This window comes from Deinococcus aquatilis DSM 23025, from assembly GCF_000378445.1.
GTDB classification, from domain to species: Bacteria; Deinococcota; Deinococci; order Deinococcales; family Deinococcaceae; genus Deinococcus; species Deinococcus aquatilis.
Window position 1 is genome coordinate 1 of sequence record NZ_KB899726.1, and the last position, 55,609, is coordinate 55,609.

At 63.5% G+C, this 55,609-nt stretch carries 51 protein-coding genes and 1 pseudogene; 23 read left to right on the forward strand and 29 right to left on the reverse strand.

All coding sequences use genetic code 11. The annotated features are described in order from the left end of the window. Nucleotides 1–298: pseudogene (locus tag F561_RS30525) on the forward strand (hypothetical protein); the annotation flags it as partial. Nucleotides 299–339: 41 nt separating this feature from the next. Here F561_RS30525 and F561_RS0116080 read toward each other — a convergent pair. Further along, nucleotides 340–900: a DUF402 domain-containing protein gene (locus F561_RS0116080; RefSeq protein ID WP_019010990.1), complete on the reverse strand. Its 561-nt coding sequence runs from the start codon at nt 898–900 to the stop codon at nt 340–342. A 31-nt stretch (nt 901–931) separates the two neighbouring features. On the opposite strand from F561_RS0116080, the gene F561_RS0116085 reads away from it, so the two are divergent. Then, on the forward strand, nt 932–1,336 hold the full coding sequence (locus F561_RS0116085) for a hypothetical protein (protein ID WP_157451938.1): 405 nt from the start codon (nt 932–934) through the stop codon (nt 1,334–1,336). 101 nt (nt 1,337–1,437) lie between these two features. Here the strand turns inward: F561_RS0116085 and purN are convergent, their stop codons facing one another. Next, nucleotides 1,438–2,040 carry a phosphoribosylglycinamide formyltransferase gene (gene purN / locus F561_RS0116090; protein WP_019010992.1) on the reverse strand — a complete coding sequence of 201 codons (603 nt, stop codon included), beginning with the start codon at nt 2,038–2,040 and terminating at the stop codon, nt 1,438–1,440. A 75-nt stretch (nt 2,041–2,115) separates the two neighbouring features. Beyond that, a complete protein-coding gene (locus F561_RS0116095) occupies nt 2,116–3,540 on the reverse strand; it encodes a dipeptidase (RefSeq protein WP_040381000.1) in 1,425 nt (474 codons plus the stop codon). 99 nt (nt 3,541–3,639) lie between these two features. Between F561_RS0116095 and F561_RS0116100 the strand changes: the two genes are divergently transcribed. The 3 genes from F561_RS0116100 (at nt 3,640) to F561_RS0116110 (ending at nt 6,633) form a co-directional block, all read left to right on the forward strand. Further along, on the forward strand, nt 3,640–4,698 hold the full coding sequence (locus tag F561_RS0116100) for an ion channel (RefSeq protein ID WP_019010994.1): 1,059 nt from the start codon (nt 3,640–3,642) through the stop codon (nt 4,696–4,698). An 87-nt stretch (nt 4,699–4,785) separates the two neighbouring features. Further along, nucleotides 4,786–5,547 (forward strand): heat shock protein transcriptional repressor HspR, fused homodimer type, encoded by a 762-nt coding sequence (gene hspR, locus F561_RS25675; protein WP_019010995.1) that lies wholly within the window; start codon nt 4,786–4,788, stop codon nt 5,545–5,547. 246 nt (nt 5,548–5,793) lie between these two features. Further along, nucleotides 5,794–6,633 (forward strand): metallophosphoesterase, encoded by an 840-nt coding sequence (locus tag F561_RS0116110; RefSeq protein WP_019010996.1) that lies wholly within the window; start codon nt 5,794–5,796, stop codon nt 6,631–6,633. Between the two features lie 110 nt (nt 6,634–6,743). Here the strand turns inward: F561_RS0116110 and F561_RS25680 are convergent, their stop codons facing one another. Beyond that, a complete protein-coding gene (locus F561_RS25680; RefSeq protein ID WP_019010997.1) occupies nt 6,744–7,052 on the reverse strand; it encodes a hypothetical protein in 309 nt (102 codons plus the stop codon). A gap of 127 nt (nt 7,053–7,179) precedes the next feature. Between F561_RS25680 and F561_RS0116120 the strand changes: the two genes are divergently transcribed. From F561_RS0116120 to F561_RS0116145, 6 genes are all read left to right on the forward strand, one after another. Beyond that, entirely contained in the window at nt 7,180–8,232 is a 1,053-nt protein-coding gene (locus F561_RS0116120; RefSeq protein ID WP_019010998.1) for a LysR family transcriptional regulator, read from the forward strand. A gap of 321 nt (nt 8,233–8,553) precedes the next feature. Next, nucleotides 8,554–10,047, forward strand: a complete 1,494-nt coding sequence (gene cysS, locus F561_RS0116125; RefSeq protein WP_019010999.1) for a cysteine--tRNA ligase — start codon at nt 8,554–8,556, stop codon at nt 10,045–10,047. Between the two features lie 97 nt (nt 10,048–10,144). Beyond that, a complete protein-coding gene (locus tag F561_RS0116130; RefSeq protein WP_026298982.1) occupies nt 10,145–10,726 on the forward strand; it encodes a YcjF family protein in 582 nt (193 codons plus the stop codon). Between the two features lie 28 nt (nt 10,727–10,754). After that, a complete protein-coding gene (locus F561_RS0116135) occupies nt 10,755–11,582 on the forward strand; it encodes a metallophosphoesterase (protein ID WP_019011001.1) in 828 nt (275 codons plus the stop codon). 346 nt (nt 11,583–11,928) lie between these two features. Next, nucleotides 11,929–13,452, forward strand: coding sequence for a glycine--tRNA ligase (locus tag F561_RS0116140; protein WP_026298983.1), 1,524 nt, complete (start codon nt 11,929–11,931; stop codon nt 13,450–13,452). 113 nt (nt 13,453–13,565) lie between these two features. Then, complete coding sequence (locus tag F561_RS0116145; protein WP_019011003.1) at nt 13,566–14,474, forward strand: lactate/malate family dehydrogenase; 909 nt, start codon at nt 13,566–13,568, stop codon at nt 14,472–14,474. A gap of 14 nt (nt 14,475–14,488) precedes the next feature. Here F561_RS0116145 and F561_RS0116150 read toward each other — a convergent pair whose 3' ends face one another. Next, a complete protein-coding gene (locus tag F561_RS0116150) occupies nt 14,489–15,958 on the reverse strand; it encodes an alpha/beta fold hydrolase (RefSeq protein ID WP_019011004.1) in 1,470 nt (489 codons plus the stop codon). 154 nt (nt 15,959–16,112) lie between these two features. Continuing rightward, the gene (locus F561_RS25685; RefSeq protein WP_019011005.1) at nt 16,113–16,952 is read right to left on the reverse strand and encodes a hypothetical protein; all 840 of its coding nucleotides are present in this window, start codon (nt 16,950–16,952) and stop codon (nt 16,113–16,115) included. Nucleotides 16,953–17,184: 232 nt separating this feature from the next. On the opposite strand from F561_RS25685, the gene F561_RS29540 reads away from it, so the two are divergent. Beyond that, the gene (locus tag F561_RS29540) at nt 17,185–21,642 is read left to right on the forward strand and encodes an SNF2-related protein (protein WP_019011006.1); all 4,458 of its coding nucleotides are present in this window, start codon (nt 17,185–17,187) and stop codon (nt 21,640–21,642) included. Between the two features lie 400 nt (nt 21,643–22,042). Here the strand turns inward: F561_RS29540 and F561_RS27280 are convergent, their stop codons facing one another. Then, on the reverse strand, nt 22,043–23,263 hold the full coding sequence (locus tag F561_RS27280) for a zf-HC2 domain-containing protein (protein WP_019011007.1): 1,221 nt from the start codon (nt 23,261–23,263) through the stop codon (nt 22,043–22,045). Then, the gene (locus tag F561_RS0116170; RefSeq protein WP_019011008.1) at nt 23,260–23,859 is read right to left on the reverse strand and encodes an RNA polymerase sigma factor; all 600 of its coding nucleotides are present in this window, start codon (nt 23,857–23,859) and stop codon (nt 23,260–23,262) included. Before F561_RS0116170 ends, F561_RS27280 begins: the two co-directional genes overlap by 4 nt. Before the next feature lie 322 nt (nt 23,860–24,181). Here F561_RS0116170 and F561_RS25695 point away from each other — a divergent pair, with 322 nt between their 5' ends. The 5 genes from F561_RS25695 to aat all read left to right on the forward strand — a co-directional run bounded on the left by F561_RS25695 (nt 24,182) and on the right by aat (nt 27,715). Then, the gene (locus F561_RS25695; RefSeq protein WP_019011009.1) at nt 24,182–24,760 is read left to right on the forward strand and encodes a YceI family protein; all 579 of its coding nucleotides are present in this window, start codon (nt 24,182–24,184) and stop codon (nt 24,758–24,760) included. 37 nt (nt 24,761–24,797) lie between these two features. After that, nucleotides 24,798–25,277 carry a DM13 domain-containing protein gene (locus F561_RS27285; protein WP_019011010.1) on the forward strand — a complete coding sequence of 160 codons (480 nt, stop codon included), beginning with the start codon at nt 24,798–24,800 and terminating at the stop codon, nt 25,275–25,277. A 63-nt stretch (nt 25,278–25,340) separates the two neighbouring features. Beyond that, nucleotides 25,341–26,135, forward strand: a complete 795-nt coding sequence (locus F561_RS0116185; RefSeq protein ID WP_019011011.1) for a nitroreductase family protein — start codon at nt 25,341–25,343, stop codon at nt 26,133–26,135. 422 nt (nt 26,136–26,557) lie between these two features. Beyond that, complete coding sequence (locus F561_RS0116190) at nt 26,558–26,989, forward strand: PaaI family thioesterase (protein WP_019011012.1); 432 nt, start codon at nt 26,558–26,560, stop codon at nt 26,987–26,989. An 87-nt stretch (nt 26,990–27,076) separates the two neighbouring features. Further along, the gene (gene aat, locus F561_RS0116195; protein ID WP_019011013.1) at nt 27,077–27,715 is read left to right on the forward strand and encodes a leucyl/phenylalanyl-tRNA--protein transferase; all 639 of its coding nucleotides are present in this window, start codon (nt 27,077–27,079) and stop codon (nt 27,713–27,715) included. Here aat and F561_RS0116200 read toward each other — a convergent pair. Next, nucleotides 27,705–28,955, reverse strand: coding sequence for an Nramp family divalent metal transporter (locus F561_RS0116200; protein WP_019011014.1), 1,251 nt, complete (start codon nt 28,953–28,955; stop codon nt 27,705–27,707). The two genes, aat and F561_RS0116200, sit on opposite strands and share 11 nt — an antisense overlap. A 288-nt stretch (nt 28,956–29,243) precedes the next feature. Between F561_RS0116200 and serA the strand changes: the two genes are divergently transcribed. Next, nucleotides 29,244–30,881, forward strand: a complete 1,638-nt coding sequence (serA, locus tag F561_RS0116205) for a phosphoglycerate dehydrogenase (protein ID WP_019011015.1) — start codon at nt 29,244–29,246, stop codon at nt 30,879–30,881. A gap of 42 nt (nt 30,882–30,923) precedes the next feature. On the opposite strand, the gene F561_RS28965 is transcribed toward serA, so the two are convergent. The 4 genes from F561_RS28965 to F561_RS0116225 form a co-directional block, all read right to left on the reverse strand. After that, nucleotides 30,924–31,304 carry a hypothetical protein gene (locus F561_RS28965; RefSeq protein ID WP_019011016.1) on the reverse strand — a complete coding sequence of 127 codons (381 nt, stop codon included), beginning with the start codon at nt 31,302–31,304 and terminating at the stop codon, nt 30,924–30,926. A 71-nt stretch (nt 31,305–31,375) separates the two neighbouring features. Then, nucleotides 31,376–31,891 carry a Panacea domain-containing protein gene (locus tag F561_RS0116215; protein ID WP_019011017.1) on the reverse strand — a complete coding sequence of 172 codons (516 nt, stop codon included), beginning with the start codon at nt 31,889–31,891 and terminating at the stop codon, nt 31,376–31,378. Between the two features lie 161 nt (nt 31,892–32,052). Then, on the reverse strand, nt 32,053–33,435 hold the full coding sequence (locus F561_RS0116220; protein WP_019011018.1) for an acetyl ornithine aminotransferase family protein: 1,383 nt from the start codon (nt 33,433–33,435) through the stop codon (nt 32,053–32,055). 162 nt (nt 33,436–33,597) lie between these two features. Further along, nucleotides 33,598–35,022: a KamA family radical SAM protein gene (locus F561_RS0116225; RefSeq protein ID WP_019011019.1), complete on the reverse strand. Its 1,425-nt coding sequence runs from the start codon at nt 35,020–35,022 to the stop codon at nt 33,598–33,600. A 178-nt stretch (nt 35,023–35,200) separates the two neighbouring features. Here F561_RS0116225 and F561_RS0116235 point away from each other — a divergent pair, with 178 nt between their 5' ends. Together F561_RS0116235 and F561_RS0116240 are read left to right on the forward strand one after the other, a co-directional pair. Further along, nucleotides 35,201–35,662 (forward strand): Lrp/AsnC family transcriptional regulator, encoded by a 462-nt coding sequence (locus tag F561_RS0116235; protein WP_019011021.1) that lies wholly within the window; start codon nt 35,201–35,203, stop codon nt 35,660–35,662. Next, on the forward strand, nt 35,659–36,165 hold the full coding sequence (locus F561_RS0116240; RefSeq protein ID WP_019011022.1) for an endonuclease V: 507 nt from the start codon (nt 35,659–35,661) through the stop codon (nt 36,163–36,165). The genes F561_RS0116235 and F561_RS0116240 overlap by 4 nt, the downstream gene beginning before the upstream one ends. A gap of 107 nt (nt 36,166–36,272) precedes the next feature. Here F561_RS0116240 and trpD read toward each other — a convergent pair whose 3' ends face one another. The 12 genes from trpD to F561_RS0116300 form a co-directional block, all read right to left on the reverse strand. Beyond that, nucleotides 36,273–37,289: an anthranilate phosphoribosyltransferase gene (gene trpD / locus F561_RS0116245; protein ID WP_019011023.1), complete on the reverse strand. Its 1,017-nt coding sequence runs from the start codon at nt 37,287–37,289 to the stop codon at nt 36,273–36,275. A 46-nt stretch (nt 37,290–37,335) separates the two neighbouring features. Continuing rightward, on the reverse strand, nt 37,336–37,980 hold the full coding sequence (locus F561_RS0116250; RefSeq protein WP_019011024.1) for an anthranilate synthase component II: 645 nt from the start codon (nt 37,978–37,980) through the stop codon (nt 37,336–37,338). Beyond that, on the reverse strand, nt 37,977–38,363 hold the full coding sequence (locus F561_RS0116255; protein WP_040380998.1) for a four helix bundle protein: 387 nt from the start codon (nt 38,361–38,363) through the stop codon (nt 37,977–37,979). The genes F561_RS0116250 and F561_RS0116255 overlap by 4 nt, the downstream gene beginning before the upstream one ends. Beyond that, nucleotides 38,363–39,805, reverse strand: coding sequence for an anthranilate synthase component I (gene trpE / locus F561_RS0116260; RefSeq protein WP_019011026.1), 1,443 nt, complete (start codon nt 39,803–39,805; stop codon nt 38,363–38,365). The genes F561_RS0116255 and trpE overlap by 1 nt, the downstream gene beginning before the upstream one ends. A gap of 241 nt (nt 39,806–40,046) precedes the next feature. Further along, nucleotides 40,047–40,682 carry a PepSY-associated TM helix domain-containing protein gene (locus F561_RS0116265; protein WP_245556553.1) on the reverse strand — a complete coding sequence of 212 codons (636 nt, stop codon included), beginning with the start codon at nt 40,680–40,682 and terminating at the stop codon, nt 40,047–40,049. Between the two features lie 58 nt (nt 40,683–40,740). Then, nucleotides 40,741–41,304: a DUF2271 domain-containing protein gene (locus F561_RS0116270; protein WP_026298989.1), complete on the reverse strand. Its 564-nt coding sequence runs from the start codon at nt 41,302–41,304 to the stop codon at nt 40,741–40,743. A gap of 182 nt (nt 41,305–41,486) precedes the next feature. Further along, complete coding sequence (locus F561_RS0116275; protein ID WP_040381009.1) at nt 41,487–42,464, reverse strand: FAD:protein FMN transferase; 978 nt, start codon at nt 42,462–42,464, stop codon at nt 41,487–41,489. Between the two features lie 75 nt (nt 42,465–42,539). Further along, entirely contained in the window at nt 42,540–42,818 is a 279-nt protein-coding gene (locus tag F561_RS0116280) for a hypothetical protein (RefSeq protein ID WP_019011030.1), read from the reverse strand. Then, nucleotides 42,805–44,787, reverse strand: coding sequence for a 1,4-alpha-glucan branching enzyme (locus tag F561_RS0116285; RefSeq protein WP_019011031.1), 1,983 nt, complete (start codon nt 44,785–44,787; stop codon nt 42,805–42,807). Before F561_RS0116285 ends, F561_RS0116280 begins: the two co-directional genes overlap by 14 nt. A gap of 237 nt (nt 44,788–45,024) precedes the next feature. Beyond that, the gene (hisH, locus tag F561_RS0116290; RefSeq protein WP_019011032.1) at nt 45,025–45,678 is read right to left on the reverse strand and encodes an imidazole glycerol phosphate synthase subunit HisH; all 654 of its coding nucleotides are present in this window, start codon (nt 45,676–45,678) and stop codon (nt 45,025–45,027) included. Beyond that, nucleotides 45,675–46,301, reverse strand: a complete 627-nt coding sequence (gene hisB / locus F561_RS0116295) for an imidazoleglycerol-phosphate dehydratase HisB (protein WP_019011033.1) — start codon at nt 46,299–46,301, stop codon at nt 45,675–45,677. The genes hisH and hisB overlap by 4 nt, the downstream gene beginning before the upstream one ends. A gap of 182 nt (nt 46,302–46,483) precedes the next feature. Next, nucleotides 46,484–46,942, reverse strand: a complete 459-nt coding sequence (locus F561_RS0116300) for a TetR/AcrR family transcriptional regulator (RefSeq protein ID WP_083922494.1) — start codon at nt 46,940–46,942, stop codon at nt 46,484–46,486. Nucleotides 46,943–47,857: 915 nt separating this feature from the next. On the opposite strand from F561_RS0116300, the gene F561_RS0116305 reads away from it, so the two are divergent. Together F561_RS0116305 and ddrA are read left to right on the forward strand one after the other, a co-directional pair. Then, entirely contained in the window at nt 47,858–49,432 is a 1,575-nt protein-coding gene (locus F561_RS0116305; protein WP_019011035.1) for a S8 family peptidase, read from the forward strand. Nucleotides 49,433–49,587: 155 nt separating this feature from the next. Beyond that, on the forward strand, nt 49,588–50,187 hold the full coding sequence (ddrA, locus tag F561_RS0116310) for a single-stranded DNA-binding protein DdrA (RefSeq protein WP_019011036.1): 600 nt from the start codon (nt 49,588–49,590) through the stop codon (nt 50,185–50,187). Nucleotides 50,188–50,351: 164 nt separating this feature from the next. On the opposite strand, the gene F561_RS0116320 is transcribed toward ddrA, so the two are convergent. Further along, entirely contained in the window at nt 50,352–50,906 is a 555-nt protein-coding gene (locus F561_RS0116320; RefSeq protein ID WP_019011038.1) for a PadR family transcriptional regulator, read from the reverse strand. Nucleotides 50,907–51,056: 150 nt separating this feature from the next. Between F561_RS0116320 and F561_RS0116325 the strand changes: the two genes are divergently transcribed. Beyond that, on the forward strand, nt 51,057–51,524 hold the full coding sequence (locus tag F561_RS0116325) for a DUF4188 domain-containing protein (protein ID WP_019011039.1): 468 nt from the start codon (nt 51,057–51,059) through the stop codon (nt 51,522–51,524). A 15-nt stretch (nt 51,525–51,539) separates the two neighbouring features. Here F561_RS0116325 and F561_RS27290 read toward each other — a convergent pair whose 3' ends face one another. The 3 genes from F561_RS27290 to F561_RS25710 all read right to left on the reverse strand — a co-directional run bounded on the left by F561_RS27290 (nt 51,540) and on the right by F561_RS25710 (nt 55,535). Then, on the reverse strand, nt 51,540–52,181 hold the full coding sequence (locus tag F561_RS27290; RefSeq protein WP_019011040.1) for a class I SAM-dependent methyltransferase: 642 nt from the start codon (nt 52,179–52,181) through the stop codon (nt 51,540–51,542). After that, nucleotides 52,182–54,728 (reverse strand): ATP-dependent helicase HrpB, encoded by a 2,547-nt coding sequence (gene hrpB, locus F561_RS0116335; RefSeq protein ID WP_019011041.1) that lies wholly within the window; start codon nt 54,726–54,728, stop codon nt 52,182–52,184. Between the two features lie 348 nt (nt 54,729–55,076). Beyond that, nucleotides 55,077–55,535: an HAD family hydrolase gene (locus tag F561_RS25710; RefSeq protein WP_083922496.1), complete on the reverse strand. Its 459-nt coding sequence runs from the start codon at nt 55,533–55,535 to the stop codon at nt 55,077–55,079. Between the last annotated feature and the right edge of the window lie 74 nt (nt 55,536–55,609).

A 55,609-nucleotide genomic window follows, 5' to 3' on the forward strand; every position in this document is an offset into this window, starting at 1 on the left:
ACACCAGCAGCAACTCATCGTTCTCTTGCTCGATCAGGCGGGCTGGCATACCAGCCAGAAACTCCAGGTGCCGCCGAATCTCTTCCTCTTGCCCTTTCCGGCGTATACGCCGGAACTATCCCCCGCTGAACCCATGGTGACCAAGCTGAAGCTGCCCATCGCCAACCGGACGCTCAACACCCTTCAAGAGGTGGAGGATTTGATCGCCGCAGAGTGTGTCCGGCTCCAGCACAACCCTCAGGAAGTTAAATCGCTGACCCTCTTCCCTGGGATCAAACATGTTTTGGACTCATTTTAAGCTCGTATGAGCTGTTTCCACGATCCACCCTCCACGATCTTTCAGGTGTACGGGTCTTCCAGATACCGCCGCAGCACTCCCAGCGGCGCGTAGGTTCCCGCGTGCAGTTCGGCTTCTACGGCCCGTGCCTGTGCCCACGTCGCTTCTGCCAGTTCGGGCGTCACCAGTCCCATGCTCACGGCCTCTTCCAAGTCGTCGGCATCGATGATGTTGGTGTGTGTTACGCCCCAGCCGCCCGCTTCCGGCTCCGCGATCACGTCCAGATACAGGTCGTCGTGCCACGGCAGGCCGTCTTCTCCGATGCCCTCGCCCGTGTGGATGTCCACATAAAACTGCACGGGCCGCTCCTGTTCGTTCAGTTGCACGGTCAGGGCGCTGCCCATCACGTTTTCTCCCCCTCCGGTGGGGTGGGCACGCACCCAGCGAAAGCCGCTGTCCAGAATGCGCACTGTGCCTTCTCCGGTAGGTCGCGGCACATCCAGCGGCCTGATCACCGTGTGGGCCGTGAAATCCAGAATCACGTAGCCCGGAACGGCGGTTCGGGTCTGGGTGTGGGCCGTTACGCGTGCCCACGGGCGAAGGTCAAAGATTTTGCGCTTCATGCTCAGAGCCTACTTCCCTTACCATGCGGGCGTGAATGGAAGAACACGGAGCCTGCGCCTGGGGCTGAGTTTGCTGGGCATGGTGATCTTGCTGGGCGGTCTGGGTGCGTGGTGGAGTCAGCAGGAGCAGGCCCGCCAGCTCAGGCAGATTCAGACGCAGGAAGCCCAGCGCCAGGCCGATGCCGAACGCCTGATGCGGTCCGATCCGGTCCGGTTTCAGCATTACGTGCGCCAAGTTGCCATTGCCGCCGACGTGCTGGGCCAGGACGAGCGCGACGCTTCCGGCCCTTGCCTGAGCGTCAGCGGTTTTGAAAGTGGCGTGGGTGATCCGCCGCCCGAAACGGCAGCCTGCGTGATTCGGGATACGGGCAACGAGCCGCCCACCGTTCTCCTGACCCTGAAAGACGGACGGAAGTTTACCTGGCCTGCGGAGTAAGGAGGTCATCCGGGCAGGTTCCCAGAGTCCTCAAGTACGGAATTCAGAACTAGAGCCGACTGCCCTGCATGGTCAGTCGGCTCCGAAATGTTTGAATGGATTTAAGGCCCAGCAACCTGCGGGGTGCCTGACTCTTGCAGCTTCCTGAGGGCATGCAACATCAGGTCGCCCTCGGTGGCCTGTACGCGGGCTTTGAGGGTTTCTAGCGTATCTCCGGGTAGCACGGGCACCTGCGATTGCGCCAGCACTGGCCCTTCGTCTATGCCCTGCGTGACCAGATGGACGGTTGCGCCGCTTTGCGTATCTCCAGCGGCCAACACTGCCTCATGCACGCGGTCTCCGTACATGCCGCGCCCGCCGTGCCGGGGGAGCAGGCTGGGATGCACGTTCACCACCCGCCCCGCGAAATGCCCCAGCACACGCGGCCCCAACTCGCGCATATAGCCGCTGAGCACCAGGGTATCGGCCCCCGATTCCACCAGGAAGTCCAGAATGGCGGCGTCCAGTGCCTCATCGCTGGGGAAACGCGCCGAGCTGAGATGTGCCCACTTCAGGCCGGATTCCTGCGCCCACAGCAGCGCCGGAGAACGGCTGTTGTTGGAGGCCAGCGCCACCGGAAGGCCCTCCAACTGGCCCGCTGCACAGGCCGCCGCGATATGCCGGGCAGCGCTTCCGCCATGGGAGGCGAGAAAGGCGATCTTCATCGGCGCTGTACGCCGTGAGTGGAGTGTGGAGTGTGGATCGTGGTTAGGGCGGTTTCCACGGTCCACGTTCCACGTTCAGTCAGTCTCATGAACCTGTCCCAACTCCTGAAGCAGATAAGCCCCCGTCAGAATTCCGTTGTGGTAATCCTCCAGCGCAAAGCTTTCGTTAGGGGAGTGGGGCGCGTCTTCGTTCAGGCCGAAATCGACCAGCAGCACGGGCGCACCCAGAATGGAGCGGAAATCGGCCACGATGGGAATGCTGCCGCCCGTGCGGGCAAAAGCGGCGTCGCGGCCATAGACCCGCTTGAGGGCGCGGCCCGCCGCCTGCACAAACGGGGAATCGGCGTCTACCTTGATGGGCTGACCACCGTGCAGCGACTTGACTTCCACCTTCACGCCTTCGGGGGCGATGGTGGGCACGTAATCGGTGATGAGCTGCGTGATTCGTTCGGGGTCCTGCCCCGGCACCAGCCGCATGCTGACCTTGGCTCCGGCTTTGGCGGCAATTACAGTTTTGCTGCCCTCGCCCTGATAGCCACCCCAGATGCCGTTTACGTCCAGCGTGGGCCGCGCCCAGAGGCGTTCCAGAACGCTGTATCCGGCCTCTCCGGGCAGCGAGGGCACGCCGATGGAGGCGGCAAAAGCGGCGTCATCCTGCGGCAGTTTGGCCCACATTTCGCGCTCGGCGGGCGTGATTTCCTCCACGCCGTCATAGAAACCGGGGATGGTCACACGGCCCTGATCGTCCTTCAATTTGGCAATGATTTCGGCCAGCGCATTGATGGGATTGGGGGCGGCCCCGCCGTAGCTCCCGCTGTGCAGGTCACGGTTTGCGCCCTGAACGTGAATCTCTACGTAGCTCAGACCGCGCAGGCCGTAGGTCACGGTGGGCACGTCGGGGGCAAAGCGGCTGCCATCGGAAATCACGATCACGTCGGCTTTCAGCGCCTCGGCGTTCTTGCGCAGGTAGGCGGCGAGGCTGGGGCTGCCCACCTCTTCCTCACCTTCCAGCAGGAATTTGACGTTGACGGGCAATTCACCCTGAGAAAGCAGCAGTTCCACGCCGCGCACATGGGCATAGGCCTGCCCCTTGTCGTCGGTGCTGCCGCGTGCGTAGACCCGGCCATCTCGCACGGTGGGTTCGAAGGGTGGCGACACCCATTCTTCCAGCGGGGCTTCGGGCTGCACGTCGTAATGGCCGTAGATCAGCACGGTGGGCTTGCTCGGGTCGGTCTGCTTCTGAGCAAAGACCACCGGGTGTCCGGCCACCGTCTGCCCGCTTTTGCCGGTATGAGAGGTGGCGTCCACCTGCACCGCAAAGCCCAGCGTTTCCAGCTTGGCCCGCAAAAACTCGGCGGTGCGGGCCATGTCGGGAATGTGGGCAGGGTCGGCGCTGACACTGGGAATCCGCAGCAGGTCAAACAGTTCGGCTTCCGAGCCAGCGCGGTCGAGGTGGGCCGAGAGGTCGGAAGAACCTGGCAGATGTTCAGAGCTGGTCATGCCCGGAATCATAGCGGGCGAGCGCTGCGGCGGGTTTGAGGGGTACGGAGAAGCCGCCTATGTCCCTGTTTGCCGGACAGAACGTGCCAAACTCTGGGCATGACGGACTGGTCTGATAACTCTTCTTCTCAGTCGGCTCCAGCCCAGACTTTTACAGAAGCATCGGGCCGCCGCGCCGATCTGGGCTTGTCAGGCGTCTTCGAATCCGAATCCCGCTTTCTGAACCGCGACGGCAGCTTCAATGCCCGCCGCGCCGGGTTGGGGCGCAGGGCCTTCAGCGCCTACACCGACCTGCTGACCATGCGCTGGCCCGTCTTTTCGGCGGTGTCTCTGGCCCTGTATCTGCTGCTCAATGCCCTGTTCGGGCTGCTGTATTTTCTGCTTGGCCCCAGCGCCCTCAGCGAGATGCCCAGCGGCACGGGGGCGCGGCTGCTGGCCTGTTTTTTCTTTTCGGTGCAGACCTTCGGCACCATCGGTTTTGGTCATGTGTACCCCAGTACGCTGGCGGCCAATGCGCTGGTCACGCTGGAAGCGTTCGTGGGCCTGATGGGCGTCGCTCTGGTCACGGGCGTGCTGTTTGCACGGTTTTCGCGGCCCACACACCGCATTCTGTTCAGTCATCACGCCATCATTGCCCCGCATGTGCGGCCCGACAACACTCTGGGCCGCGCCCTGATGCTGCGGATTATGAACGGGCGGCGCACCGATCTGCTGGACGTGAGCGCCGAAGTGATCCTGACCCTGCGCGACGCTGCGGCGACGGCGGCTCTGGCCGACAGCACCCATCCAACTGGGAACAAAGGTTTAGCGGGCCGCACCTTTCATACGCTGAAGCTGGAGCGTCACCGCGTGACTTTTTTTCCGCTGGCGTGGACGATTGTGCATCCCATAGACGAACACAGCCCCTTTTACGGCCTGGAACTGCCCGATCTTTTGCGGCAGGAAGCGGAATTAATTGTTGTGTTGCGGGCCACCGAGGAAGCCAGCCAGCAGAGCATTCAGGCCCGCAGCAGCTACCACGCCACCGAAATGCGTTCGGGGCACCGATTCGCCTCTATGTATGTGCGCGAAGCTGGGCAGTTGGCCGTCGATGCCCGCCGCCTGCACGACCTCCAGCCCGCCGACCTGCCGCCGTTTGAGGCCCGACCTGAAAGTTGAGTCGGAAGTGCTCAGGAACATGCTGCCGGGTCAGCCCTGATCTCCGTTACGGTCAGCAATCTTGCTTCAGGTATACTCAGGGAAGGTATGGCAAATCAGTCCAAGCATCGTCCGGTCTACGTGATTTCTGTCGCGGCAGAGCTGGTGGATATGCATCCGCAGACGCTCCGTCTGTACGAGCGCAAAGGCCTGATCCGTCCGGGCCGCAGCACCGGCAAGACCCGCCTCTACAGTGAGCGTGACATCGAGCATCTGCGCGAAATCCGTCGCCTGACTCAGGAACTCGGCGTGAATCTGGCGGGCGTTGAGGAAGTCATGCGCCTTCAGCACGAACTGGATGATATGCAGGGCGAGTTCGAGGCCGAAATCGAGCGCATCGAGGGCGAACTGCGCGAGCAGGTGCAGCAAAAAGCCCTGCCTGCCCCCGGAGAAAAGCTGGACCCGCGTGACCGTCCCGTGTACGTGATCTCCATTGCCGCCGAACTGGTGGACATGCACCCGCAAACGCTGCGCCTGTACGAGCGCAAGCAACTGATCCGGCCCGGACGCAGTAGCGGCAAGACCCGGCTGTACAGCGAGCGCGACATCGAGCATCTGCGCGAGATCCGCCGCCTCACTCAGGAACTCGGCGTGAATCTGGCAGGCGTCGAGGAAATTATGCGGCTCCGGCACGCGCTGGACGGCGCACGCACGCATCTGGAAGGCAACGTGCGGAAGTTGCAGGACGACATCACCGAGCGCATGACCCTGTGGCGCGAATTGCCTTCCCCCGAAGAGGGCGGCACAGACAACGGGTCGGCAGAGCATGACGGGCCTCAGCCTGTGCCCGCCCTTCAGGGCGAAGGTTGATGCCGCCTAGAAGAGTGCACGCAGCCCGGACACGGACTTGTGGTCATTTGCGACAATCAGCCGATGGGACAACTGCCAAGCGGAGCGAGAGGCAAAGGCCACGAACTGGCGGTCAGGGACGGCTGTGCAGTGTCTCCGTGGATGGTCGGGAACCGGAGCAAGTCCGTATTACACTCTGGGGCGTGCCGAGCGTTTTCGCTGACGTCGTTTCTTCTCGTGAACCGCTTCCGATGAGGGAACCGACTCATGCCTGACCTCTGGGTGGTCGGTGATATTCACGGCGCTTACGACAAGGTACGGGCCATCTTGCTGCGGGCGGGCCTGATCGATTTTGACGGTGCCTGGACAGCAGGTGACGCCCACCTGGTCTTTCTGGGCGATTACATGGACCGGGGGCCGGACGGCCTGGGCGTGGTGCGCTTCGTGCGGAATCTGGAAATTCAGGCGCGGCTGGCGGGCGGTCAGGTCACGGCGCTGCTGGGCAACCATGAGGTGATGTTTCTGGCGGCGCAGCGCTTTCGGCGGACCGACCCGGATGACCAGTACGGTTTCACGGATTACTGGATCAGCAACGGCGGTCAGACCCGAGACGCGGCCCGGATGGAGGCGGGCGACCACGCCTGGCTCAGCGAACGTCCGGCACTGGCCCGCGCAGGCAACTGGCTGCTGATGCACGCCGACACGCGCATGTACACCCGCTTCGGCAGCACCATCGAAGAAATCAACGCCGCCATTCAGGCTGTGCTGCATACCAACGACCCCGAAGCCTGGGGCAGCTTTGCCAATGCCTTCGCCGACCGGTTCGCCTTCGCACTCAACGGCGGAGAAAAGTCCGCGTGGCAGGTCTTACGCACCCTCGGCGGAGACCGGCTGGTGCATGGGCACACGCCCGTCTACATCCTGCTGGACGAGAATATGCACGGCCCCACCCTCGGCCCCGGCGCACCGATTCCCTACGCGGGGCGGCTGTGCGTGGCGATGGACAGTGGCATGGCCTACCGTGACGACGCCGGATTCATAGCGCGGCTGGATGCCACTGGGATTGCCGAAGTGGTCACTTTTCCAAGCGGTGCGCCGCTGCACTGAGGGGCAGCCGATCAGAGGGCGTGCGGGTCAGATTGCAGGAACCAAAAAAAACCCCGCGTGGAGTGTCTCCAGCGGGGGTCAGGTGCGGTGGTAGGGATTCTCAGCATGCTTTACGGGTGCGAACTGGGCCGAGCGTACCGTAACCGTGTGCGTGCAGGGCGTGAATAAGGTCGGCAGCGTCCTGGTGTGCATCTACTGGCCTGGCTTCCAGAGGTGGCGTCTCCGAGTCGGGCCACGGGCCACACGCGCAGTTGCCAGCCAGCCAGGGCGGGGGCAGTGGGCAGGCTGTCCGGCGTGGTGATTTCCAGCACGAAGGTGCCGAACAGGGCCGGGTCAGACTGGGCCACGCGGGGCAGGGCAGGAGCGGCATCAAAGAGGGGCATCGGGGCAACGGCGGGACGGGGAGCACGGTAAGTCATGGGTGAAACCTCCTGCCAGTAGCTTGCGCTCATTTGCTCTCACAGGACATCGGCAGCGTGCTGGACGGACGGACTGCGGCATCGGGTTCACCGATGGGTGCGGGACAAATGGGATTTAGAATGTCTTATGAGCCAACGCCGTCAGCCAGCGCCCTCCGTGAATTCGGTGACCGAGCCTGTGCTGGGGCCGGGGCAATCCACACAGCCTCAAACCTCACAGACCCACCCCACACACTCTCAGCCCACGCTGGCCCAGTTGCGGGCGCTGCTGCTGGTAGCGGGGGCAGGCGGATTTGGTGAAGCGGCAGCTGAGGCCGGGGTGTCTCAGTCGAGCCTCAGCGAAGCGGTGAGCAAGCTGGAAACGGCGGTGGGCCGACCGCTGCTGCGCCGGACGCCAGGCGGAACCGTGCCCACGGCGGCGGGACTGCGGGTGCTGGTACATGCTCGCGCAGCTGTGCAGGCCGCTGCCGATGTGCTGCTGGCCGCTCAGGATGAAGGCGCACTGTCGGGCCGCCTGCGCCTGTCGTCGTTCCGCTCCACGGCCACACATCTGCTGCCGCCCGCGCTGTCGGCTTTCCGCTCGCTTTATCCGGGCGTGACCGTGATGTTGCTGGACAGCGAGGCGCAGGGTGGCAGTGAATCGGCGGTGCGGGCGGGCCGGGTCGATCTGTCGGTGGTGGTGGGGCGGCAGGTGCCGGGGCTGCTGCTGACGCCGCTGGCCGAAGACGAATACCTGTACGTGGCTCCCGAAAGTCGCGGTCTGCACCCGGTGTCGTGGGCCGATCTGGCCGCCGCACCCATGATCTTGCCCCCCCACCGCGACCCCTGTTTCGAGCGGGTGCGCGGCTACCTCGAAGCCCACGCCATCGCCCTGACCGACCTGATGGAAGTCGAGCAGGACAGCGTAACCCTGAGCATGGTGCGCTACGGGCTGGGCATTACCGTGATGCCCCGGCTGGCGCTGTCGCCGCTGCCTTCCGGCCTGATCGCCCTGCCACTGCCAGAGCCGTTGGCGCGTCCTCTGTCGCTGGCCGTACTGCCCCAGCGGGCGGGCCTGCCGTTGGTGCGGGCCTTTACACGGGTGCTGCTGGACAGCGTGCAGGCGCAGGCCGCCCTGACTCTCTCCGTGCCGGAAGTGGTGGCACCGGGGGGCAAAGTGGCCGAGCGGGTCAGGCATTGAAGGACTGGAATTCACTGTTCAAGACACATCGGCATTGCACGTAAACCCCCCTTAAAGGGGAGCACAACAGCCCTAGTCCCCACCTCTAAGGGGGGCGTTGCAAAGCAACGGGGGGTTCACACGATCCTGATTCCCCACGCCCCGCCGTCCTTGTCTGCCGGACTTTGCTAGAGTAGCCACATGAAGCGCGTGCCTGCCCCGATGCTGTGTTGTCTGCCCCTGCGGTAAAGCCGGGCACGCCTGCCTGTCGCCGCGCCAATTTGTCTGGCGCGGCGTTTTCTTGTTTCTTCCTGTCTGTATTCCTACCCTACCGGAGCCACCATGACGCAACCCCAAGCCAGTACCCCTGCCCACACGCCTGATCCCGATATCTTCCTGTACGACACCATGCAGCGCCAGAAGGTGCGCTTTGTGCCCACCACAGCGGGCCGCGTGGGCATGTACCTCTGCGGGCCGACGGTCTACAGCGACGCGCATCTGGGGCACGCCAAAAAAGAAGTCGCCTTTGACGTGATTCGCCGCGCCCTGATGCACTTCGGCTACGTGGTGCGCTACGTGACCAACGTGACCGATGTGGGCCACCTGCAAAATGACTCCGACGACGGCGAGGATAAATTGCTGGCCCGCGCCCGTCTGGAGCAACTGGAGCCGATGGAAGTGGCCGACAAGTATTTCTGGTCGTTCGTGAGCGATATGGACGCCCTGAACATCCTGAAGCCCAGCATCAACCCGCGTGCCACCGGGCATATCACCGAGCAGATCGCCCTGATCGAAGAATTGATCGCGCGTGGTCACGCCTACGCCTCCAATGGCAGCGTTTATTTCGATGTTCGCAGTTGGCCCGACTACGGCAAATTGTCGGGCCGCAAACTGGACGATCAGGCGGAAGGCACGCGGGAAGACATCCGCACCGAAAAGCGTGATCCGCGTGATTTTGCCCTCTGGAAGCGGGCTGAGGCGGGCCACATCATGCGCTGGGAATCGCCGTGGGGCGTGGGGTTTCCCGGCTGGCACATCGAATGCAGCGCCATGAGCCTGAAATATCTGGGCGAGGGCTTCGATATTCACGGCGGCGGCCTCGACCTCCAGTTTCCTCACCATGAGGCCGAAATCGCGCAGTCGGAAGCGGCGGGGCACGCCTTTGCCCGTTACTGGATGCACAACAACATGCTGACCATCAACGGCGAAAAAATGAGCAAGAGCAAGGGCAACTTCACGACCCTCAAAGACCTGCTCATGCAGCACGACCCGATGGTGATCCGCTACCTGCTGGTGTCCAGCCACTACCGCTCCATCACCGAATTCAGCGACGCGGCCTTTGAAGGCGCACGCAGTGGCTACCGCCGACTCAGCGAGGCCCTGCACGAAATAGAGCGCCACCTGCCGACTGCTCCATCGGGCAACAACGCTGCGCTGGATGCGAACATTGCCGCCCACCGCAAAGCCTTCGAGGACGCCCTGCGCGATGATTTCAATACGCCCAAAGCCATCGCCGCGCTGTTTGGCCTGACCACCGACATGAACGCGGCCATGAACCGTGGCCCTGTCGGTGCGGGTACGCTGAACGCCGCCCGCGAGGTCTACCGCACGTTGGGCGGCGGCGTGCTGGGGCTGTTCAGTGCCTCGTCGGGCACGCACTCGGCGCAGGCCGATGAAGCCCCTGTGGTGGACGCCCTGATGGAACTGGTGTTGCAGGCCCGCCAGAATTACCGCCTGAACAAGCAATACGCGCAGGCCGACGAACTTCGCCAGACGCTGACCCGTGTAGGCGTGACGGTAGAAGACACCAAAGACGGCCCCCGCTGGCGCAAATAAGCAGATGCCGGGAGCAGGCTGCCGACCCCCGGCAACGTGAACCCGGTATCATCTTTCACTTCACCGCACAGCTGATCAGTGGGCGTACACTTTCCCTATGCTTCCTCCGCTCGTCAGGCAGGTACTCGATAACTTTAACTTCGACGTGGATTCCACCCGGACCCCGGAAGAAAACACCGAAGAAGTGATCAAGAGTGCCTCCTTGTTGGCTGGCGCGATTGCCGTAGAGCCTATTCCCTTTGCCGACATGCTGCTGATTACGCCTGTGCAGGCCAAAATGGTGCTGCACATCGGCAAAATTTACGGCTTCGACATCACTGCTGACCGCGCCCGCGAAATCGTGCAGGAACTCGGCGTCACGCTGGCCTACGGCATGGCGGCCCGTCAGGTCATGCGTGGGCTGGCAAAACTGGCCCTGCCCGTCATTGGCGGCCTGATCACCGCGCCCGCCGTGTATGGGTGGACCTTTGCACTGGGGCGTGTGGCCCAGAACTACTTCGAGCGCAAGCGTCAGGGTCTGCCTTTTGCCAAACCCGATCAGGTGAAGGTGGTGCAGGAAGCCAAGCAGCAGACCCGCCGCGCCCTGCCCAGTGCCCAGGATTTCACCGATCTGGCAAGTGAGCTGCGCCGCCGAGCCGAGGAAAAAAGCAAAGGCAACGGCCCCAGCAGCATGAACTGAAGGTCAGTTGGTCTGATAGCTTTGCGGCATGGATTTGCCTGCTCGCTGGTCTGAAGCCGACTGGGACGGCTCCTGGCTGGTCATTCCCGACCTGCACGGCCACGCCGCCCGCCTGAACACGGCCCTGAACTCAGTTCAGGACTTTCCCGCTTCTCGCCTTGTTTTTCTGGGCGACCTGATCGACGATTCTCCACGCCGCCGACTGGCCCGCCGTGCGCCGCCTGCCCCCGGTATGGCCGACGATTCGCGCCGGATACTGGAAACGGTGCGGGCGTTGGTGGAATCTGGCCGCGCCGAAGTCTTGTTGGGCAACCATGAAGTGATGGCCGCTGCCACCGTGCTGGACGATCACCGCCCCCTGATGGACCTGTGGTGGAAGGTGGGGGGCCGGGAAGCTGCCGCGTCTTATGGCTGGGATGGCCGGAACAGCTCGCCTGCGCTGATGGCCGACCTGCGTTGGCTGCGCGACCATGCCCGGTTGTGGCTGGAGATTGGCCTGCCCGGCGAACAGGTGCTGCTTTCGCACGCCACGCGGCCCACGCCTAAACGCTACGCCAGCGGCCTGAAACGGGCAGGCGACCTGCTGCCCAGCGACGGAGAAGACGATGTGGTGTGGTTCCCACTGGGCCTTGACAGCGACAACGGCGCACGCCTGAACTCTTTGCCCCTGCTGCCGCCCGGATTTGTGGCTAGCCTGCACGGGCACATGGAAACGCCGGGTCTGTGGACACTGCTGGACAGAGAAGACAATCCGGCCTATCAACTGGATGTGGCTCCGCAGCGGCACACGCTGGCGCTGATGGAGGTCAGCGCAGAGGGCCAACTGACGCCGCATCTGGCCGCCATTCAGGAGTGACCGCCACTTCTGGCCCCTGACCCCGGCAACAGAACTTGGGCTTGACCCGGTGCGGGCCGTGGCGCAGACTGTGTGCAGCGTCGATCCGCAGAAGTAGCGGCACAAGACCCCAAGAGCGAGCCTGTGGCGGTGAGAGTCAGGCGGGAAGTCGGGCCGTGAAGGGCAGCGGGGAGCGCGGGCGAGATGGTGGCCCGACAACATGTTTCAGAGTGCCCCGGCAGCGTTTCGGGGAACTGGGGTGGAACCGCGCACAGGCCCAAGCAGGCCGTTTATGCGCCCCCAGGCGAGCCATTCGCCGGGGCGTGTTCTTTTTTGTTGCCCCGGCGGGCGGCCAACAGGAGAGAACATGCCCGCACAAACGATGGAAGAACTGGTCAGCCTGTGCAAACGCCGGGGCTTTATTTTTCAGGGATCGGAGATTTACGGCGGCCTGCAAGGTTTTTATGATTACGGCCCCCTCGGCGTAGAGCTGAAAAACAACATCAAGGCCGCGTGGTGGCGCACCAACGTCTACGAGCGCGACGACATGGAAGGTCTGGATTCCAGCATCATCATGCACCGTCAGGTCTTGCGCCACAGCGGGCACGAAGCCACCTTTTCCGACCCGATGATCGACAACAAGAAGAATAACAAGCGCTACCGCCTTGACCATCTGGTGAAGGACCAGAAGGCCGACGTGATTGCCAAAGTGGCCGAATTGATGGGCGAAGACGTGGCGAACTTCCCGGCGGTGGTGGCTGCCCTGAACAAAAAACCCGCCGAAGCCAGCGCCGCCCTGAAAACCGCAGGTGTGCGTGACCCCTTCAGCGGCGAGGTGGGCGACTGGACGGAACCCAAGCCCTTCAACATGATGTTCAAGACGACCATTGGCCCGGTGGCCGACGAGGAAAGCTACGGCTACCTGCGGCCCGAAACGGCGCAGGGCATCTTCGTGAACTTCAAGAACGTTGTGGACAGCACAAGCCGCCGCCTGCCCTTCGGTATTGCCCAGATCGGCAAGGCGTTTCGCAACGAGATCACGCCCCGCAACTTTATCTTCCGGGTGCGCGAGCTGGAACAGATGGAAATCGAGTTCTTCTGCACCCCCGGCACCGACGAAGACTGGCATCAGCATTGGCTGGACGCCCGCCTCGCGTGGTGGGAAGCGCAGGGCATCCCGCGCAGCAAAATCGACATTCTGGACGTGCCCAAAGAGGATCTGGCCCACTACTCTAAGCGCACCTACGACCTGATGTACGACTACCCCACACTGGGCTACGAGGAAATCGAGGGCATCGCCAACCGCTCGGATTACGATCTGGGCAGCCACACCAAGGCGCAGGGCGAACTGAACCTCACGGCCCGCGTGGAAGAAAATAATGACAGCATCGCCAAGCTGACCATTCCGCACCCGGAAACCAACAAACCCGTCGTGCCGTTTGTGATCGAACCCTCTGCGGGGGTAGACCGGGCGCTGTTGGCCGTTCTGAGCGAAGCGTTTACCAAAGAAACGCTGGAAAACGGCAACGAGCGCATCGTGCTGAAGCTCAAGCCGCACCTTGCGCCCATCAAGGTGGCCGTGATTCCGTTGGCCCGCAACAAGGCCGAACTGGTCGAACTGGCCCGTTCTATCAAATCCGACCTGCAAAAGCTGGGGCTGGGCCGGATTCTCCTGGAAGACAGCGGCAACATCGGCAAGGCGTACCGCCGTCATGATGAAATCGGCACGCCGTACTGCGTGACGGTGGACTTTGACACCATCGGCCAGAGTGCGGAAGGCGCGGATCAGAGCCTGCGCGACACCGTAACGATTCGTGACCGTGACACGTTGGCGCAGGAAAGAATCAAGATCAGCGAATTGTCTGGGTGGATCGCGGCGCATCTGAAGTAAACGTTTCTCAGTAAATTATTCCCCTGCCTAGCGCGGGGGATTTTTATTGCCTACTCCCCCGCCGTTCCTTCATCCTGACATTCCGCCCCCATTCCGTCCCTTACGCTGGCCGCATGACAAAAGTGGGCATGGTCGGAGCGGGCATGGTAGGCAGCGCGGCAGGATTTGCGCTGGTGCTGCGGGGCAGTTGCACCGAACTGGTGCTGGTCGATAAGGATGCGGCGCGGGCGCAGGCCGAAGCGCAGGACATCTCGCACGCCACACCGGTCAGCCATCCGGTGCGGGTCAGCAGCGGCGATTTTGGGGCTCTGGCCGGGGCCAGCGTGGTCATTCTGACAGCGGGCGCGAACCAGAAACCCGGCGAAGACCGCCTGAGCCTGCTGAAACGCAACGCCGATATTTTCCGCGAACTCGTGCCGCAGATTGCACAGGCCGCGCCGGACGCGGTGCTGTTGGTGGCGACCAATCCAGTCGACCTGATGACGGCTCTGACAGCCAAACTCGCGCCCGGTCAGCCGGTGGTGGGGTCGGGTACGGTGCTGGACAGCGCCCGTTTCCGTGCCCTGATCGCCGCTAAAGTGGGTGTGGCCCCGCAACACGTTCACGCCTCGGTGCTGGGCGAACATGGAGACTCCGAGGTGTTGGGCTGGAGCAGCGCCAGCGTGGGCGGCGTGCCTCTGGCGCAGGTGATCGACCTGACCGACGAGATCAGGCAGGAGATAGAGGAGGGCACACGCGGCGCGGCGGCCCAGATCATCGCCGGAAAACACGCCACCAATTACGGCGTCGGCGCGGCGCTGGCCCTGATTACCGAAGCTGTATTGAAAGATCGCCGCGCCGTACTGACCGTCAGTGGGCCGTCGCCGTATGGCCCTTACCTCAGCCTGCCTCGTGTGGTGGGCGCGGGCGGGATCGGGGCCACCCTGACGCCCGATCTGTCGGCGCAGGAAGAGGCTGCACTGGAACGGAGCGCCAATGTATTGATCAAAGCGGCGCAGGAGCTACCGGAACTCTCGGCCTGATTCAGAGCGGGCGGTCAGAGAGTCGGAGGCGGTGTGGGTTGCGCGGCTGTGGCTGGCCCCGTGATTCCGCGCATCCAGTCCAGCGTCCAGCGGGCCACCTGATCGCTTTTAGCCACCGTGATGTCCAGATGGCTGGCCCCCGGCAGCGTATGTGTGGTCACGGTGGCGCGGGTAAAAGCGGCGTAGCGGCGATAGTCGTTTTCGGTGGTGATGCCGTTCTGGGCGGCGATACCCAGAATCGGTGTGGACACGGCGCGGGTGTGCCAGACGCGCAGGGTGGCCGCAAAGGGCGTGCCCACCGTGTCCAGCTGTGCCGCGCCCACATCCACGCTCAGGCGCATGGGAAAGTACCACTCGGCGTAATCGCTGACCGGATTCGAAAAACGCCTCACGAAATCCAGCGGATCGGTCATGGCATCGGCGTCGGTCTGCCATCCCACCGGGCGGCTGCGGTCGGCTGGCCCAAGCACGAATTGGCTGTTTTCGGCGGCTCCCAGCAGGCGCGGCAGCGGGTTGGAAATGACGGCTGCGTTGGTGGCCTGCCCCGTTCTGAGCGTCAGGAAGGGCAGCAGTGCATATTGCCGCTCCAGTTGCGAGAGGCCCGCCGCAAGATTCGTGGCGGCGTAGGAAACCAGGCCCCCTGCCGGAGCCAGAGCACCGGGATCGGTGGCTGCCAGGCGGGCCTGAGCCACGGCGCGGCTGGCATAGGTCGGATTGAAAATCACGCTGTTGACGTAAGGAATCTCGTCCAGTCGGTTGATTCCCGGTACGTAGCCCAGTCGCCCCACGCCGCCGTTCTGATACTGGTTCCAGGAAATCGGGTCGGAGGTGGTGTTGCCCGGTGCGCCGTCCAGCATGATCAGGCCGCGCACGTCCTTGAATCCGATCTGATCGTCGGGTGTCGGAGCCGCGCCGAAGGGGGTATTGCCGAAATCGTACCCGGCATACAGCCCCGTGAGGGTGCCGCCCAGCGAATGCCCGCCGATGAAAACGTTCGGCGTCAGCGTGCGGGCCTCGCGCACTGCCTCGCGCCAGTCGCGCAGGGTGGTATCCAGCCCCCAGTCTTTCATAAAGGTGACGCTGGAGGCTGGACGTGCGGGAATGCCCTGCTGCACGATGCGCACCAGTTCGGCAGGGTCGGCCGCCGCGATGGCCGCGCCGGATTCCAGCAGATTGGAGCGGCGGTCTACGGCCCAGACGGCCATCCCCGGATCAAGAGCCACGATTTGCCGTGCCAGACGGTCAAAACTTCCCGCACCACCCAGGAATCCCGGCATCAGCAGCAGCACGGCATTCGGTTTCGCCAACCCGTAGCGCACGGTGATGCTGGCATTCAGGTCGGCGGGTGTGCCCGGCACCACCTCACCGGGACGCACGATCCGTACGGCACGAACGGCGTCCAGCGCGGCCTCGGTAGGGGAGACGGAGGCCTGAGCCTGTGCCGCAGCCGACCCGGCGCAGATCAGGCAGGCGGCGAGACCCAATTTGGGGAGCAGACTGGATTTTGAACCCAGCTTAGGTTTTGAATTGGTACGCCCTGAGAAAAACATCACACTTCATCGTGAGGCTACGGGGTCAGGTTGACCGTACCTCCACTGACATCTTGCCTAGATCAAGCCTGAAGCTGGCTCTCACCCCTCAGTTTTCGCGCTTCGGCAGAGTTTCTTCGCTGAGGCTGTATTTGTCTTTCAGGTAGCGCCCGTGGGCTTCCAGTTTGCGCTGGCCCTGTCCTGCCCGCTCGGTACTCACGGCCCGCATTCGTCGCTCGATGTGCCCGAGTTGCATCAGCAGTTCCAGATCGGCGGCAGCGGTGGGCGGCGCGGCGCGGTAAACGCTCAGGAGGTCGGGCAGGTCGCGGCGTGCAGCCTGCTGGGCGTCGTAGGTATCGCGGCCCAACGCCTGATCGTGGGCGGTGACGCGCAGGGCGTCGCGGGTGGCGATGGCGGTGGCGTGCAGTGCGGCGCGGGCGGGGGCGGGCAGCGTGCGCTCATGCAGGCGCAGGGTTGCCAGCAGCGCGGCCTCGTCGTGGGCGGCGGCTCCGGCCAGATCGAGCGTCACGGGCAGGGCGGCCTCCTCTGGAACACGTAAAATCTGACGGGCGCGGCGGGCCGTCCAGTACACCCCGAAGGCCGCCGCCGCCAGCGTGAAGGCCAGCAAAATCCCGGCCACATCGCTACCCGACGCCGTACCGACGCCCAGCAGGAACAGCAGTGGCCCCACCAGCAACGCCCCCAGCAGGCCCAACACGATCAGCGCCAGCAGCCCCAGCATGCGCCGTACCAGGCTTCCGGCGCGGCGGGCGCGGCTGACCGTCTCGGCAGCAGAACCAGCGGGCGCAGGCAACCAGGGATCGCGCCCACCCGTCATCATCAGACCTGATGCGGTGGGTAAACGCTGTGCAGGACGAATCAGATACCGCACCACACGGGAGCCGGTGCGGGCAACAGTGAAAATGGTGGCAGCGTTCAAGTCCGGCATATGTTCTAAAGTACGCGCCCAGTGTCTGAAAAGTTGCCGCCTGGCTTACGAAGCTGGGCCGGGGACCTTGAGAGATGGGCCATGAATCCCAAAGACCTTGGTCAGTCGGGGCCTCCTTTCCCCAAAAGGAAGCAAGATAAGCAGTTGCTATCCCGGCATGCGCTAGACTTCAGGATGTGTTTGTTCTTGCTGCTTGCCGTGTAGACCGACGCCCGCTGGTCAGGGAATCTTCGTGAAGCTCAGTCGTCTGCCGCCGGGGTTTGGGTTGGATACGGCGGCGCAGGCTCTCGCGCTGCGGCAAGAAGCCGTGTCGGACGTGGTGCGGGAGTGGACAGATGCGGGCTGGAAGGCCACCGCGACCGTCCGTGACGGCGGCACCGACTTTCAGGCGATGGCCGAACTGACGCCGCCGCCCGACCCGGTGCTGCGCTCCACGTCGTGTACCTGTGGGCGCTACCGCTGCCGTCATGTGGCGGCGCTGGTGCTGTCTGCCGATCCGCCTGATCTGCCGCGCCCGGCTCTGAGGTCTGGAACGGGAGCGGCTGCGGGCACAGGCGAGGGGGGGCCAGCCAGCCTTCCACCTGTAGAAAGTCTGGATGCCCGCGCCCAGCAGTGGCTTGCCAGTTTCGATGAGAAGAAATCGGGTGGGCGGGGGCGGCAATACGAGTTGCGCTACGTGCTGCGGATCATGCCCGTGACCTCTCAGGGTGGTCCCGGCAGTATTCGGCGCGTGGCGGTGGGCGTCATGCGCGTGCCGGTGCGCGGCGACGTGGCCGAGGTGCGGTCTGCCGAGCATTACAGCCTGCCGCGTAATCTGTCGGCGGCTCCAGCCTTTGCCCGCCGCGACGCCGACCTGCTGCGCCTGCTGGAAGTGGCTGCCACCGCCGCCCACCTGCCGGGCCGCTGGGACGAAACCCTGCACGCACTGGGCGACCATCCGGCCACCGACCTGCTGGTCGAACTGATGCTGGATTCGGGCCGTCTGTGCTGGGAAACCGCCGACGCCGTGCTGCACCGGGGCGAAGCGGTACAGGGCATGCCCGGCTGGGCCACCGACGAACGCGGCATGCAGTTTCCGACCCTGACGGTGGAAGGCGTGGCGGGCGGCGTGGTGCTGCCTCTGCCCCGTCCCTGGCTGGTGCGCCCCACAGAGTCGGAACTGGTGCGCGTGACCACCCACACCCCGCCCGAACAGGTGGCCCGCTTTCTGGCTGGCCCCACCGTGTCGCCTGCACAGGCAGCGGCGCTGGCCCACGCCATCACGGCGGCGGGTGCGCCCCTGCCTGTGCCGCAAACCGTGCAGGTGCGCGAAGAACGCCTGCCTTTTACGCCTCAACTGCACCTGATGGGCCGCACCGTGACCATTCCCACCTACGAACGCTGGACGATGGTGATGCGTACCGAAACCTTCCCGCTGGCCGAGCTGCGCCCCGCTTACGGCGGCCTGCCGATCCCGCAGGAGGTGGCCGCGCCGCCCGTGGTGCGTGGCCGGGAAACTGCCCGCGACGTGTCTACTCTTCCTGTACCCACCGTGTACCGCGACGGCATCCTGACCCGCGTGCCCCGCGATCCCACCGCCGAGAAGCAGGCCACCCGCGCCCTGTCCCGCGCGGGTTTTGCCACCATGCAGGACGTATACGGCGAAGAATATGCCGTACCCAGAGAGCTGCGCGACCTGCTGACGCTGGGCGACGATGAATCTTGGCTGGAATTTATGCGGGAAGGCCGCACCGATCTGGAAGCGCGGGGCTTTACCATCCATGTTCACCCTGATTTTCCGCTGGCAGTGGCCGAAATCAGCGATTGGTACGGTGAAACGGAAGAGGGCGGCGGCAACGGCTGGTTTACGCTGGACCTGGGCATTGTCGTGGACGGCGAGCGCGTGAGCCTGATTCCCGTACTGGCCGACTTGATTGCCCGCCAACCCGACCTCTTTACAGTCGAGGCCCTCAACGCCCTGAAGGACGACGAAACCATCTACGCCGCGCTGGGCGATGGTCGCCGCGTGGCGCTGCCTGCCGGACGGGTGCGGGCCATCCTCAGTGTGCTGGTGGAACTGAACCTGCGCGACATTCCCGATGGCCCGCTGCGGTTGCCGCTGCTGGACGCCGCCCGTCTTGCCCAACTGGAGGGGGCGCTACAGGCCCGCTGGGTGGGGGCAGAACGCCTGCTGGAGCTGGGGCGCAAGCTGCGGGACTTTGGCGGGATTCAGCCTGTAGAGCCGCCCGCTGGCCTGAATGCCGAGTTGCGGCCCTACCAGTTGCAGGGGCTGGCGTGGCTGCAATTCCTGCGCGAATACGAGCTGGGCGGCATTCTGGCCGACGACATGGGGCTGGGCAAAGCGCAACCGCTGGACGCCGACGTGCTGACGCCGCTGGGTTGGCGCAAAATGGGCCAATTGCAGGTCGGAGATTACGTGGTGGGCCGGGATGGATTGCCCACCCAGATTGTGGGCGTGTATCCGCAGGGCGTGCGCCCGATCTACCGCGTGACCCTGACCGATGGAGCCAGCGTGGAAGTAGACACCGATCACCTCTGGGCGGTGAATACCCCGGTCAGAAAACGGCGCGGTACAGCAGAGCGCGTCCTGACCACCGATCAGATCAGGGCCGACCTGACCGACGCTGCCGGAAACTTAAAACATTACCTGCCGATGGTGGCCCCGGTGCAATTTGCGCCGCGTGCCCTGCCCATCGACCCTTATACACTGGGAGCCTTGCTGGGCGACGGGAATATGACCCACGGCATCGGGATCACCAGTGAAGATGAGTTGGTGGGAGCTTTGGCCCTCCCGGAGCCTGTGTATGCCCAACATGCCTCCCGCCTGACCCAGAAAGTCAGCACCTACCGCTTGGTCACGGCGGGACGGTGGACGCCCAACCCGCTCAAGGACTCACTCAAATCTCTGGGCCTTCACGGGTCTACCGGGCACCATAAATTCATTCCGCCCGATTACCTGCTGGGCAGTGCCGAACAGCGTCTGGCCTTACTGCAAGGGCTGCTGGATACCGATGGACATGCTGGAGTCGTGGTGGAATATGTCAGCGTCTCGGAGGCGTTGGCGGGGGGCGTGGTGGAATTGGTGCAGTCGCTGGGCGGTACGGCCCGCATTCGGCAAAAGTCCACTGCTCACACCTATTTGGGAGAACGCCGCACAGGTACGGCTTGGCGGGTGACGCTGAAATTGCCGCCCCAGCTTGACCCCTTCCGGCTGCCGGAAAAGTTGAAGAATTATCGCCGCCCAACCAAGTATCCGCCGAGTCGTGGCATCAAGAGTATCGAACTTGTGGGTCACAAGGAAGCGCAGTGCATCGCGGTGGCAGCCCCGGATCACCTGTATGTCACCGAGCAATACATCGTGACCCATAACACCGTTCAAACCCTCGCTCACCTCCTGACCGAGAAGGCTTCGGGCCGCGCAGACCGCCCCAGCATGGTGGTGGCCCCCACCAGCGTCATCGGGAACTGGCAGGCCGAGGCCGCCCGCTTTGCGCCCAGTCTGCGCGTGCTGACCCTGCACGGCAAAGACCGCCGCAGCGAATTTGGCCGTATTCCCGACGCCGACCTGATCCTGACCACCTACCCGCTGCTGCCCCGCGACGTGGAGCTTCTGAATTCGCACGCCTTTCACCTGTTGATTCTGGACGAGGCCCAGAACATCAAAAACAGCAAGACGGCGGCGGCCAAAGCTGCCGGAAGTCTGGACGCCCGCCACCGCCTGTGCCTGACCGGAACCCCGCTGGAAAACCATCTGGGCGAGCTGTGGTCGCAGTTTAACTTTCTGTCGCCGGGGCTGCTGCACGATGAGCGCACCTTCCGCGAGCTGTACCGCACTCCCATCGAAAAGAAGGGTGACCCACACCGCCGCGCTGCGCTGGCGGCCCGCGTTCGCCCCTTTATCCTGCGCCGCGAAAAGCGGGATGTGGCCCGCGAGTTGCCGCCCAAAACCGAAATCCCCGTGCGCGTCACGCTGGACGGCGATCAGCGCGACCTGTACGAAACCGTGCGGGTCACGATGGAAAGCCGGGTACGTGAAGAATTGCAGGCGCGGGGGCTGGCCCGTTCCACCATCGCCATTCTGGACGCGCTGCTGAAGCTGCGGCAGGCCGTCACTGACCCGCGCCTCGTGAAGCTGGACGCCGCCCGCAAGGTGAAGGGCAATGCCAAGCTGGACTGGCTGGAATCCAACCTGCCCCAGATGATCGAAGAGGGCCGCCGCGTGCTGATCTTCAGCGGGTTTGCCACCCTGCTGGGTCACCTCGAAGACACCCTCAAGGCCCGCAATATTCCGTATTCCAAGATCACCGGGCAGACCCAGAAGCGTCAGGAGCAGATCGACGCCTTCCAGTCCGGCCAAACGCACGTCTTCCTGATCACGCTCAAGGCGGGAGGCGTGGGCCTGAACCTCACTGCCGCCGATACGGTCATCCATTACGACCCGTGGTGGAACCCTGCCGCCGAGGATCAGGCCACCGACCGGGCCTACCGAATTGGGCAAGACAAGCCCGTGTTCGTGTACAAGCTGATCGCGGCGGGCAGCGTCGAGGAAAGGATTCTGGATTTGCAGGCACGCAAAGCGGCGCTGGCACGCGGCATTCTGGATGGTGGCCTCAGCGACGCCACGCAGCTCACCACGCAGGATTTAGACCGCCTGTTTGCCCCGCTGGAGGATGGGGAAGAGGAGGAGTAGGGGGGGGTATTGATCCCTCCTCTTAAGGGAGAGCGTTGCGTCAGCAACGGGGGGGGTTCTATGGCGCAGCCTTCAAAGTGCTGCTCACCTCCACAAGAATCAATAGAGAGGTCTTTGGGTTTATCCCACGGTTGACCCCCACCCCCCAGCCCCCGCCCCCACAGGGGTCAGGGGAGTGTTCGCTGCGCTCGGCAGGAGTGATCTTGTCGTTTTTTGGTTCGGCTAGATCGTTCTTTTAAAGCTGAATTGCCAGTTCATTCTGGGCTGGAATTGGCCCGCGCGTTTCACGCACGACGGCCTCACACGGACTTGGGCGGCGATTTTTTGGTCTGGCATCTGGGAAACTGGGCTGTTGGCGTTGCCCAGCAACTCAAGGTATTCAGGAGTTTGCTAGCCTCGCCTACACGTCGCTCAGGTCGGGCATCAGCATCAGGAGGCCGCGTGTGGCGTCGGCCAGGGCCAGGTGTCCATCCGGCAGGGCGGCAATATCCATCGGGGTTCCGAAGGTGCGCTGCTGGGTCACGCGGAAGCTGCTGAGGTCTACCACGCTGACCGTGCCGCCCCGATCTGTCAGGTAGGCCCTGCCGTTCATCACGCTGAATTTGTCGGGGTGGCCGCCAACGCTCAGGGTTCGCCCGATCTGTCCGTCTTCGGTCAGTTCCAGCAGGCGGCCCTGAACATCCAGCACCAGCACGCCGCCCGACCATTCCTCCAGACCCACAGGTGCGCCGCCCACCGCGTAGGTGTCCAGCAGTTGCCCGCCATCGGCAGAGAGAGCAAAGACCTGCCCGGTGGTGTGGCTGGTGGCAAGCAGGCGGTTTCCGGCGTGCAGCACGGCGTCCATATAATCGGCTTCGGGCATGGGGGCGGCTCTGGCGAGGCTGCGCCGTGTGGTGGCCGCGTCACCTCTGCCAAACACCAATAATTCCCCGCTGGACGCTGTTTTCACGAATACGCGGCCCTCTTCCACGGCCAGCCCAGCCGCGCCTCCCGGTGTGGGAAGGCGGCGCTCTATCTGGCCCTGTGCCACGTTCAACACGACCAGTTGATTGTTGGCGGCGTCCAGCAGATAGGCGCGGCCCTGCGCGTACACGGCTTCGGTAAACCACGCGGGCTGGGCGGTGGTCAGGCTGACCCGGCGCAACTGGCCCCCGGCGGAGCGGATCACCAGCGGGGCGCTGGGGCTGTGGCTGCTGGCAAAGACCACGCTGTCTCCGGCACTGACCACCACATCGGCCCGCACAGGCGCAGGCTGGGGCCACAGCAGCAGGGCAGCCACAGCAGCGGCCAAGCCCAGACTGGCGGGCAGCCAGAGGGCCACAGGGCGGCGCTTGCGGGAGGGAATCTGGCTGGAAAGAAGATCACTGGAGCTTCTTTGCTGACGGGCGCTGTTCAGCACACGGGCACGCAGTTCGGCGGGCGGCGCGATCTCGGGCGGTGCGTGTTCCAGCCCGTTCAGCACCCGGCGCAGTTCGGCGGCCTCACGCTGGCAGTCGGCGCACGTTTGCAGATGCGCCCGCACCTGTTCGGTTTCGGCGGCAGAGGCGAGGCCCAGCAGCACGGCGCTCAGGTCTTCGCGGCAGGCTTCACAGCTTGGCTGGTTGATATCTGGCCCGGTCATAGGCTGTTTTCCTCCTCGCCCAGCAGCCCACGCAGGCGGTCCAGCGCGTATTTCAGGCGGCTTTTGACCGTTCCCACCGGCACTGACATGGCCTCCGCGATGTCTTCCCGCGTTTCTCCCAGAAAAAAGGCTCGCTCCACAGTTTCGCGCTGCACGGGTTTCAGGGTATGCAGCGCCGCCCTGATCTGCTCGGCGCGGGCGCGTTCCTCGGCCCCGGCCTGCAGGTCCACGCGTTCATCGGGAAAGGGAAGCGGCAGCCCTTCGGGGTCGTCCAGCGGCAAAGAAAAGCGCACGCCGCGCAGCTTGGAAATGGCCGCGTGGCGCACCACCGTCAGAAAAAAGGTAGAAAACGAGGCCCGCGCCGGATCGAACAGCTCGGGCCTTTCCCAGACCTTGAGGAAGGCGTCATGCACGGTGTCCTGGGCCTGTGCCGTGTCTTTGAGAATGTAGACCGCTACCCCATAAGCGGCGCGGCTGTGGCGGTCATACAGGGCCGCCAACGCCGCCTCGTCGCGCAGGCCGAAGCGGGCCAACAGCGCCGCGTCCGGTTCGTCCGGCAGGGGCTGAGGGCTGGCAACCTGCTCGCTGGGGCGCATCGCTGACACATTAACGGAATGGGACGCTGCCGGATGTCTGCCCCTCCCGCCGTACAAACTCAACATTGCCGCCCACGTCCTGTCCTCATGCTGACCTGTACGCCTGCCGCACCGCAAAAGTTCACTTGGGTCAAGGCGGGTCGCGCAGAACTGGCGCTACGGCATCCATTTGAACAGGACTTGAACCTTTCCCCCAACCCCGGCGTATAGGTCAGCAGCCAGAACAGTTCGCCCGATATGTCGCGACACGGCCCTTGAACCTTTTGCCTCACCCCGGCGTACAAGCTTTCAGAAGGACATCCACCCCCAAAGGAGAACAACCATGAAGCCCCCACTGGGCACAGCTTACGGCGCTGTGCTGACCCTCACCCTTGCTTTCGGCTCCATTGCCGCAGCGCAGACGGCCCAGCCCTACGCCGCCGTGACCGCCGCCATGCCTCAGGTGCAATTCAATTTCCGGGTCACTCTGATTCCGGTGCCGGGGCGGGTGCAGCAGGTCACCGCCAGCCTGAAGCTTGACCCACTGCGGCCCCAGGACGTGACCGGAACGGTGCAGGTGCCCCTGAAGACGCTGATGACCGGCATTGGCCTGCGCGATGAACACGCCCGCAATTACCTCAAGGCGGGGCAGTTTCCCGTTGCCACCTTCCGGGTGGGCAAGCTCAGCGGCGTGACCGCGCTTCCGGTGGGTCAGGAGGTCAGCGGGCAGGTCAGCGGCAGCTTTTCGCTGGCCGGGGTCACGCGCCCACTGACTGCCCCCGTCACGCTGCGGCGGGAAGCCTCGGGACGCATCAACATTGCCACCCAGTTCGATATTCCCCTCAAAGACTACGGCATTTCTATTCGTGGAGCCGACAAAAACACCGATGTTCGGCTGATGTTCGCTGTCACCGCCCGTTAGTTCCTTCTCGCCCTCTCGTTTCCACAGGAGAACCACCATGACCCAGATTCGTTTTGCCCGTACCCTCACCGCCGCCCTGACCCTTACCCTGAGCTTCGCTGTGGCCCAGACCACCATGACCGATACCATGCCCATGACTGACAGCATTCCCATGAAAGATGCAGCGCCCATGACCGGCAGCATGAAGGCCGTCCGGCAGGGCAATTTCCGCGCCCTGGAAGCGCCCACGCAGGGCAAAGCCGCACTGACCAAAACCGCCACCGGCTACACGCTGACCCTCACGGGCCTGAAGACCGAACCCGGCCCGGACCTGAAAGTGCTCCTCTTTGCGGGCAATCTGACCAGCGCGGGTGCCAATCCCAAAGTGGCGGGCAAGTACCTGCAAGTGGGTGAACTGAAGAAATTCAGCGGAAACTTCAGCTATCAGATTGCCAGCCAAGATCTTGCCCGGTACACCAGCGTGGTCATCTGGTGCGATCAGGCGGCAACGGGGTTTGCGATTGCCAATCTGAAGTAAGGGTATGGGTGGTGGGGTGTAGAGCATGACATCATCTCCCCCCCAGTTCTCTAGACTCCGGCCATGCTTCCCCGCACTCCCGAAGAAGTCCGCGCTTTTTTTGATGCCCACCGTACCGTCCGGCAGTACCGCACGCAGCCCGACGGCTCGCCGTTGCCGCTGCCCGCCGACCATCTGGACGTGATCTTGCACGCGGCGCAGCGTGCCCCCACCGACGCCACCGCGCAACTGTATTCGCTGATCCGGCTGGTCGATCCGGCGGCGCGGCAGGCTGTGGCCGAGCTGACCACCAACGCGCACATCGCCACCGCGTCTGAGGCGTTCGTGGTGTGCGCCGACGTTCACCGGGTGTCGCGTCTGCTGGAAGTGGGCGGGCATGCCGGGGGAGAATTTCCTGCCATCGCTGTGCATTTCGGCATTGGCGACGCGGTGCTGGCGGGGCAAAATCTGCTGCTGGCCGCCGAACTCTTGGGCTATCAGGGCTGCTGGATCGGCGGCGTGATGAACGGACTGGACGGCCTGCTGGACGTGCTGGAGCTGCCCGCCGGAGTGCTGCCCTTTGCTGCCCTGACCATCGGTACTCCCGCCGAAGAAGCCCCGCACCGCCCGCGCCTTGCCCGCGAACTGGTCATTCATACCGACGCCTACCGCCCTGCTTCCCCCGAAGAACTGCATGCAGGCATAGAAACCATGAATCCCATCGCTGCCCGTGGAGGCAAGCCCGGAGACTGGCTGCGGCTGCTGCGCTCCTACTTTGGCGCGGGCGGCGGCATGGAAGGACGTGAACCGGGCCTGCGGGCGGCCCTAAAACGGCAGGGCATGTGGGCGGGCGAGGAGTCGTCTGGGCCTAGGCATTAGGGTGGATTGGAGCTTCTGGGGCTTGTACCACGTTGGATTCCCCCACCCCCCAGCCCCCGCCCCCAAAGGGGTCAGGGGAGCGAAGCGCTGCGCTCGGCAGGATTGACCTTGTCGTGTTCAGACTCGGCTTTCTTGCTCACTTGAAGCGGAACTGCCCGTCGTCTTAACGTTGGAATTGGCCCGCCCGCTGCGCGGACGACGGCCTCACACGGATGAGGGCGGGAACGGTGTGGGGTGGCAGTGTCGTGAGCTTTGGCTTCTCACCCTTGAGGGGGGAGGTTGGGACCCGTAGAGCTGCGCTACCAGAGCGGGTAAGCGAGCAAAGCGATTGCCTTTACGCCCTTCCATAGACCCTAGACCCTTCGACCCTAGACCCTCGGACACGGCAGCTTTTCCCGCCCAGTCACGCTAACCTTGACTCCATGTCTACCCCATCTCCCCGACCCCTGCCCACTCTGGAAGACCTGAACGCGCAGGGGGAAGGCCTGTTGCCCGGACTCATCGGCATCCGCTTTACGCACGCAGAAGGGGGCCTGATGCGCTCTGAACTGACGCTGAGGCGTGAGCTGCTGGCCCCCAACGGCTTTCTGCATGCCGCCACCGTGATCGCGCTGGCCGATACGACCTGCGGCTACGGCACGCGCCTGCTGCTGCCCGACACGGCCACGGGCTTCACCACCATCGAACTCAAGAGCAACCACCTCGGCACCGCCCGCGAGGGAACGCTGACCTGCGAGGCCCGCAGCGTTCATGCCGGACGCACCACCCAGGTCTGGGATGCCGAGGTGCGTGCGCCCACGGGCAAGGTGATGGCGCTGTTCCGGTGTACGCAGGCCGTGCTTTACAAACCGTAAGTGGTCAGTGGTGAGTGGTCAGTGGGAACATCAGGTAGATTCAGGGCAACTTGACTTCCTTTCTCTCTTTGACCCCCACCCCCTACCATGCCCACTGCTGATCCCTTTCTGCGCCACCCCGACCCCCTTACCCGTGAAGTGGCGCGGGAGTATGCGGGCGGCGCGTTCCTGATGGACAACGGCGACGGACTCCAGTGGTACACGGTGTCCACGCGGGCGCTGGTGCCCCTGACCGAAGCGGAGGGCCTGCACATTGCGCGGCGGCTGCGGCGAGAGCTGGAGCGCTTTGAGATGCGAATAGACACCGCCTTTGACGATGTGGTGCAGGGATGCCGGGGGCGGCTGCCCGGTGCGCCCCCCCGCGACGGCGAATGGATCAGCGACGAACTGGCCGAGATGTACAGCCACCTGCACGCCACCGGGCTGGCCCATTCCTTTGAAGTCTGGCAGGACGGCGAGCTGGCGGGCGGCATTCTGGGCCTTGCTCTGGGCGGCGCGTTTATTGCCGAAAGCAAATTCCACCGCGTGACCAATGCCAGCAAGGTGGCGCTGATTCAGTTGGCAGCGCACCTGCACCGGCAGGGCTTTTCCCTCTTCGATGCCCAGATTCAGAACCCGCATCTGGCCCGACTGGGCGTCCACGAAATCAGCGCCAAAACTTACCGCAGTAAGCTGGCGCTGGCTCTGGCTCAGGACGTGAGCCTGATGAACGTCGTTACCCCGTAAACGCGCCCCACAGCAGATAGCCGTTCAGGCCGATGATGATGGCCGCGAAGCTCCAGCCCAGCACCGTGATGATCGGGCGGCTCACCAGTACGCCCATCACGCCCCGGTTGGCGGCGAAGAGCAGCAGCGGAATCAGCGCGAACGGCACGCCGAAGCTCAGGATCACCTGCGACAGCACCAGGACGCTGGTGGTGTCCAGCCCCGCCAGAATGACGGCAAAGGCCGGAATCATGGTGATGGTGCGCCGCAGCCACAGCGGAATGCTGAAGGTGACAAATCCCTGCATGATGACCTGACCTGCCATCGTGCCCACCGCGCTGCTGCTGATGCCGCTGGCAAGCAGGGCCACCGCAAAAGCAATCGCGGCGGCTGGCCCCAACAGCGGCGTCAGCGTGCGGTAGGCCGTTTCCAGATTCCCAGCGTCCTCGATGTTTTTGCCGAAAAAGGTGGCGGCGGCCACGGCCAGCATGCTCATGTTGATCAGGCCCGCAAAGCCCAGCCCCACCAAGACGTCTATTCGGTTCAGCTTGGAGAGGTGCAACTTCTCGGCGTCGTTGGCGGTGGGGACGCGGCCCTGAGTCAGGGCGGAATGCAGATAAATGACGTGCGGCATGACGGTTGCGCCGATGATCCCCACCGCCAGATACACGCTGGCCTGTCCCTGAAAACTGGGAACGAAGCCGCCCAGCGCAGACAGTTCGGGGCGAGCGATCAGCAGTTGCACCAGATACGCCACCCCGATCACCAGCACGAAGCCGCCGATGGCGATTTCCAGCGGGCGGAAGCCCTTGTTTTGCAGGGTCAGCAGCCAGAAGGTGATGACCCCTGTGATAGCCGCGCCCCAGATCATCGGCAGGCCGGTCAGCAGGTGAATGGCGAGGGCCGCGCCCAGAAATTCGGCCAGATCGGTCGCCATCGCCACGATTTCGGCCTGCACCCAGTACAGCCACACCAGCGGGCGGGGCCAGCGTTCGCGGATCAGCTCGGGCAGGTTTTTTCCGGTGGCAATGCCCAGTTTGGCGCTGAGGTTCTGAATCAGCATCGCCATCAGGTTGGCGACCAGAATGACCCACAGCAGACCGTAACCAAACTGCGCCCCGCCCTGAATGTTGGTGGCAAAGTTGCCGGGGTCCATATAGGCGATAGAGGCGATGATGGCCGGTCCCATAAAGGGCAGGATGCGGGCCACGCCACGCCGATTGCCGCGCTTGTTCAGAATCTCGGTGGCGCGTGCGGTCATGCGGCTATCCAGAGTGGAGGGAGGCGGCGGAGCAGCGACTGAGGAGGAAGAGGCAGGCGGGGGCACAGACATGAAAACAAGTTTAGGCTTGCCTAAAAATAATGTCTATCCCCCCTCATATTCATGAAAAGCTCATGGACCGGGTCTGAAATCGAGCGATTTCTGCGGGCTGCCGAGTGCCCAAAAAAGCCCTGCCCGTGCTGCTCCGGCCACCCGGTATGTCGGGAAATGTGCGCTTGCCCTAGCCATCTGCCTGCACACAGTCGCCCAGACGCTTACCCTGACCCTATGACTGCGCTCCTGCCCACCACGCCTGCCGTGCCCACCACGCCCCTGCGCGTGTTGATCTGCGACGAGATGAACCCCGGAAATCTCGTGCACGACGGCTTCGAGATTCACTATGAAGGCAATATGGCCCGCGAGGAAACCCTGCGCCGCCTGCCCGAATACGACGCGCTGATCACCCGCAGCCGCACCAAGGTAGACCGCGAGCTGATCGACGCCGCTGGTTCCCGCCTGAAAGTCATCGGACGCGGCGGGGTGGGCGTGGACAACATCGATCTGGATTACGCCAGCCTGCGCGGGCTGCTGGTCCTGAATGCCCCCGAAAGCAACAACGTCAGCGCCGCAGAACTGGCAATCATGCACCTGATGGCCGCCGCCCGTGGCCTGACCCGCAGCGACAGCAAAACCCGGCAGGGCGTGTGGGACCGCAAATTTCTGGGTCTGGAACTCAAAGACCGCACGCTGGGCATCGTGGGTCTGGGGCGCATCGGTTCTATCGTGGCAGACCGGGCACAGGGCCTGCGCCTGAACGTGGTGGCCTTCGATCCCTACGTGCCCGACAGCAAATTCGAGCGGCTGGGCGTGAAGCGGGCCGCCTCGCTGGACGAACTGTTGCCGCAGGTGGACTTTCTGACCGTGCATACCCCCCTGACCGACGAAACCACCGGCATGATCGGGGCACGCGAACTGGCCCTGCTGCGCCCTGATTCCATCGTGGTCAATGCGGCACGCGGCGGCATCATCGAGGAGCAGGCTCTGGTGGACGCGCTGCACTCCGGCCACCTGTTCGGCGCGGGCGTGGACGTATTCGTAGACGAGCCACCCACCGCCGATCACATCTTCCTGTCGGCCCCGAATCTGGGCATCACCGCCCACCTTGGGGCCAATACCCGCGAGGCGCAGGAGCGGGTGGGCGCGGAAATCGTGGCCCGCGTGCTGGCCGCGTTGCAGGGCGACGTGAGCAAGGGAGCCGTGAACGCGCCCGCGCTGGACGCCAAAACGCTGGAACTGTTGGGCGGCCACCTCGATCTGGGCGGCAAACTGGGCCGGATTCTGGCGCAACTGCTGCCCGGCGCACACGACATCGAAGTGACCTTTCAGGGCGAGTTTCCCGCAGATCCGGCCCCGGTGGTCACGGCAGTGTTGGTGGGCTACCTAAGTGGCAGCACCGACGAATTGCCCAACATGATCAACGCCCGCGCCCTTGCCAAAGAACGCGGCCTGAACGTGGCGATCCGCGAAGTGGCCGACAGCCCCGATTACCAGACCGAAGTGATCGTGAAGGTCCTGAGTGGCGGGCCTGTCTCCGGTGGGGCCGAAAAAGAGCGCACCCGCACCGTGGGCGGCACCGTCTTTGGCCGTAGTCCCCGCCTCACACGTCTGCGTGACTACCGCGTCGAACTCGAACCACAGGGCTTTATTCTGATTGCCAGCAACCAGGACAAACCCGGCGCAGTCGCCAAGCTCAGCAACCTGTTGGGCACCTGGGGCGTCAACATCGCCGGAATGGCGCTGGGCCGTGCACAGAAGGGCGGCGAGGCGCTGTTTACCCTCACGCTGGATGACGGCCTGACCCATGAGCAATTGCAGGCGATCCGCGATCTGGACGTGATCGATTCGGCGTACATCGTGCGGGTGTAGGCAGGGCCAGGGGTGGCGGGCCGGACGGGTGCTGCGCTGGCTTCAGTCCGTCTGGTTTGTCCCTTTTGGTTCCTCTGGCCTCTCTGCGCTGCGCTCCGGCCCCTGCGGATAAAGCCAGCGCAGGAAGACCAGAAACAGCCCGATCACGGTGGCTGTACTGGTTGTCAGAAAGGCGATGACCACGCTGCTTTCCAGCCGGAAGGGTGAGCCGTTCAGGGTGCCCCAGCCCACCGCCAGCGTCAGCACCACATCGGCCACCAGCCACGTTCCGGCAATCAGAAACACCGCGCTGCCGATCCACAGCCGCCAACGATACAGGGCGCGAAACTGGTTGAATTCTTCGGTCCGGCGGGCCAAGTCCAGTTGCCGCTGCTGCTGGGTGCGCTGTTCTTCGCGGTGCAGGCCGCCTTGCAGAGTCTGCACAAGGGTAGGTGGGAGAGAAGTAGAAGCTGGCGTCTGGGTGCCCGGTATTGAGGTACTGGGCGGCTCCGAGGTCATGCCCCGCGCAGGAGATCCACGTAATACTCACGGGTGATCTCGTTGGGGATCAGGTCGTTGGAGAGGCCGTAGGTCTGTGCCCACGGGCTGCCCTGCAGGTGCGTGAGGTTGGACAGTTCCTCGCCGCTTTTCTGTCCGTAGGTGGCCCAGATGCCCCGAATCAGATTCAGCGCGTCCTCGTCTTCTTTGAGGCGGGGTTCGGCGTCAGAGACGGGCAGGGGATCGCGGATCGGTTGCCGCCCCAGCGTGCGCCAGTACTCCCACAACCGCCGCGCCACCGGGCCGCGCTGCCACGCGTGAAAGGTGTTGTAGGTCAGCGGGCGGCCCAGCAGCGCCAAAGCCCACCCGTGCGCGATAAACACCAGTTTGTTGATCTGCATCTGCGTCAGCGTGCGGCCCTCAGCCTGTGCCAGTTCCAGAAAGGTATTGGCGACCACCTCGGCGGCGTATCCGGTGCGGGCCGGGTCGCCGTATGCGGGCGCGGGGGGAAGCTGGGTCTGGGTGGCAGTCATGGGCAGTCCTCCTTTTTGGGGCAAGAACGAGGGGCCGAAGCAGGGGCCGTTCTGACCACAGCGTAACACGGACAGGGCAGGGAAGAAGGTGAATTTCCCTCCCGCCCTGCCCCATCTTCTGGTTGTTCCTACAACCCACATCCCACGTCCTACAACCAGTTTTACAGCCCTCTGAAGGCTTCCCGCATAATGTCCAGCCCCGTTGCGGCCTCTTCCCGCGTCAGGGTCAGCGGCGGGCTGATGCGAATGACTGATTCGCCGCAGTCCAGATTCAGCAGGCCGCGTTCAAACATTGCCATGCTCGCCGCGTCGCGCAATTTGCCGTCGGGCGACCCGTCGGGCTTCACGAATTCCATCCCGATGAACAGTCCCTTGCCGCGCACATCGCCCAGAAAGGGGAATTCGGTCTGCATCTGACGGAGTTCGGAGAGGATGTACTCGCCCACCTGCGCGGCATTGGTCATCAGGCTGTCGCCGCAGCCGGGGTGCTTGACCACGCCTTCCAGCAGGTCCAGCGTGGCATGTGCAGCCGCCGCCGCCACCGGATTCCCGCCGAAGGTGCTGCCGTGCGATCCCACCGGCCACGTCATCACGCTTTCTTTGGCAAGCATGGCGCTGATGGGCAGTCCCGACGCGATGCCCTTGGCAATGGTGATGATGTCGGGCTGCACGCCGCCGTACTCTTCAAACTGCTGGAAGCTGAACATCTTCCCGGTGCGTCCCATGCCCGACTGCACCTCGTCGAAAATCAGAAGAATGCCGTGCTGGTCACACAGGCCACGCAGCTTTTTCAGGAATCCCATCGGCGGAATGATGTAGCCGCCCTCGCCCTGCATCGGCTCGATGATGATGGCGGCCACCTCGTCGGCAGGAATCACGGTGGTAAACAGCAGCTTGATGTGATCCAGCACGGCGTCACCGCAAAATTGAGCGTCGCTGCCCAGCGGTGGGCGGAAGGGGTTGGGGTAGGGCACATGCGACACCCCCGGCAGCAGTGGCCCGAAGCCGCGCTTGTACTTGGTTTTGCTGCCCGTCAGCGTAATTGCGCCGTAGGTACGCCCGTGAAAGCTGCCCAGCGTGGAAATAATGTGGGTGCGCCCGGTGTGGTTGCGGGCCAGCTTGACGGCAGCCTCCACTGCTTCCGCGCCGCTGTTGCCGAAAAAGGCCCGCCATTTCTCACCGGGTTTCTCTACGTGCGCCAGCAGGCGTTCGGCCAGGCTGGTCGTGATTTCCTGCGGGTAGTCGGTCAGGCACACGTGGGCAAATCTGGTGATCTGCTCCTGCACGGCCTTCACCACATGCGGGTGGGCGTGCCCGGTGGTGCTCACGGCAATGCCCGCAAAGAAATCCAGCATGGTGTTGCCGTCCACATCGGTCAGCCACACGCCCTCGCCGTGATCGGGCACGAAGGGGTAGGGGCGCATGTAGGACGTAGATAGATGCTGGCTGTCGCGCTCCATGATGGCGGCGGTCTTGGGGCCGGGGAGCGAGGTTTTGAGGATGGGCTGGCGGGCCTGCGTTTTGGGCTGGGAAATGGTGGTCATTCGGGACTCCTTGCGTTGGTCTGAGGATCTAGGGGCGGGTGAGTTTCTGCTGCTGTGGGGCAGTCTGTCTGAGCATCCAAAGGTCCAGGGTCTAAGGGAAATTTGACTTTCTTAGACCCTGAACCCTCCGACTATTCGAGGCTCAACAATAGCCCCACCCGTTCAGTCCCCGCTCACTGGCACCTGAACCATCCCGTCCGGCGCAGTGTCGGTGACACTCACTTCTGTGCCGATGCCGTGCGCGGCCCACTTGTCTTCGCGGCTGTTCAGGCGGTGCTGCGTGGAGCCGGGGCGGTGGCGGCTTTCGGCAAATTCCTTGGGTTCAATCGAAATGCGCTCGCCTTCCATCAGGCCGTAAATGCCGCTCTGACCGGGTTCCTTGCGCTGCCATTCTGGTGGTACGGCCATATCCGGCCCGGTGTAGTCGTTCGGCTCGCTGTAGGCGGCGATGTAGCCTTCAAAGTTCCGCAAGATCAGCTTGTCGGGGCTGTGGCTCAGCACGTAGTTGGGGGCCACCGGAATTTTGCCGCCGCCGCCGGGTGCATCAACCACATAAGTGGGAATGGAATAACCGCTGGTGTGCCCGCGCAGGCTTTCCATGATTTCCAGCCCCTTGCTGACGGTGGTGCGGAGGTGGCCCGCGCCGTGCACGAGGTCGCACTGATAGATGTAGTAGGGCCGCACGCGGATTTTGACGAGTTCGCGCAGCAGCTTTTGCATGATCACCGCGTGGTCGTTCACGCCACGCAGCAGCACGCTCTGGTTGCCCAGTGGCACGCCCGCCCGCGTGAGGCGGTCACAGGCATCGGCCACTTCCGGCGTGATTTCGCGGGGATGGTTGACATGAATATTCATCCAGACCGGGTGGTTTTCGCTCAGCACGTCGCAGAGTTCCTGAGTCACGCGCATAGGCATGAACACGGGAACGCGGGTGCCGATGCGAATAATTTCGATGTGCTCGATCTTGCGGAGTTCCGAGAGCAGGCGGCCCAGCACCTTGGGGGCCAGCGTCAGCGGATCGCCGCCCGACAGCAGCACGTCGCGCACCTGGGGCGTATTCCGCAGATAATTCAGTTGCGCCTCGTACTCGGCAGGATTGAAGGTTTCGCTGGGGTCGCCCACGATCCGGCTGCGGGTGCAGTAGCGGCAATAGCTGGCGCACTGGGTCGTGACCAGCATCAGCACGCGGTCGGGGTAGCGGTGTACCAGTCCCGGCACTGGCGAATGCTTGTCCTCGGCCAGACTGTCTTCCATCATCGACGTGAACGGCTCCAGCTCGTGATGGGTCGGGATGACCTGACGCCGCACCGGGCAGGTGGGGTCTTCGGGGTCCATCAGGCTGGCAAAGTAAGGCGTGATGTCCAGCCGGAAAATGCCCTCGGCACTGGCCCCGATGCGCTCGGAATCGGTCAGGCGGATCACTTCTTCCAGTTCAGCGACCGTATTGATGCGGTTCTTGAGCTGCCATTTCCAGTCGTACCACTGCTCGTCGGGCACGTCGGCCCACTTGGGGGCACGGTGATTGCGGGGCAGCATCATCTGGCTGCGGGTGGTGGCTTGAGGGTGCAGGGTATGGGAACTGGGCATGGACGCCTCCGGGGATCAGGGGAAAGACAACGTAATCGGATTGGTCTTTATTGTTGCCGTCCAGCACCTCACTTGGAAGGCGCGAACACCCCCCGGAACACAGGGTCAGCTGCATATAAAACTCTCAAACGCCATGCTGGACTTTTCATATGCCAACAAGGGGTGCTAGGCTGGGTTTATGAAGCATTCCGGCGGGTCGCTCGACCCTCTTGACCACCGCATCCTGGGTGAACTGCAAACCGATTCCCGCCTATCTATGCGCGAACTGGGCAGGCGCGTGGGCCTCAGTGCCCCTGCCGTGACCGAACGTGTGCGCCGCCTGGAAGACGCCGAAATCATCCTCGGCTACGGCGTCCGTGTGGCTCCAAAGCCGCTGGGACGCACCATCACCGCCTTTATCGGCGTGCAGGACAGCGGGCGCAACGACCCGACACTGGTACGCTGGGCCACCCGCAACGACAGCGTGCTGGAATGCCACTCGGTCACGGGCGACAATTCCTGCATCCTGAAGGTGGCCGTACCCGATGTGGGCGCACTGGAAACCATGCTGGGCGAACTGATTCAGATGGGCTTTACCTGCGATACCTCCATCGTGCTGAGTACCCCGCTGGAAGGCAAGCTGATGCTGCCGCCGAAGTGATCCTGACCTGCGTAGACGTGGACTACCGCGAGGATGGCAGCGCCCGCACCGCTGCGTTGCTCTTCAAAGCTTGGAGCGACGCAGAAGAAATAGAAGTCCGGCTGCACACCGTCCAGCAAACCGAACCCTATGAGCCGGGTGCGTTTTACAAGCGGGAATTGCCCTGCCTGTTGCCGGTGCTGGAGCCTTTGGCCCCACAACTGGGCGCCATTGTCATAGACGGCTACGTGACATTGGACACGGAAGGACGCCCCGGCTTGGGCTGGCATCTGTTTCAGGCGTTGGGCGGGGCTGTCCCGGTGATCGGAGTCGCTAAAACAGCTTTTCGGGGATCGGCCCACGCGCAGGCCGTGCAGCGTGGGTCGGCCAGCCATCCCCTGTATGTCACCGCCGCTGGAATAGATGTGCTGGACGCAGCAGAGCACATTCGCCAGATGGCCGGGCCTTACCGCATGCCCACGCTGCTGGGGCGGGTAGACCGGGCGTGCCGGGAAGCGGTTTAGGCTGACCCGGAACAGTTTTATCAGGAGCGAGTGAATTTGTGCGGCCAGAACAGAGAATGGAGCCACCGAGAAAAGAAACTTTCGGTGGCTCCATTCTTAGAACGGCTCTAGGCTAAGGCTTCTTTTCGCGTAAACGCCGCGTACCGTTGCAACAGTTCCCACGCCTGCCCGCCTGCCATCACCGCCCGCGCCTGCGCCACGCCTTCGCGGATGCTGCCCACCTGTCCAGCCACGCACAGGGCCGCCCCCGCATTCAGGGCCACAATATCGCGCTGGGCCGGGGTTCCGCCGCCGGTCAGCAGGGCGCGGGTGATCTCGGCATTCTCGGCGGGAGTGCCGCCCACGATGGCCTCTTTGGGGTGCATATTCACGCCCACCTCTTCGGGATGCAGCACCGAATCGGTGAGTTCGCCGCCGTGCAACGTGGTCAGGGTATTGGGTCCGCTGACCGTGAATTCATCCAGCCCGCTGCCGTTGACGACCACTGCGCCCTTTGTTCCAAGAAGGCGCAACACTTCGGCCATTGGTCGGGTAAGGGTGGGGCTATAGACGCCCACCACCAGATGGGTCGCCCCGGCGGGGTTGGACAGCGGCCCCAGAATGTTGAACACCGTGCGGGCCGCCAGATCCGCCCGGACAGGCGCGGCGTGGCGCAGGGCCGGGTGATAGTTGCGGGCGAACATGAAGCCCACGCCCAACGTATTCACGGCCTCGGCAATCAGGTCAGGCCCAGCGTCCAGATTCACGCCCAGAGATTCCAGCACATCGGCACTTCCGGCGCGGCTGCTGGCGGCCCGGTTGCCGTGTTTGGCGACTGGCACGCCTGCCCCGGCCACCACGAAGGCGGTGGTGGTGCTGATATTGAAGGTATGTGCTCCGTCGCCGCCCGTGCCCACCACATCCAGCAGAACTTCACGCGGGGTCACGTTCACGCGCACGGCACTTTCACGCATGGCCTGCGCGAACCCGGCGATCTCGGCAGGCGTTTCGCCCCGCACGCGCAGGGCCGCCAGCGCCGCCGCCAGTCGCACGCCGCTCACGTCGCCCGTCATCACCTCGCGCATGAAGCCCGCTGCCTCGGCCTGCGTCAGTTGCTCGCCGTTCATCAGGCGGGTATGAATCATAAAAACTCCGATGGAGTGGGGGCACAGGCTCCCATGAACTCCGGGGTCATGCGCCCACCCGCGCCGCTTTGTGTTCGCGCACCACATCCAGAAAGTTTTTCAGCATCGCCATTCCGCCCTCGGTGGCAATGCTTTCGGGATGAAACTGCACGCCGTACACAGGATAATCCCGGTGCCGCAGCGCCATTACGATCTGCTCTCCGGGGTCTTGCGTCCACGCCGTCGCCACAAGTTCGGGCGGCAGGTCACGCACCACCAGCGAGTGATAACGGGTCACAGTCACGCCGTCGGACAGGCCCAAGAACAGGCCGGAAGCGTCGTGCTGCACGGGGCTGGTTTTACCGTGGACGGGCAGGATGGCCCGCCCCACCTGCGCCCCGAACGCCTCCCCGATGCTCTGATGCCCCAGACAGACGCCCAGCATCGGCACGCTTGGCCCCAGTTCCCGGATCACTTCCACGCTCCGGCCCGCTTCCAGCGGTGTACACGGCCCCGGCGAAACCACGATGGCATCCGGGTTCAGCGCCCGCACCTGCTCCAGCGTAAATTCATCGTTGCGCCATACGGTCAGTTGGCACCCCAGTTCCCCGAAATACTGCACGAGGTTGTAGGTAAAAGAATCGTAGTTGTCGATCAGGAGGACACTGATAGGATCGTGGATCGTGGATTGTAGATCGTGGTGGGCAGTCACAGTCGGGTCTCCTGATAAGTGATGAAACGGTTCAAACGTTTGAAGAGGCGGTCTAAGTCTGTCAGTAGGGTGGTCGTGGCTGATGGGTCGCCGTATTCGAGGTGAAGCGCCAGATGAAGTAGGGTATGAAGCTCGTAGGCCGATCCCAGCGCACTGCGGCAAAAGCGCACCAGTTCGGGAATAGAGCCGCGCCCTGCACCCTCGGCAATATTGGCTGGAACCGATACGACGGCGCGGCGGGCCTGCGAGGTCAGGCCGTAAATCTCCGCTTTGGGCCAATCGGCACTCAGGCGGTACACCTGCTCTACCATGTCCATTCCCTCCTGCCAGATGCGGAGATCACGGACACTGCTTGGCCCACCCGCGCTGTTCCCACTCACCACTAACCACTCACCACTGACAGGCCGTTTGCCGCCATCTCCACCGCCCGCATCAGCGCCGCTGCCTTGCTGCGCGTTTCCTGTTCCTCGCTGGCAGGGTCGCTGTCGGCCACAATTCCGGCTCCGGCCTGAATATGCACCTTGCCGCCCGCGATCACCATTGTTCGCAGAGTCAGGGCCATATCGAGGCTGCCGTCAAAGGCGATATAGCCGAAGCTGCCGCCATATGGCCCGCGCCGGGTGGGTTCGAGTTCGTCGATAATCTGCATGGCCCGGATTTTGGGTGCGCCCGACACCGTGCCCATCGGCAGCACGCTGGCAAGGGCGTTCAGCGGCGTTTGATCCCCGCGCAACTGCCCGGTCACGGTAGACACGATGTGCATGACATGGCTGTATTTTTCGATGGAAAAGGCGTTCTGGACGCGCACCGTGCCGTAATCGCTGACCCGGCCTATGTCGTTGCGGCCCAGGTCCACCAGCATCAGGTGTTCGGCGCGTTCCTTTTCGTCGGCCAGAAGTTCGGTGGCCAGCGCGTCGTCCTGCTCGGGCGTCTGGCCGCGTACCCGCGTGCCCGCGATGGGCCGGGTGGTGATGGTGTGGCCGTCGCTGCTCAGGAGGCTCTCGGGGCTGCTGGCAACCAGGGTCACGTCTCCAAGCGCCAGATAGCCCAGATAAGGGCTGGGATTCACGCGGCGCAGCGCCCGGTAAAGCGCGAACGGATGCACGGTCAGGTCGGCACTGAAGCGCTGTGAGGGCACCACCTGAAAGATGTCTCCGGCGCGGATATATTCCAGCGCCTGTTCCACGGCATTCATGTAACCCTGCGGCGTAAAGTTGCTGGAAAACTGCGGGGCCTGCGTCGGCTCGGTGCCGGGAATTTCTGTGGGCAGCGGGCCGCGCAGTTTCAGCGAGAGGGCGTCGGCCTGCGCTTCGGCGTCTTCCTGAGCCTCGGCCGTAGCCACCGCCAGCAGTCGGTGACGCAGGTGGTCATAGATCACCATGCCGCGAGGCGCGATAAACAGGGCGTCGGGCACCTGCAATTCATCGGGGTTGGTGTCGGGCAGGCGTTCGTAGGCGCGGATAATGTCGTATGAGGCGTAGCCCACCGCGCCGCCGATCAGGGCAGGCAGTCCGGCGGGCAGCGGCACAGGCCGCACGGTGGAGTGGTACAGGCGGGCCAGCGGGTCTGCTTCCTCACCCTCAAATGCGCCAAAAACGCCCGTACTCCTGACCTGTCCGGCGTGGTACTCGAATCTGCCGCTCTCGCCCACGCCGATAAAGGAATAGCGGCCCAATTTCTCGCCCGCTTCTACACTCTCCAGTAAAAAGCTGATGCGCTCGCCCTGCGCCACCTTCAGATAAGCAGTCACGGGTGTATCAAGGTCGGCGTTCAGTTCGCGCACAGCCACACTCAGGGCGGAGCGGGGTGAAAGTGCGGAGGTCATAGATGCAGTCATGTGGCTCCTCGGGGGTGATTGCACAAAAGAAAACGCGCCCAGTGGATCAGTCTCCACTTGGGCGCGTTGCGGTTGACAAACAAAAAACAGCGCAGCTTAAGCCCAAGCAGAGCTGGGCCACCACCACGCACCGGTTACGGTCATGCCCGCATAGTAGCGCGGCGGGCAGGTCAGAGAGAAGAGGCCAGATCAGCAGGCGCAGGGGAGAGGTCTAGAGGGCTGTGTCCCCTCAGCTCAGGGCCAACCGTGCCAGCACGACCACCAACACACCTGCTCCGAGCATCGCCGCCAACGCCTTCACGCGGCTCTTCTTGAGATACAGCAAGATGCCCAGTCCGGTCAGAGACACCACCGTCAAAAAGACGCCGCTGAGGTCGATCAGCCAGGCCCATGCAGGACCTGCATCCCGGCCCCGGTGAAGGTCGTTCAGCACGGCTACGCCGCCCTGCGCCTGCACATTCAGGGTGTACTTTCCGGTCGCTGTGTCGATAAAGGCGTCGGCGCTGTATCCCGGAGCCTTGAACGAGAGGCTGGCTTCCGTTCCGTCCAGGCGGGTGTCTCCGGCACGGCCATGCACACCCTGTTGAGCACGAAGTTCCTCGGCCACCGTCAGCCAGTTCACTTCTGTTCCCTCGATCCAGCCGGTGGGCAGGGTGCCAGTGGTTTCGCGGCGAGTTTCGGCGTTGCCAAAAGCCCAATCCGGGTGATTCAGCGTAATCCCAGTCAGACTGAAAAACAGTACCACCAGCAGGCTGATCATGCTGGTATAGGTGTGCAGCCAGCGCATCCAGACATGTGTACGGGCCTTCAGCGAGCGTGGTCGGCGGGCGGGGACACTCTTGGGGGCCGCTGTATCTGAAGGCAAACTGCCCGGTCTGCTCGAACTCGACATCAGGCCCGCTGCCCTACGAGGAGCCACATCCTTAGGCTTTGCCGAAGCTCACGCTGGCGGCCTCGATATCCTGATCTGCGCCGAGGGTCTTCTTGAAGGCGCTGGCGGCCACCGTCACTTTTTCGCGGACCAGGCTGTAGGGGCCGTGTTCGCGTGCCGTTTCGATGCACACGTAGTATTCCCCCTGCGCGGCAATTGCACCCTTGTCGGTCTTGCCGTCCCACGCCACCGCATATGATCCCGGATTGCGGGTGGCGCTGCTGACGGTTGCCACCAGAGCGCTGTTTTCTCTGTACCAGCGGCGCAACTCGCCCAACCAGCGCGGATTCATACGGCTCTGCTGCGTCCACATGGTCAGGGTCCGAACCGGGTTGCCCTGCATGTCTTCGATCCAGACGGCCACATAGGGCCGCTTGACCCGTCCGGTGGCCTGGGTGGCGACCGTGAAGGCGACGCTCAGGGCCATGCCTGTCGCCCATTTTTTGGTGGTGGGGGAGGCTGCGGCGGCCTGCGCGGGCAAAAAGCGGGTCAGGGTCAGTGCGGCGCTGGCAGCAGCCAATTTGCCTATAAAGCTGCGTCGGGTGGGTGAATTCACAGTCGTTCTCCGGGGGTTGGCAAGAGGATGGATGGATGTGGTGCGCCTGTGTCGGGCCTACGCCTGAACATGTCACGGCCCGGTTTGATGAATGTTAAAGAAAGAGGGCCGCCGTACGGCGTGTGGGCAGTGTGCCGTACTTGGCTGACCGGAACTTGAAGACCGCCATTTGGCGCGGAAGTTTATGCCCCAGAGGTTTTCTGCCCCCAACGCTGGCTGCGGTGCTGCGTTCCATCTGCTGTCACGATCAGGGCCGCCGCGCCTGCTGTGGCATCTACACAGGCCAGTCCCTCAGAAATGGGCAGCACGCTCAGAACAGTGGCGAGGGCGTCAGCAGTCAGGCAGGTCGGGGCGGTGACGGTGACGCCCTGCACGGCCTCTATAGGTTGCCCGCTGCGGGGGTCGAGGACATGTGAAAACCACCTTCCGCCCACCTGATAGCCCCGGTGGGCGTTTCCGCTGGTTGCCAGCGCACCGTTGCTGATCTGCACATGGGCCACGGCGGGGGCGTCGTCGCGGGTGGTGGTGGGGTCGGCCACATCAACAGTCAGCCCAGAAGAACGCAGACCCGGAAGCTCCAGCGTTCTGAGATCGCCGCCCGCATTGACCAACACGCGCTGCACACCCGGCAGAGCAAAGGCGACTTCGGCGGCTCGGTCTACGATATATCCCTTTGCCAGTGCATTCAGCCCCAGCGGGTAGGCTGCGTGCAGGGTGGCGCAGTGGCCGTCCAGTGTCCACGGCGCGGCCTGCAACTGGGCGGCCAGTTCGGTCAGGGCAGCGGGGTCGGGGGGGTGGCCCTGAGTTTCGGCCTGCTTCCAGAGCGCTCCAAACGCATCTGCGCCCGGATGAAATGCGCCCCCGGTTTTCCTGCGCCACTGGTCAGCTTCCTGCAACACCCGCACCAACTCCGGGCTGAGCTGGGTAGGCACGTAAGGCTGTGCCAGCCAGCGCCGAAGCTCGCTGGTGGGGTCGAATCGGTTAAAGATTCCAGTCAGGCGCTCCAATTCAGCCAGGGCCGCCTGCTCTGCGTGCCGGGCCTGTGCAGAGGTTCCGGCCACGATCTGAAGCTCGACTTCTGTTCCCAGTAGGCGCTCGTACACGCTGTGCAGGCGGTGTGGACGCCGTAAACGGGACAACAGAAGGCGGGCAAATGACATGCCGCTCATCTTGCCTGATCGGTGTGCAGATCAGCGCAACTCAGCCAACAGTCGGGAACTCCTGGGGCTGGGCCTTCACCCCCCCGGCTGATTGGACGCCACATAAAACAGCAGTCCGATCAGGATTACATCGAAGGCCCAACTTGCCGGGCGGCGCAGGTTCGGATCATGGCGCGAACGGAGAAACTGCACGCCAAGCCGCCCCACCAGCAGGACGATCACCAGATAAGGACTGGGCGTGGGGCCACCCAGTAGCGGCAGCAGGAGCGCCACGGCCACCAGCCCCAGCAGCACGAAGCTGGCAATGGTCAGGGCGTCCGGGCCATCTTTGCGCGGTGGGTCAGACGGGTTCAATAGAAGTGACCTGCTTGGACTTGGGCAGCATGGCTTCGATTTCTACGGCTTTTTTCACCGTACCCTTGCTCCTGAGTGTGGTGGTCAGGACTTCTGCCGTCTCTACAGGTTCCAGCACCAGCACGCTGGTCGGCGGCAGGCTCAGGCGCAGGTGGTGGCTCTGGCCGTTCCAGCCTTCCGCCTTGGCCGTCAGGTCGGGCTGCTGGGTGCCGAAGCCGCCGTATTCGCCGTCATCGGTACTCAGCAGCACGCGGTATTCTCCGGCTTCCGGCACGCCGACCGGGTACAGGTCGCGGTACACGGGCGTCATGTTGGCCACCACCAGTGACCAGGCTCCGCTGCCCGGATCACGGCGAATATACGCATACACACTGTTCTCTACGTCGTCGGCGCTGATCCACTGAAGGCCTGCATCCATCGTATCGCCCGCGTGCCAGTCGGGTCGGCCCACATACAGGGCGTTCAGGCGGCGCACCAGATTCATGATGCCCCGGTGGTCGGGCACGTCAGTCAGGTGCCAGGGCAGGCCCGCATCGTGGTTCCATTCGGTGGGCTGGGCAAATTCCTGCCCCATGAACAGCAGCTTTTTGCCGGGAGTCGTCCACATCATCGCCAGGAAGGCGCGGTAGTTGGCCCGCTGCATGTACCAGTCGCCGGGCATTTTCGCCACCAGCGATTTTTTCAGGTGCACCACCTCGTCATGGCTGATCGCCAGCACGTAGTTTTCACTGGTGCGGTAGGCATTGAAAAAGGTCAGGGCGTGGTGGTGGTATTTGCGCCACAGGGGGTCTTCTTCAAAGTAACGCAGCGTGTCGTTCATCCAGCCCATGGCCCACTTGTAATCGAAGCCCAGACCATGCGGAGAGGGCGTGGTGACGCCCGGAAAGCTGGTGCTCTCTTCGGCGATGATCATGCAACCGGGAGCGAGGTGGTGCGTGACCTCATTCAGGCGCTTGAGGAAGGCGATGGCCTCAAGGTTCTCGCGGCCCCCGTGAATGTTGGGAATCCATTCGGTGCGCGAAAAATCCAGATACAGCATGGAGGCCACCGCATCGACACGCAGGCCGTCTACATGGAAATCCTGCAACCATTTCAGGGCGCTGCCGATCAGGAACATCACGACTTCATTGCGCCCGTAATCAAAGATCAGGGTGTTCCAGTCGTTGTGGTAGCCCTTGCGGGGATCGGCATACTCGAACAGGGGGCCGCCGTCAAAGCTGGCGAGGCCCGCTGCATCGGTGGGAAAATGACCCGGAACCCAGTCCAGCAAAACGCCGATATTCAGTGAGTGCAGGTGATCCACGAGGTACTTGAAATCTTCCGGGCTGCCCATGCGGCTCGTGGGCGCGTAGTAGCCCGTGACCTGATAGCCCCAGGAACCGTCGAACGGGTGCTCCATGACGCCGAGCAGTTCGACGTGGGTATAGCCCATGTAGCTGGCGTATTCGCCGAGGCGGTGCGCGAGGTCGCGGTAATTCAGGAACCAGCCGTCGTCACGCTTGGCCCAAGAAGGTGCATGGACCTCGTACACGCTCACTGGGCGGTCGAAATTCTGGGTGCGGGCCTGCATCCAGGCGTCGTCCTGCCACTCGTAGGGCTGATCCCACACGATGGAACTGGTGCTGGGGCGCACCTCAAAAAACGTGCCGTAAGGGTCCATCTTGTCTTCGGTCAGGCCGCTGGCCCCCGTGACCCGGTATTTGTAACGTTGACCATGCAGCGCGGCAGGCACAAAGACACCCCAGAAGCCGAACTCCAGGCGTTGCATGGCGTTGTCGAAACCGTTCCAACCGTTAAAATCCCCTACCACACTGACATGCTGGGCGTTGGGTGCCCATACGCCGAAGCGCACGCCCGCGACGCCGTTTTCGGTGACCTGGTGTGCGCCCAACATCTGATCGGGGCGAACCAGATCGGATGTCACCAGCTTTTGAAGATGCCCATGATCCAATGGCAAGGTTTGACTCATGCTGCGAGTGTAGCGGTCAGCCGGACTTGGGCAAGGCGCGGCGTGCATACGTCCAGCGGAGATGAAGACTTTATGGAGAAACGGGTCGCTGATCAGCAGCCGTGATGATCAGCGGGGATCATTCGACTGAGACAGCTACGGCGTGGGATGGCTCTGGACAGCAACAGCAGCGCCGCAGCCCCGCGCAAAGACAGGAGGTGCGGCACTGGCTGAATCTCCGGTGTCGTCGCCCCAGGATCAGCTTTTCTCTGCCGCTCCTTCCAACACATTGCGCCGGAAACGTTCCAGAATTGCCAGCCCCACCGCGCCACTTTTTTCGGGATGAAACTGTGTGGCGTGCAGATTGCCCACGCTGAAGGCCGCCCAGAACGGCACGCCGTAATCGGTGAGTGCGCCGTGATCCACCTGCACGGTGGCGGGCACGTAATAACTGTGCACGAAGTAGGCATGTGCCGGGGCAGGCAGGCCGCGCAGCAGGGCGCTGTCGCCCACACTTTGCAGGGTATTCCAGCCCATCTGCGGCACCTTGCGTTCCGGCACGGCCTCGAACTTGCGAACCGTACCGGGGATCAGGTTTAGGCCCGCCACCCCCGGCGCTTCTTCCGAATCGGTCAGCAGCATCTGCATGCCCACACAGATGCCCAGCAGGGGCGTTCCAGCCCGCGCGGCCGCCATCACCGGCCCGTGAAATCCACTGTTCTCGAAGGCTTCCATGACCTGCCGGAAATGGCCCTGCCCCGGCACCACCAGAGCACGGGCTGCGGGTACATCGGCGGGGTCGGCACTGATCTTGACGGTCATCCCGGCCCGTTCCAGGGCTTTGGCGGCGCTGCGAACGTTGCCCGCGCCGTAATCGAGCAGCAGGACTTCCGGACGGTTGAGGGCGGTCATAGGCTCCCTTTGGTACTTGCCACCTGATCCGACGTGACCTGCACGGCGTCGCGCAGAGCACGGGCAAAGGCCTTCATGATCGCCTCTATGACGTGGTGTGCCTCGCGGCCTGCCAACAGGCGCACATGCAGATTGGCCCCCGCGTGGTTGCAAAATCCACGCAAAAACTCGCGCAGGTGGTAGTGGGTCATGCCGCCCGCCGTGCCCCAGATGTCCAGCGTCTCCGTCTCGAAGGCGAGGTGGGCGCGGCCCGACAGGTCCAGCACCACATGCGCCAGAGTTTCGTCCATCGGTACAAAGGCGCTGCCGTAACGTTCGATGCCCTTGCGGTCGCCCAGAGCCTGCGCCAGTGCCTGCCCCAGCGTAATTCCGGTGTCCTCAATCAGGTGATGAGGCTCGATGTGCAGGTCTCCGGTGGCCTGAATGCTCAGTCCTATTCGGGCGTGGCGGGCCAGGGCGTCCAACATATGGTCGAAAAACCCGTGCCCAGTGGCGGGCGGCTCGAAAGAAACACTGTCCAGATTCAGGTTCACCGTGATATCGGTTTCACTGGTGCGGCGATTGACGCTGCTACTGCGGCCAGAAGCGGAAGTCGGGAAATGGGGAGTGGCCGGGTGACTCATACCTCATGCTACGGCGGAAAGAGTGGGTTGCATGGGCAATAGCATGGACAGCCTGGATCATGCGAAACAGGGCCAGCCAAAACATAGTGCGGCCAAACTGTCTGTCAGGACAATCTGGCTGCACTATGTTTGGCGCATTTTATTGAGCGCTCTCGCTCTGCTTAGTTAATCTAAAAATTGGCTTAGAACAGTTCGCGCAGGCCGCTTTCTTTGAAAATCGTGCTGCCGATCAGGGCTGCGCAGGCAGGCCAGTTGCCGTCATCGGGGGCGGGTTGCCCGGTCAGACGCGATTCCAATATTTTGACGAGGCGGGCCGCTTCCATTCGTTCATCTTCGCTGGCATCGGCCAACACATGGGCATGACGCAACACGAGCGCGGCTTCCTGAGTGTTGTCGCGGTTTTCAATCACTTCCTTAAGTAACGCGATATAGAGCGCGGCAGCATTATCGAAATAGAGATAAACAGTGCCCTTACTCAGCCCTGCTTCGCGTGCGGCGGCATTGACACTCCAGCCTTCCGCATGATGCAAGGAAGCCAGAGTCGCATCGAGAAGCCGGGTGCGCATAGCAGCTTTGGCCTGCGGAGAGCGGGCGCGGGTACGTTTGGAGCGTTCTTCTGTCATGGGATCGGATATTTTCATATTGAACCACCTTTCTGCTGAACACTGCTTCAGTCATGCAGCTGAACAGTAGGATACCTGCCCTGTTGAGTCATTGTGTGGCTTTGAAGCGGAAATAACTATCCAATAAGATGAAGTTGGCTTTAGAATGGAATCTGATCGAGACGGAAAGTTAACTTTTAGACTTATTAACGATCGGAAATTTTGTGTAAAGTAATGCATTGATCTGAGATGGTCACTGGGTCATTCAGTGCAATCTGTAATGAATCGAATCTGAACACCTAGATGAATACAGGGTCATTAGAACTCATCCAATAGAAGGGCGTGAAATTGAGAGCAGAAAGGGTGAAGCGTCCGTATAGCTTCTGTCCAGGCCTGAGCTATTGTGAAGGATTCATCCTATTTTGACGGCTATTCACGAAAATGTGAGTGAAATATCCCACATGGATAGTCATTTAATTCCGTGCCTGAGATTTGAGGTGACTCCTTGACCTTCAGTGCTTAAGGCGCAGCACCATCATGAGTCTTACCGTCTCTCATGAGGCATTGCTGTTGTCGGAAAATCGGGGCAGGAGGATTCGGCCCAGATCTTTTAGGCTAAGTGTAGAAATCTACAGAATCAGACCATTCTTATGTATTTTCTATCAAAATAGAATAGAATCTGTACAGTCATAAGGTGATATTTTATGCATCACACCCAGATCACAGCTTAAATTTTTGGCTTCTCATCAAAACTGATTTGATAGGAGAGAGGGGTCAGATTCTTCCATCTGATTGGAATAAATAGGATTGGTGTTTCAAATGCAATAAGCAGGATTGCATTTGATAAGTTGCCTAGTCGTTTGTGGAAGGTGCCCGATTCTAAACGTGATAGACCTCCCGCGTCGGCATAATTCATAGGTTTTACACGCATTCCATCCCCCCGGAGGTTTTGTGATGGCACGTCTTACCCTTACTGCGGCAACCTGCACCCTCGCCCTGAGCCTGCTTCTCGCCTCCTGCGGTTCCCAACCCGCTGAAACTGCCGTTGCTGCACCCGATGCGGCGCAGGCCAGCGGCCCCAACAGAGCCGACCGCGGGGTTGCCCCGCTTCTGGGAACCTCCAGCCCAGACGCCATTCCCGGCCAGTACATCGTGGTCATGAGTGAAGGCAGCCTGAGTGCGCAGGGCCTGAGCGCCCAGAACGCTGGAAGTCTGATCCGCTCCCTGTCGCTCGACCCGCAGGGCGTGACGGTGCAGCAGGTGTACACGCAGGCCATCGAGGGTTTTGCGGGCAAATTGAGCGCCCAGAACCTTCAAACCTTGCGGGCCGATCCGCGTGTGAAATATATCGAGCAGGACGGTGTGGTGCGGGCCAATGCCACCCAGACGGGCGCGACGTGGGGCCTGGACCGCATAGACCAGCGCGACCTGCCCCTGAACGGTAGCTACAGCTATACCAATACTGGCAGCGGCGTCACGGCCTACATCATCGATACGGGCATCAACACCACCCACACCCAGTTCGGTGGGCGGGCCGTGTGGGGCACCAATGCCACCGGTGACGGCAACAACTCGGATTGCCAGGGCCACGGCACACACGTCGCCGGAACGGTGGGCAGTGCCACCTGGGGCGTCGCCAAAGCCGTCAAACTCGTGGCTGTGAAGGTGCTGGACTGCTCGGGCAGCGGCTCCAACTCGGGCGTGATCGCGGGCATTAACTGGGCCGTTGCCAACAAGAGCGGGCCAGCCGTTGCCAACATGAGCCTCGGCGGGGGTGCCAGCCAGGCTGTGGACGACGCTGTGAACTCGGCAGCCTCCCGCAATCTGGTGATGGTGGTGGCCGCAGGCAACGAGAACCAGAATGCCTGCAACGTCAGCCCTGCCCGCGCCGCCAGCGCCATCACGGTCGGCTCGACCACCCGCACCGATGCCCGTAGCTCTTTCAGCAACTACGGCACCTGCGTGGATATCTTTGCCCCCGGCAGCGACATCACCAGCACCTGGATCGGCAGCAATACCGCCACCAACACCATCAGCGGCACCAGCATGGCAAGCCCGCATGTCGCCGGAGCCGTGGCCCTGCTGCTGCAAGGCACGCCCAGCGCCACCACCAGCGCCATCACCTCCAGCCTGATCAATGCCAGCACGCCGAACAAGGTCACGGGTGCGGGCACGGGCAGCCCCAACCGCCTGCTGTACACGGGCACGGGCGGCACCACGCCTCCGCCCAGCGGCACGACCACCACCTACACGGGCAGCGTCGCCAACAAGGCCAGCAGCTATAAGCCCGGTACTGGCGGCTTCAGCTACGCGGGCGGCACCCTCAAGGGCACCCTCAGCGCGGCCAGCGGCACCGATTTCGACCTGTACCTGCAAAAATACAACGGCAGCGCTTGGGCCGATGTCGCCAGCAGCGAAGGCAGCAGCAGCAGCGAAGTCATCACCTACGCGGCCAGCAGCGGCACCTACCGCTGGGAAGTGTACGGCTACACGGGCAGCGGCAATTACACGCTGGTAGAAACCAAGTAGTTTTTCTCTCCTGTGTGGCGGGATTCGGCGTGTGGGTGCGCCTGAATCCCGCCCTTCGTTTGGATGACTGACGTGAGGGAGAGATGTGCATGTGCAGAATATTCGCCGCCCTATTCTGTCTTGACCGTAATAGAATTCTGTTATAAACTAAATGCATGAAGCTGAGCGATGTTCAGAAACGACTCCAAGCCCCGTTTCCCGCTCATTTGGTGGCGTGGAAACCGCAAGCATTCACCAAAGACCGCACCCGCGCTCTGATGCTGGCCCATGTGGATGCCCGCGCCGTCCAGGACCGCCTCGACGCCATCTGCCCGGATGGTTGGACCTTTGAAATTGAAGTGATTGCTGGTGCGGCTCGCCCCACCGTCAAGGGCCGCCTGACCGTGTTGGGCGTGATTCGCGAAGATATCGGAGAAGCCCCGGAAGGCGACCTCGGCACGCTGAAGGCCGCCAGCAGCGACGCCCTCAAGCGTTGCGCCGTGCATTTCGGGATCGGGCGCTACCTGTACGACCTGCCCAAAGTCTGGACCGACTGGAACGACAGCCGCCGCGAACCCGTGACCCCGCCCGAACTGCCCGAATGGGCACGCCCCGACCACGAACGCAGCCCCGGCGGAGCGCATCTGGTGCAGGCGATGGAGCAACTGCGCTATGAACTTCCCGAAGACCTCGATCTTCAGCGCGAGGTGTACAAGCACCTGAAAGCCGCGCTGGGCAGCATTCACCCCAGCCAGGGCACCGGGCAGGCGGCATGAATTCGCCCACATCCCGTCAGACCGGACTGGTCATGCTGGCCGTCCTCGGCCTGATGTTGCTGGGCGGCGCACTGGCCCGGATGCTGTAAGACCTGAACACTGACGCTCAACCGAAAACCACCCCGCCTGCCGTCTGATCGGTGGCGGGGTTCTTTTCGCTCTGTTCAGGCCAGGAGTTCGGCCCAGAAGGCCAGGCTTGCCCGTTCGTAAAGCAGGCCCATCCGGAGCGGCTGCGCCTCAAAACTGCCCTCTGGGACGCAGGCCGCCTGCTGTTCGTACTCAGCCAGGCGGGCGCGGTGCAGGTTCAGTTGCTCCTGGGCCAGTTGAGACAGCAGGTGTGGTGGCCCCTGTCCGGCAAAAAACAGTTTGAGAAGCCCCGCGTCACGCAACTCGGGAAATCCAGCTGGGCGCGAGAGCCAGTGGGCCAGCGCCGAACGTCCGGCCTGCGTGATGCTGTAGGTGCGTTTGCGCCGCCCACTGTCTTCCTGAGTCTCCTGCAACAGCCCCAACCCTACTAGGCGCTGAGGTTCGGCGTAGAGCTGCGATCTGGGAAAGGTCCAGAAATAGCCCACCGATTCGTCGGCCCAGCGCTTGAGATCGTAGGAGGTGCCGGAGCCGTACTGACCGAGCAGCCCCAGCACGATATAGGCCGAAGGCCCGAGCGCGGCCTGCTCGTCGGCGGCATTGGCAGGCGTCAAAGAAACACTTGCATCTGACATGGCAAGAGCATACACTCACTTCAGACCGTCCAGAATAGACCATTCAGATTGGATGGTGATCTGCGGTGAAGGAGAAGGCGAAATGAAACGGAATTGCGATGAGCCGAAGACGAAGCCGAGTGATCTACCCGCGCAGCAGAGCAGGCCCGCATGACTTCGCCCACACGCCTCACGGCAGAACTGGAAGGTGACTTCGTGGTGTTTCTGATCGGTCTACGGATCAACGCGCCGTGGAAGGTTTCTGCCTGGCTACCTGTGATCCGGGCCATGCCCAGAATGCTGCGTGAACTGGGTCAGCAGCCGGAACTCGGCCTGCTGGGGGGGCACTTTGCCGGGATGACACTCATTCAGTACTGGCGCAGCACCGAACATCTCAACGCCTATGCCCAGTCGCGCCAGCATGAGCATCTGCCTGCGTGGCGGGCCTTCAACCAGAACGCTCGCCGGGCCAGGGGAGCCGTGGGCATCTGGCACGAAACCTACCGTGTGGCAGCGGGGCAATACGAAACCGTATATGTCGATATGCCCGCTTTCGGGCTGGGACGGGCCGGACGGTTGGTGCCTGCCAGTGGGAGGCGCGAAACGGCGGCAGGACGAATCAGCCCGCCCGCTGTGTAGTTCTTGCTGGCCGCTCTATCCCGCTCCGACCTCGCGGCCCACCTCACGCTCCAACACGAACAGCGTATGCGCCACCCGCACCCCGTACCAGGAAGTCCAGTCCTGCTGGTGCTGCACGCTCAGGCCACAGCGGGCAAAGAAGGTCAGCCACTCGGCCCGCGTCCGTTCCTGCTGTGGGTGGCCCCATTCCAGATTGATCAGGGCATCGGCCCAATGGGACGTGGTTTCTGTGTCTTCCAGCACCAGCAAACGCCCCCGCGAGACGCGCACAGCCTCACGCAGCACCCGTTCGGGGTCGGGGCAATGGTGCAGCACGAAGGCCAGTACTACGGTGTCAAAGCTCTGGTCTGGAAAGGGAATGGTATGGCCGCCATAGCTGCGGCGCGGCAGGCCGTACTTGTGCGCCAGCAGCGCGGCAATCGGCTGGGCGATCCAGCGTTGACCGAATGCGCCGGGGTGCGGCGGCACGTCCAGCAGCGTGACGAAAAAGCCGTGCCAGAGCCTCAGCAGAGCAGCGGTATGGCCGGAGCCTGCGCCCAAGTCCAGCACCTGCCCGCCCGTAAGGTGCGGCGCGATTCGGCCCGTCAGGTCTGCCGCTCGCCGCCACGCCACCGGGCCGTAGAGGGCGGCGGCAAGCTGTGACCAGACGCGGCGCACCTACACGCCCCGTTTTTTGGTGCCCTTCATCGGGGCGTGCGTCCACGGATCATCGGGCCAGGGGTGCTTGGGATAACGGCCCCGCAGATCCTTACGGACTTCAAAGTAACTGGAATTCCAGAACGAGCGCAGATCCTGCGTGACCTGTACGGGCCGTCCGGCAGGCGAAAGCAGGTGCAGCAGCACGGGTGTCCGGCCCGCGTTGACGGTGGGCGTGTGCTCCAGCCCAAACAATTCCTGCAATTTGACGGCCAGAATCGGCGCGTCGCCGGGGCGGTATTCCAGCCGGATGCGGCTTCCGGTGGGAACGGTCAGATGTGTGGGGGCCAGCTCGTCCAGTTGCACGGGCAGGGGCCACGGCAACAGGGCTTGCAGCGCGGGCAGGAGGTTCAGTCGGCCCAGATCGTCGCGGCTGCGGGCGCTGCCAAAATACGGGCCAAGCCACGTTTCCAGCGTGTCCAGCAGCGCCGAATCCGACAAATCGGGCCAGTCCTCACCGGGTCGCCAGTACCGCACCGACTCTGCACGGGCGCGAAACTGCGCGGCTTCCGGCGAAAAGCTCAGCAGATGCAGCCCCTCGGCGCGGATGGCCCCGGCCAGTGCCCCGGCCCGCGCCCCGGCAGGGAGGTCGCGCAGGGGTTGGCTGCTCAGAATCAGTGCGCCCACCCGCTGTTGCCTCTCCGCGATCAGTGTGCCCGTGCGTGAATCCCAGCGCACCACGTCGGCGGCCTCGGCGCGGGCTTCCAGTGCGGCGCGGTCCAGCGGGGCAGCCAGAAAAATCCGGCCCTCGGCGCTGCCTGCCGCCTTTGCCCAAGCTCCCGGTGTGGCGTCCAGATGGGCCACCGCCAACGCCGCAGCTCCGGCCAGAGGGTCGCCTTCGGGAAGCGCCGCGCCCTGCCCACCCGCCAGCAAAAAGCGCCCGCGTCCGTCCTCGCGGGCCAGTGCCGCCCGTTCGGGATAGGCCAGCGCCACCAGTGCGCCCACGTCATAGGCGTTCGGGGAGCCGGATTCGGGCCGTACCTTCAGCAGCGTGCGCCACTGCTTGGCAAGGCGTTCCACCCGCTCCAGCACGGCTGTATCTGCTCCCCTGAGTTCAGTGCCGCGTTCGCCGCGCCGCCATGCCCGCAGCGCCGCCACCCGGTCTGTCAGGTCGGCCCCGGAACCGGGGGGCAGGGGGTCGCGTTCTTCCAGCAGGGCGGCCACGTCGGCGGCCAGGGCTGGGTCTTCGGTGGTGCTCAGCAGGTGCGCCAGCCGGGGATGGGTCGGAAAGTCCAGCAGTCTGGCCCCGGCTGCCGTGACCTTTCCGGCCTCGTCCAGTGCCTCCAGATCGTGCAGCAGCGTGCGGGCGAGGGCCACACGGGGCGCGGGCGGAACATCCAACCAGTGCAATGTGGCGGGGTCGGGGGTGCCCCACTGCGCCAGTTCCAGCGTCAGCGGGGCAAGGTCGGCTTCCAGCACCTCGGGCAGGCTGGCGGCGGGCAACAGGGCGTGGGTGCGCTCGCTCCAGAGGCGGTAGGCCACCCCCGGTGCCGTGCGTCCGGCCCGTCCTGCCCGCTGTGTGGCGCTGTCCCGCGTGACCCGTCCCGTCAGCATCCGCGACAGGCCCGAGGCCGGATCAAAGCGCTGGGTGCGGCTCTGCCCGCCGTCGATGACCACCCGCACGCCCGCGATGGTGAGGCTGGTTTCGGCAATCGAGGTCGCCAGAACCACCTTGCGGCGCCCGCCCGGATCAGGTAACAGCGCCCGCCGCTGCGCCGCCAACGGCAAATCTCCGTACAGGGGCAACACCGCGATTCCGGCAGCTTCCAGATCGGCCAGTTGCGCGGCGGCTCCCCGAATTTCGCGTACTCCCGGCAGGAAGGCCAGAATGTCGCCGGGGTCGGCCTCCAGCGCCGAGCGCACGGCCCGCGCCACCGCGTCCTCTATCCGGCCCACCGGGTCTGCCGCCAGATAGCGCACGTCTACCGGGTAGGCCCGCCCCGCGCTCTCGATCAGCGGCGCATTCAGGCGGGCGGGCAGATCGGCGTTCAGGGTGGCGCTCATGACCAGCACGCGCAGATCGTCGCGCAGGGCTTCCTGCACTTCGCGCAGCAGGGCCAGCGCCAGATCTGCGTTCAGGCTGCGTTCGTGAAACTCGTCCAGAATGACCAGCCCCACGCCCGCCAACTCGGGATCGCGCTGCAACCGGCGGGTCAGGATGCCCTCGGTGACAACCTCTATGCGCGTGGCCGCCGACACCCGCGACTCGAAGCGCACGCGGTAGCCCACGCTCTGGCCCACTTCCTCGCCCAGCGTTTCGGCCATCCGCGAGGCCACCGCCCGCGCCGCCACCCGCCGGGGCTGCAAGACCACGACCCGTTGTCCGGCCAGCCAAGGCTCGTGCAGCAAGGCCAGCGGCAGCGCCGTGCTTTTGCCCGCACCGGGCGGGGCCTGCACCACCACCAGCGGATGCACTTGCAGCGCCGCCTGCACCGCCGGAATCACTTCGGCAATCGGCAGGTCGGTGGGGGGCAGGAGAGAGCTGGAAGGGTCGGACACGGCGGGCATGCTAGCGCGGGAGGGCGGGCAGATCTGGAAGCCAGATATTGAAATACCAGTTCATCAACTTCTATACACCTCTGCTGTCCTGCAAAGGACGCGGCGCATGACAACCGGGGCAAGAGCGAGAACATCAGACCCAAAGCGGCAACGCCCGGACTTTGAAGGCTGGGGCAACCCAACCCCCCCCCGTTGCTGACGCAACGCCCCCCCTTAAAGGGGAGGACAAGAGAGAGGTGCTCCCCTTTAAGGTGGGCTGGCGGCGAAGCCGACTGGGGGGTCGTACGATCCCTGAACGTTGCTCAGCCCAACAGGAATCAAGAAGCCTTCCCGCGCTCCGGTTGCGTGCGCCGTCTTCTACGCCAGAGCAGGCAGCCCACCCAGCCGCAATACGTCCCGCAGATCGCGCAACACAGCATCTGGCGTTTCTCCGTTCAGGGCGTGTCCGGTGGGCAGGAAGGCCGCCCGTATGCCGACCTGTTGCGGCCCCCACACGTCATTTTTGGGGGAGTCGCCCACGAACCACGTTTCTGCCGCCGACACGCCCAGCCGCTCCAGCGCCAGCGTATAGATACGCGGATCGGGTTTGCTGATTCCCACTTCCTCACTGATCAGCACATCGTCTATCAGGGGCAGTAATCCCAATTGCTCCAGAACAGATGCCTGACCTTCAGTACGCCCATTGGTGATAATGGAGAGCTTCAGACCGCTCTGGCGCAGAGTATGCAGAAGGTCAAGGGCGTAAGGCATAAGTTGAGCGGAACTTGCCTTGTGTTGCCGAAAATCCCCGAATAATAGACCTCTTGCGAAAGTCATGACGGGCAGGCTCGGGTCAGGTTGCAGAGCGCGGCAATGAGTTGAACCCGGAGGGCGAAGCGACGCCGCCGATG

Bases quoted from the DNA above. Each gene is read 5' to 3' on its own strand.
- F561_RS0116080 (WP_019010990.1), bottom strand. From the start codon at position 900: ATGAAGCGCAAAATCTTTGACCTTCGCCCGTGGGCACGCGTAACGGCC.
- purN (WP_019010992.1), bottom strand. From the start codon at position 2,040: ATGAAGATCGCCTTTCTCGCCTCCCATGGCGGAAGCGCTGCCCGGCAT.
- F561_RS0116095 (WP_040381000.1), bottom strand. From the start codon at position 3,540: ATGACCAGCTCTGAACATCTGCCAGGTTCTTCCGACCTCTCGGCCCAC.
- F561_RS0116100 (WP_019010994.1), top strand. From the start codon at position 3,640: ATGACGGACTGGTCTGATAACTCTTCTTCTCAGTCGGCTCCAGCCCAG.
- hspR (WP_019010995.1), top strand. From the start codon at position 4,786: ATGGCAAATCAGTCCAAGCATCGTCCGGTCTACGTGATTTCTGTCGCG.
- F561_RS0116110 (WP_019010996.1), top strand. From the start codon at position 5,794: ATGCCTGACCTCTGGGTGGTCGGTGATATTCACGGCGCTTACGACAAG.
- F561_RS25680 (WP_019010997.1), bottom strand. From the start codon at position 7,052: ATGACTTACCGTGCTCCCCGTCCCGCCGTTGCCCCGATGCCCCTCTTT.
- F561_RS0116120 (WP_019010998.1), top strand. From the start codon at position 7,180: ATGAGCCAACGCCGTCAGCCAGCGCCCTCCGTGAATTCGGTGACCGAG.
- cysS (WP_019010999.1), top strand. From the start codon at position 8,554: ATGACGCAACCCCAAGCCAGTACCCCTGCCCACACGCCTGATCCCGAT.
- F561_RS0116130 (WP_026298982.1), top strand. From the start codon at position 10,145: ATGCTTCCTCCGCTCGTCAGGCAGGTACTCGATAACTTTAACTTCGAC.
- F561_RS0116135 (WP_019011001.1), top strand. From the start codon at position 10,755: ATGGATTTGCCTGCTCGCTGGTCTGAAGCCGACTGGGACGGCTCCTGG.
- F561_RS0116140 (WP_026298983.1), top strand. From the start codon at position 11,929: ATGCCCGCACAAACGATGGAAGAACTGGTCAGCCTGTGCAAACGCCGG.
- F561_RS0116145 (WP_019011003.1), top strand. From the start codon at position 13,566: ATGACAAAAGTGGGCATGGTCGGAGCGGGCATGGTAGGCAGCGCGGCA.
- F561_RS25685 (WP_019011005.1), bottom strand. From the start codon at position 16,952: ATGCCGGACTTGAACGCTGCCACCATTTTCACTGTTGCCCGCACCGGC.
- F561_RS27280 (WP_019011007.1), bottom strand. From the start codon at position 23,263: ATGACCGGGCCAGATATCAACCAGCCAAGCTGTGAAGCCTGCCGCGAA.
- F561_RS0116170 (WP_019011008.1), bottom strand. From the start codon at position 23,859: ATGCGCCCCAGCGAGCAGGTTGCCAGCCCTCAGCCCCTGCCGGACGAA.
- F561_RS25695 (WP_019011009.1), top strand. From the start codon at position 24,182: ATGAAGCCCCCACTGGGCACAGCTTACGGCGCTGTGCTGACCCTCACC.
- F561_RS27285 (WP_019011010.1), top strand. From the start codon at position 24,798: ATGACCCAGATTCGTTTTGCCCGTACCCTCACCGCCGCCCTGACCCTT.
- F561_RS0116185 (WP_019011011.1), top strand. From the start codon at position 25,341: ATGCTTCCCCGCACTCCCGAAGAAGTCCGCGCTTTTTTTGATGCCCAC.
- F561_RS0116190 (WP_019011012.1), top strand. From the start codon at position 26,558: ATGTCTACCCCATCTCCCCGACCCCTGCCCACTCTGGAAGACCTGAAC.
- aat (WP_019011013.1), top strand. From the start codon at position 27,077: ATGCCCACTGCTGATCCCTTTCTGCGCCACCCCGACCCCCTTACCCGT.
- F561_RS0116200 (WP_019011014.1), bottom strand. From the start codon at position 28,955: ATGACCGCACGCGCCACCGAGATTCTGAACAAGCGCGGCAATCGGCGT.
- serA (WP_019011015.1), top strand. From the start codon at position 29,244: ATGACTGCGCTCCTGCCCACCACGCCTGCCGTGCCCACCACGCCCCTG.
- F561_RS0116215 (WP_019011017.1), bottom strand. From the start codon at position 31,891: ATGACTGCCACCCAGACCCAGCTTCCCCCCGCGCCCGCATACGGCGAC.
- F561_RS0116220 (WP_019011018.1), bottom strand. From the start codon at position 33,435: ATGACCACCATTTCCCAGCCCAAAACGCAGGCCCGCCAGCCCATCCTC.
- F561_RS0116225 (WP_019011019.1), bottom strand. From the start codon at position 35,022: ATGCCCAGTTCCCATACCCTGCACCCTCAAGCCACCACCCGCAGCCAG.
- F561_RS0116235 (WP_019011021.1), top strand. From the start codon at position 35,201: ATGAAGCATTCCGGCGGGTCGCTCGACCCTCTTGACCACCGCATCCTG.
- trpD (WP_019011023.1), bottom strand. From the start codon at position 37,289: ATGATTCATACCCGCCTGATGAACGGCGAGCAACTGACGCAGGCCGAG.
- trpE (WP_019011026.1), bottom strand. From the start codon at position 39,805: ATGACCTCCGCACTTTCACCCCGCTCCGCCCTGAGTGTGGCTGTGCGC.
- F561_RS0116275 (WP_040381009.1), bottom strand. From the start codon at position 42,464: ATGTCATTTGCCCGCCTTCTGTTGTCCCGTTTACGGCGTCCACACCGC.
- F561_RS0116285 (WP_019011031.1), bottom strand. From the start codon at position 44,787: ATGAGTCAAACCTTGCCATTGGATCATGGGCATCTTCAAAAGCTGGTG.
- hisH (WP_019011032.1), bottom strand. From the start codon at position 45,678: ATGACCGCCCTCAACCGTCCGGAAGTCCTGCTGCTCGATTACGGCGCG.
- hisB (WP_019011033.1), bottom strand. From the start codon at position 46,301: ATGAGTCACCCGGCCACTCCCCATTTCCCGACTTCCGCTTCTGGCCGC.
- F561_RS0116300 (WP_083922494.1), bottom strand. From the start codon at position 46,942: ATGAAAATATCCGATCCCATGACAGAAGAACGCTCCAAACGTACCCGC.
- F561_RS0116305 (WP_019011035.1), top strand. From the start codon at position 47,858: ATGGCACGTCTTACCCTTACTGCGGCAACCTGCACCCTCGCCCTGAGC.
- ddrA (WP_019011036.1), top strand. From the start codon at position 49,588: ATGAAGCTGAGCGATGTTCAGAAACGACTCCAAGCCCCGTTTCCCGCT.
- F561_RS0116320 (WP_019011038.1), bottom strand. From the start codon at position 50,906: ATGTCAGATGCAAGTGTTTCTTTGACGCCTGCCAATGCCGCCGACGAG.
- F561_RS0116325 (WP_019011039.1), top strand. From the start codon at position 51,057: ATGACTTCGCCCACACGCCTCACGGCAGAACTGGAAGGTGACTTCGTG.
- hrpB (WP_019011041.1), bottom strand. From the start codon at position 54,728: ATGCCCGCCGTGTCCGACCCTTCCAGCTCTCTCCTGCCCCCCACCGAC.
- F561_RS25710 (WP_083922496.1), bottom strand. From the start codon at position 55,535: ATGACTTTCGCAAGAGGTCTATTATTCGGGGATTTTCGGCAACACAAG.